Below are 56744 nucleotides of genomic sequence, written 5' to 3'. Positions count from 1 at the left end.
TGTGGTGATCATCAGAAACTTCGGCTTGAGTACCGAAAGTTTCCTATGAAAAGCCCGCAGCACAGCGCCACCCTTGGCCGGCTCAACGCCAGGCGGCCCGGCACCTTCACGGCAACGACTTCACTGCAACGACGGAGAGAACATGCGGACGTACAAAGTGGCCATCGTGGGCACCGGCGGGATCGCCGCGGTCCACGCGGACAACCTGGCGCGGACGGGCGGGCGCGCCGAGCTCGTGGCCGCCTGCGACGTGGACCAGGACCGGCTGGATGCCTTTGCGGGGAAGCACGGCATTCCCGGCACGTACCTCACGCTGGCCGAACTGCTGGCGGGGGCCCAGCCGGACATCGTGCACCTCTGCACCCCGCCCATGCTGCACATCGATCAAGCCATCGAATGCCTCGAGGCCGGGGTGCACGTACTCTCGGAGAAGCCCCCGGCGCTGAGCCTGGCGGACTTCGACCGGCTGGAGAAAGCCCAAGCCAAAGGCGGCGCCCAGTTCTCCTGCGTGTTCCAGCACCGGTTCGGGGATGCTGCCGCCGCCGCCCGGGAGTTGATCGGCGGCGCCGGATTCGGCCGCCCGCTGGTGGCCCGCTGCGATACCCTCTGGTACCGGCCGGACAGCTACTGGGACCTGCCCTGGCGCGGCACGTGGAACGCTGAGGGCGGCGGCCCCACCATGGGCCACGGCATCCACCAATTCGATCTTCTCCTCCACCTGCTGGGCCCATGGGAGGAGGTCACCGCGGTTGCAGGCCGGCAGGCACGTGCCACGTCCACCGAAGACCTGTCCGCCGCACTGGTCCGGTTCCGCAACGGTGCCGTGGCCACCATCGTCAACTCACTGCTCTCGCCCCGGGAGACCTCGGACATCCGGATTGACTGCGAGTTCGCCACCGTGGAACTGAGCCATCTTTACGGTTACGCCACGGACAACTGGAGTGTCACCGGCGCGCCAGGCCACGAAGACCAGGTCCGCGCCGAGTGGAACAGCCGGCCGCTGGAACGGGGCAGCGGACACTCCGCCCAGTTCCTGGCCATGTACCACGCGCTCGACGACGGACTTCCGCTGCCGGCCGGGGCGGACTCCGCCCGGCAAACACTTGAGCTCGCTGCCGCGATCTACGCCTCCGCGTTTACCGGCAGGGCCGTGCGTCGCGGCGAGATCGTCCCGGGCCATCCCTTCTACGGCGGGATGGACGGGGACGGGCTGGGCACTGCCGCGCTGGATGCCACAGCCCTCAACGAAACAGCCTTCGACTCCGCCCGCGCCTGACACCCCAAACCTCCCAAGGAGCCTCCCGCCATGCCCACCACCACACCTTCAGCCGTCCAGACTGCCCGGCTGGATGTCACCGACGACGGCGCAGCCCTCACCTTCACCGCCGACGGCAAACCCATCGCCACCTACACCTACCGGCCCACGGACCGCCAATACGAGAGTCCCCGCCCGTTCTTCCATCCGCTCACCACCTTGGGCGGAGACGAAGTCACCATCTCCCGGCCCTGGGACCATGTCTGGCACAAGGGACTTTCGTGGGCGCTGCCGAACGTAGGCAAACACAACTTCTGGGGCGGCGCCACCTACACGCGCGCCACCGAGTACGCCAACCTGGACAACAACGGCGCCATGACCCATACCTCCTTCACCGGGATCGAGCACTCCGGCGCAGGGATCACGGCGTCGGAATCCCTCACCTGGACATCGCAGGACGGTCAGCCGGTCATTGCGGAGGACCGCCGGTTCAACATCCAGCTGCTGGCGGACAGCGGTGCTGGCGGAGAATCCGGGGGTGCCTACGCCATCCTCTTCGAAACCACCATGCGCAACATCCCCGGTGATGAGATCCGGATCGGCAGTCCCACCACGGAAGGCCGCCACAACGCAGGCTACGGCGGCCTCTTCTGGCGCGGCCCACGGTCCTTCACCGGCGGGGAGTTCCGCAACCCGGACGGTACGGGCACCGACGAATTCATGGGCACCCGCTCGCCGTGGATCGCCTTCACCGGCAAGCACGATGTCAGCTGCCGGTCCTCCACCATCGCCTTCGTGGAAGACGGTTCGAACCCGGGTGCGCCCAACCGGTGGTTCGCACGGTCGTCCATGTTCGCCTGCCTGGGGTCGGCGCCCTTTTTCAGCGAGGAGGTCCCGCTGCGGGAAGGGGAACCGCTGACGTACCGCTACGCAGTGGTAATCGCCGATGGCGACGTGGACCAGGTCCGTGCCGCGGCGCTGGCGGCGGCCGCGCAAGCTGCCCTTGGCACGTGGGCCTGAGTATGGGCTCAACGTTCCCCGGCGCCACCGGACTGTCCGAGATCAGCATTTATGACTGGCCCGGGGCGGACGGCGCCGCAGGCGGGTCACCCCACGTGCACACTGCTTCCACCGAGGCATACGTGGTCTTGGCGGGAACCGGCCGGCTGGAGACCCTTGATTCACGGGGGTTCACCTCGACTCCGTTGGTTCCAGGGGTGGTTCTATGGTTCACCCCCGGCACCGTCCACCGGGCCATCAATGATTCGGGAGACCTGAAAATCCTGGTGGTCATGCAAAACGCTGGGTTACCCGAGCACGGGGACGCCGTGATGACCTTCCCGCCGGAGCACCTCACCGACCCGGCCACGTACCGCCGCGCCGCTGCCCTGGAGCACACGGATGCCGATTCCGGACTGGACGCCGCGGAGGAAGCCGCGCGCCGTCGTCGTGATTTGGCGCTGGAAGGCTACCTGGCGCTGAAAGACGCCGTCCTCCGCTCCGGACCGGCGGCGTTGGCAGGATTCCACGCCGCGGCGGCCCGGCTGGCGTCTGCCAAAGCCGAAACCTGGGCCGGGCTTCTGGCAGCGGGGGCGGCCCGGCAGGCGGAGGTCACCCGGCAGCAACTGGTTTCTCTGGACACGGCAGAAAGTATCTATCTGGGGAGAGCGCGAACTACGATGGGAAAACGGGAAAACCGCAGGATTTACGGCATGTGTGGCCGGATTCAGGGGTGGGAACTTTCCGATAACTAGACCGGGCTCGTGACCCGGGTGAAAGGTGGTTTCCGTGGTGAGCAAACAGGACACCGGGCGCGCGACGATCAGCGAGATTGCCCGCGAGGCAGGCGTATCCGTTCCCACCGTGTCCAAGGTGCTGAACGGGCACGCCCACGTGGCCGCGGAGACCCGGGCACGGGTGGAGGAAATCATCGCCCGGCGCGATTATGCGCGCCGCCCGGCCAAGCGCCGGCAGAAAGCCGGCCTGGTGGACCTGGTGTTCCCCGGGCTGGGCTCGGAATGGGCCCTGGAGATCATCGAGGGCGTGGAGCGGGTGGCGCAGGACGCCGGATACGGAACCGTGGTCAGCAGCCTGAGCCTGGACGGGTCCCGGATCCGGCCCTGGCTGGCAAACCTCGCGGAACGGAAATCGGACGGCCTGCTGATGGCTGTGTACCAGCTGGACGCCAAGCAGATCCAGCGGGTGAAATCGCTGGGGATCCCGGTGGTGCTGATCGACCCCGTGGGCCAGCCCGGACCGGACCTGATGACGGTTGGCGCCGCCAACTGGGAGGGCGGCTACTCGGCTACGGAGCACCTGCTCAAGCTGGGGCACAAGCGGATCGCCATGATTGGCGGACGTGAAGACCTGCAATGCAGCAGTGCCCGCGAGGACGGCTACATTTCCGCGCTGCGCCGGGCGGGTATCGGGCTGGACCCGGCCCTGATGGTGCCCGGCGACTTCTCGATCGAGGCAGGGGAGGCCGCCACCCGCAAGCTGCTGGAACTGCCGGACAGGCCGACGGCGATCTTCACCGGAAACGACGACCAGGCACTGGGTGCCTACCGGGCGGCGCGCTCTGCCGGGCTGCGCATCCCGGAGGACCTGTCCATCATCGGATTCGACGACATCCCGGCCGCCGAATGGGTTGAGCCGGGACTCACCACCATCCGGCAGCCCGTGGTGCAGATGGCGGGAGACCGCCATGCGCGCCCTGCTCCGGCACCTTGACGGCGACGAGGAACTGCCGCAGCGGATCGAGCTGGGCACCGAGCTGGTGGTCCGGGGGTCCACGGCGTCCCCGGCAAAACACTGATCCGGCCCGGCCCTGATTAGGCTGGAGCAATGGATTATGTTCTTCGCCGGGCCACCCCGGAGGATGCCGAAGCCATCGTGTTGATGCATACGGCTGCGCATGAGGAAAGCTACGGACACCTGCTCTCGCCCGGCTTTTTCGCCGAACGTCGACGGTCCATTCCGGAACGCGTGGCCCGGCGCCGCCCATACCTTGACGTGCCGCACCCCCGGATCTTCGCCGAGGATGCCAACGGTGAGGTTGTGGGCCTCGCCGACGCCGGCCCGCCGCGCCACGAGGACAGCCCGTTTCCGCTGGAGCTGTACTCGATCTTCGTTCTTGCCCGGGCACAGGGGAGTGGGCTGGGGAAGGCGCTGCTTGAGGCCGCCCTCGGCGATTCGCCCGCGTACTTGTGGGTTCTGGAGGAGAACGTGAAGGCGCAGGCGTTCTACCGGCGCCAAGGTTTCACGTTCGACGGCGGTCGCGGGAACCTTCCGCCGGAGTGGGAAAGCGTGCCGGAACTGCGTATGGTCCGGGACCGGCTCCGGAGCTAGCCGGCTTTGTGGGCGTCGCGGACTGCCGGCGGGGTTTGTCCCTGCATGACCCAGCGGTTGCCGTCGGGGTCGCTGAAGTAAGCGAACAGGACGCCACCCAGATCCTGGATTTCGCTGATCTCCGCGCCGCGGCCGACCAGTTCTTCCCTTACGGCCGGGAGGTCCGGAACCACCAGCTGCAGCCCTTCCAGGCTGCCCGGTACCATGGCGGTCATTCCGGTTCCGATGACCACCGAGGCGGCAGAACCCGGCGGAGTCAGCTGGACAACGCGCATGCCGGGAATGTGCTCCACGTCGTGGTCCAGCACAAAGCCCAGTTGTTCTGTGTAAAACGCTTTTGATTTCTCGACGTCGGAAACCGGGACCTGGACAACCTCGAGGCGCATTTGCATGCGGGCAACTCTACCTTTGCCCGTGCCAACGTGGAACGGCTGTCCGGCGCCGCATCCAGGGCATTTTGTATCCGAATTATTACGCCCAAAAAGGCCCATTCCTCAAGGTCCCATCAAGACTGGCTGAATGTTGGCCGAGGATTCCCGGAGCCGGCATATCCCCGCGTGAGTGGCCCGTAGGCTCAGCGGCATCGAGTGTTGCAGGGCTTAGCAGAAGGCCCGGCAATTATAGGAGTGCCGAATTATTCGGCCTCCTCATCCTTGGGGAAAAATGTCCGACTACCAGACCCTTTTTGGGGTTGCTCCTTCCGCGCCGTCGCCGAAGCCGCCGCGGAAACCACGCGCTTCGACGTTTGTCATCGGAGCTATTACCGCCATTTTCATGCTTTTGGGCGCACTCAGCGGAGGCATAGGAGGCGCCCTGATCTTCCTGGGAATCTCCGCTGCGCTGACGGGTCTTTACGTGCTGCTCACCGGGCGCCGCTCCTGGGCCTGGCTGCCGGCGAAACGCAAGGCCGGCGCCGTCGCGATCGCCGTGTCCTTCGCCCTCCTCATTGGTGGTGCCGTCGCGCTGCCCCGCGTGGCAAGTGCGGACCTTGAAGCCGCCTCCGCGGATAGCGCGGCCAAGGCGGGGTCCGCAACAGCCAGCCCCCTTGCACCACCCGTGGCGGCGCCGTCGTCCACTCCCACTCCTTCGCCCACGGCGGAGGAAACCGGAGAGCCGCTGGATCCGGAGACCACGAATGTTGTGGCGGCGGGCGTCACCGTGGCAGCGCCCAACCCGCAGCCCGCCTACGCCACCAAGGCGATCGACCTGCTGGCAACGCTTCCCATCAAGGGCCGGGCGCCGAAGACGGGGTATGACCGGGCGCAATTCGGGCAGGCGTGGGCGGATGTGGACAGGAACGGTTGCGATACCCGCAATGACATCCTCAAGCGGGACCTCACCGGCATCACGTACACGAACAGCGTGCCCTGCAAGGTGCAGTCCGGCACCCTCGCCGATCCATACACTGGCACAACCATCAGTTTCCTGCGCGGTTCCGCGACGAGCATTGCCGTGCAGATCGACCACGTGGTGGCGCTGAGTGACGCCTGGCAGAAAGGCGCCCAGCAGTTGACCGCGGAGCAGCGGACGGCGTTTGCGAATGATCCGCTGAACCTGCAGGCCACCGACGGGCCCACCAACCAGCAAAAGGGCGACGGCGACGCTGCCACCTGGCTGCCGCCCAACAAGGGTTTCCGGTGCGAGTACGTTGCCCGCCAAATTTCCGTGAAGGCCACATACGGGTTGTGGGTGACCCAGGCCGAACACGACGCGATGGCTCGGATCCTGGGCGACTGTTCCGGTCAGCTGGCGCCGACCAACCAGCAAGCGCCGGCGCCCGTTGCGGCTGAGCCGGCACCTGCTGTTGTCGCGCCTGCTCCTGTTCCCGCTCCTGTGGCTCCCGTCCCGGCACCGGCTGCCGTCGTCCCCGCACCCGCTCCTGTGGCCCCTGCTCCCGCGCCAGCGCCTGCCGCTGTGTACTACGCCAACTGCACTGCGGCGAGGGCCGCTGGAGCGGCGCCGATCTACGCGGGCCAGGCCGGATACCGGCCGGCGCTGGACCGCGACTCCGACGGCATCGCCTGCGAGTAGGCGCTCTTGCCCGGGATTCTCCGGGCCCTCTTCCCACCATCACCATCACACGCATTCCTAGGGGGAATCATGAAAGAAAACATCAGGCCTGCCACCGGCAGGTTGAAGAAGACGCTGGCTCTGGCTGTGCTGACCGGGCTTATGTTGACAGGTTGCGGCGGCAAGCAGGCGGCGGTGGAGCCGGCCTCTGCCGCCTCCGCGACTGCCACCACTGAAGTGTCCGTCACCGTTCCCGGAGTTGTAGGCCAGACCCTGGACAAGGCGACAGATCAGCTGGAAAAGCTGGGCTTCAAGGTTGATGCGAAAGACACCATCGACGGCAAGGCCATCGGCGCGACGAAGAACTGGCAGGTGCTGACCCAGGACCCTTCCAACGGCACCCAAGTAGCAAAAGGCTCCACGGTGCACCTCGGGGTGAAGTCCCTGGAAAAAATCGCCGCTGAGAAGGCCGCTGCCGAGAAGGCGGCAGCTGACAAGGCAGCAGCCGACACTGCCGCAGCCACGAAGGCCGCTGCCGACAAGGTCGCGGCGGACAAGGCGGCGGCTGATCAAGCTGCTGCTGCTAAAGCGGCAGCAGACCAAGCTGCCGCAGCCGCGGCTCAGAAGGCAGCCCAGGCTCCGGCACCTGCTCCTGCGGCCGTTCCTGCTGCGCCGGCGCCGGCGGCGTACTACGCCAACTGCAGTGCCGCGAAGGCGGCCGGTGCCGCCCCGCTGTACAGGGGTCAGCCGGGTTACAGTTCGGCTCTGGACCGCGACGGCGACGGAGTTGCCTGCGAGCGTTAGAACCGCGACCTGGACGCCGTCCAAGCGACGGCGTCCAGGTCGCAGGACTGGGCACCAACTTCCGCCCTGGATTACGACTCGTGCGCTGCCTTGGCGGCGGGCTGGCGCCGGGAGACGAGCACCGGGCCCTTGGCATGGTGGAGGACGGCATGCGCCGTGGAACCGATGCTTCCCTTGACCAGTCCGTGGCCTTTGGTTCCGACGACGGTAAGGCGCGCCCCTTGGGCAGCGTGCAGGATTGCGCGGGGCACTGAGGTGTCGGTCAGGAACTGCTTTTCGACCGTTAGTCCGGGGGCCAGCTCCCGCGCCTTGGCGACAGCCGAATCCAGCAATGCCTCAGCTGCGGCACCTGGATCCACCGGGTCCCGGACCAGCCGGTAGCCGGCCGGAACTGTCCGGACGTGGATGATGACGAGCCGGGCTCCCGCCGCGGCAGCCGCGGTGCACGCATCCTCAAGTGCCGCCGTCGCCCCTGGGTCATGAACGGCGACCATCACGGGGCCGTCCGGGTCTCCGCCGGGTTTGATCACGGCCACGGGGCACGATGCTGTGGCTGCCATCTCCAAGCTCACTGAGCCGACGAGGAGGCCCATGAATCCTCCGAGTCCGCGGCTTCCCAGGACCAGCATTTCCTGGCCGGCCGAGATCCTGGGCAGATGGACCCTTGGGCTCCCGTTCAGCAGGCTGGTCAGGACTTTCACATCGGGGGCGGCCTGGTTCGCATGCTCAACGCCCTCTTGCAGCGTATTTTCCGCCGCGTGCTGAAGCCCGCTGTCCGCGATGCCGGGGACCGGACCGAGGTTCTTCGTCAGCAGCGGCCACAGCGTGCAATGCACCAGATGCAACGGAACCTTGCGCTGGGCCGCTTCCTTTGCAGCCCATCGGACCGCCCGTGCAGCTGGTTCTGAACCGTCATAGCCCACCACAATGGCTTTGGATTCCACAATGCCCCGATTCTCCGGTGCTGGCCGCCACGTCGTCGTGGAAGGCCCGGCTTGATTGTCTTATGCCGAGCCTAGGACAGGCCAGGCATGCGGATAAGGCCAATGTTCCCAACAACGCGCCTACTCGAGGACCCGTCGGCGGCACAGCCACGGCCGAACACGGCTTGGGCGTGCTTTCGCTGCCAGCCGCCGCCGGCCATGCCGTAGAATTGATGCATCAAGGGGAGTACTCCCGTCTGTGATTGGCCCGTCAATACGGATGCAACGAAGCATCCCGGGCCATCGGCTCCGGATCAGTCCGGGCGGAGGAGACCTTGGCGTATTCATCAACGCCAACCCCTTGGAGTACCCCAATGCAGGTAACACCACTGATCTGGATCATCACCCTTGCTGTGACAGTCCTTTTCTTCGTTTACGAGTTTTTCGCGCACGTGCGCAAGCCCCACGAGCCTTCCATCGGTGAATCGGCGCGCTGGTCGGCTTTCTACATTGGGCTGGCCCTGGCGTTCGGAGTTGGCATCGGCCTGGTGTCCGGCTGGACCTACGGCGGGGAGTACTTCGCGGGCTACCTCACCGAGAAGGCCCTCTCGATCGACAACCTGTTCGTGTTCCTCATTGTGATGAGCGGATTCGCTGTCCCGAAGAAGTACCAGCAGAAGGTGCTGATGATCGGCATCGTCATTGCGCTGATCCTCCGCGGCGGCTTCATCGCCATTGGGGCCGGCCTGATCGAGAACTTCTCCTGGATCTTCTACATCTTCGGCGCGCTGCTGCTCTTCCTGGCCTACAAGCAGGCGTTCGGCAGCCACGATTCCAACCCTGCAGACGGCAAGTTCATGCAGTTGGTGCGCCGCGCCCTGCCCGTCACTGACGAATACCACGGCGATAAGCTCACCGTGAAGAAGGGCGCAACGCGCTTCTTCACCCCCATGATGCTGACCATCATCGCCATTGGTTTCGTGGACCTGGTCTTTGCCGTTGACTCCATCCCGGCCATCTACGGGCTCACTGACGAGGCCTACATCGTTTTCACCGCCAACGCCTTCGCCCTTATGGGCCTGCGCCAGCTCTTCTTCCTGATCGGCGGACTGCTGGAACGCCTTGTCTACCTTGCCCACGGCCTGGCCGTCATCCTCGCCTTCATCGGCGTGAAGCTCGTCTTCCACGCATTGCACGTGAACGAGCTGTCCTTCATCAACGCCGGTCAGCCGCTGTTGTGGGTACCTGAGATCCCCATCTGGTTCTCGCTGCTGTTCATCGGCGCCGCCATTGCTGTAGCCACCGTGGCCAGCCTCATGAAGACACGTGGCGACAACGGGGGGAGCGGCCGTCACACCGCGGAGGGGGTTCTGGTGGCTGCGGTGTCTGCGGATGACCCGGAAGCTGATGAGCAGCCGGATGAGGACATGAGTCCTGCGGCCGGAGCCCCGAAGTAAACAGCTGTGACTCACTGCATAAAACGCAGTTCCGGCCGCCAGGGCCGTCCAAGGAGTGCCGGTGGCCCCAGAATCCTTGCAGTTACTGGGATTCTGGGGCCACCGACCATTGCGAAGGGCGGATTTGCGGCGGGGTTGGTGGGCGTGTATTGTTTTCTGAGTCGCCGCCGCTGATGCGGAAAGATAGCGGCCAAACCCCTTCTGAATGGCCTGAAAATGGTGCGGTATGTTGCGCGCCGTGTTGGGTGGGGGTCCTGTTTGTGGAGTTGCGGGTTCGCGGTAACGCGGGTTTGCAAAGCTTCATGGGTTCGGGTAAGTTTGGAAAGTTGCTCCGGAGCGATCTGCGGCCCTTGGTGGGTTGTGGTGGTGCTGGGTGTGTCTGTTGTTTGAGAACTCAATAGTGTGCCAAGTTTGTTGATACCAATTGTTTTATTGATTGGTTGTTTTGGCTGTGTCGCCACCCCGTGGTGGCATGGTTTTTACAGCTGGTTTCAAATTTTGTGCAGTCGTGGTTGCCGTTATTTCCGGTGGTCGTGGTTGTGTCTGTTTTACTTCAACGGAGAGTTTGATCCTGGCTCAGGATGAACGCTGGCGGCGTGCTTAACACATGCAAGTCGAACGATGAAGGGAGCTTGCTCCTGGATTAGTGGCGAACGGGTGAGTAACACGTGAGTAACCTGCCCTTGACTCTGGGATAAGCCTGGGAAACTGGGTCTAATACCGGATATGACCTTCCATCGCATGGTGGTTGGTGGAAAGCTTTTGTGGTTTTGGATGGACTCGCGGCCTATCAGCTTGTTGGTGGGGTAATGGCCTACCAAGGCGACGACGGGTAGCCGGCCTGAGAGGGTGACCGGCCACACTGGGACTGAGACACGGCCCAGACTCCTACGGGAGGCAGCAGTGGGGAATATTGCACAATGGGCGCAAGCCTGATGCAGCGACGCCGCGTGAGGGATGACGGCCTTCGGGTTGTAAACCTCTTTCAGTAGGGAAGAAGCGAAAGTGACGGTACCTGCAGAAGAAGCGCCGGCTAACTACGTGCCAGCAGCCGCGGTAATACGTAGGGCGCAAGCGTTATCCGGAATTATTGGGCGTAAAGAGCTCGTAGGCGGTTTGTCGCGTCTGCCGTGAAAGTCCGGGGCTCAACTCCGGATCTGCGGTGGGTACGGGCAGACTAGAGTGATGTAGGGGAGACTGGAATTCCTGGTGTAGCGGTGAAATGCGCAGATATCAGGAGGAACACCGATGGCGAAGGCAGGTCTCTGGGCATTAACTGACGCTGAGGAGCGAAAGCATGGGGAGCGAACAGGATTAGATACCCTGGTAGTCCATGCCGTAAACGTTGGGCACTAGGTGTGGGGGACATTCCACGTTTTCCGCGCCGTAGCTAACGCATTAAGTGCCCCGCCTGGGGAGTACGGCCGCAAGGCTAAAACTCAAAGGAATTGACGGGGGCCCGCACAAGCGGCGGAGCATGCGGATTAATTCGATGCAACGCGAAGAACCTTACCAAGGCTTGACATGGACCGGACCGCCGCAGAAATGTGGTTTCCCCTTTGGGGCTGGTTTACAGGTGGTGCATGGTTGTCGTCAGCTCGTGTCGTGAGATGTTGGGTTAAGTCCCGCAACGAGCGCAACCCTCGTTCTATGTTGCCAGCACGTGATGGTGGGGACTCATAGGAGACTGCCGGGGTCAACTCGGAGGAAGGTGGGGACGACGTCAAATCATCATGCCCCTTATGTCTTGGGCTTCACGCATGCTACAATGGCCGGTACAAAGGGTTGCGATACTGTGAGGTGGAGCTAATCCCAAAAAGCCGGTCTCAGTTCGGATTGGGGTCTGCAACTCGACCCCATGAAGTCGGAGTCGCTAGTAATCGCAGATCAGCAACGCTGCGGTGAATACGTTCCCGGGCCTTGTACACACCGCCCGTCAAGTCACGAAAGTTGGTAACACCCGAAGCCGGTGGCCTAACCCCTTGTGGGAGGGAGCTGTCGAAGGTGGGACTGGCGATTGGGACTAAGTCGTAACAAGGTAGCCGTACCGGAAGGTGCGGCTGGATCACCTCCTTTCTAAGGAGCACCTACAATGTTCTGCTGCTGACGCATGTTGGTGGTGGGGGTTGTCAGGAGTAAAGGCCCGTTTCACGGACGAGTGTTTCGTGGCGGGTGCTCAAGGGTGGAATATCAATAAATAGCGGCCGTGGTGTTTTCTTCTTCTCTAGTACGAGCCAGTGATGGTTCTGGAACGGTGGGTGGGGGATGGCGCGGTTTAGTGTTTGGCACACTGTTGGGTCCTGAGGCAACAGGACTATTGGCGGCCTCCTTTGGTGGGGGTTGTTGGTGGGACTTTGTTTCTGGTTTCCTGGCTGCACCGATCACGCATGTTTGTGTGTGGGGTGTGTGGTTTGGGGTTGTTGTTTGAGAACTACATAGTGGACGCGAGCATCTTGTATAAGAAGCAATTTCCAAGAATATGAACCTGGATCTGGCCGCATCTTTGGGTGTGGACGGTTTTCATGGTTCTCTCGAGAAATTTTTTTTGATCTTTGTGGTCAAGTTTTTAAGAGCACACGGTGGATGCCTTGGCATTAGGAGCCGAAGAAGGACGTAGGAATCTGCGATAAGCCTGGGGGAGTCGATAACCGGACTGTGATCCCAGGGTGTCCGAATGGGGAAACCCCGCCAAGCGCGCGAGTGACTTGGTGACCCGTACCTGAACACATAGGGTGCGTGGGGGGAACGCGGGGAAGTGAAACATCTCAGTACCCGCAGGAAGAGAAAACAATAGTGATTCCGTTAGTAGTGGCGAGCGAACGCGGATCAGGCTAAACCGTTCCATGTGTGATAGCCGGCGGGCGTTGCATGGTCGGGGTTGTGGGACTTTCCATACCAGTTCTGCCGGGCTGGTGGGGTGTGATGTGCGCGCATAGGTGAACGGTTTTGAAAGGCCGGCCAGAGAGGGTGTTAGTCCCGTAACCGTAATGTGTTTGTGCCGCCTGTGAGAGTATCCCAAGTAGTACGGGGCCCGAGAAATCCCGTGCGAATCTGTCAGGACCACCTGATAAGCCTAAATACTCCCTAATGACCGATAGCGGACCAGTACCGTGAGGGAAAGGTGAAAAGTACCCCGGGAGGGGAGTGAAACAGTACCTGAAACCGTGTGCTTACAATCCGTCGGAGCCAGTCTGATTCTGGTGACGGCGTGCCTTTTGAAGAATGAGCCTGCGAGTTAGTGTTACGTCGCGAGGTTAACCCGTGTGGGGCAGCCGTAGCGAAAGCGAGTCTGAATAGGGCGTTGCAGTGGCGTGATCTAGACCCGAAGCGAAGTGATCTACCCATGGCCAGGTTGAAGCGACGGTAAGACGTCGTGGAGGACCGAACCCACTTCAGTTGAAAATGGAGGGGATGAGCTGTGGGTAGGGGTGAAAGGCCAATCAAACTTCGTGATAGCTGGTTCTCCCCGAAATGCATTTAGGTGCAGCGTTGCGTGTTTCTTGCTGGAGGTAGAGCTACTGGATGGCTAATGGGCCCTACAAGGTTACTGACGTCAGCCAAACTCCGAATGCCGGTAAGTGAGAGCGCAGCAGTGAGACTGTGGGGGATAAGCTTCATAGTCGAGAGGGAAACAGCCCAGACCACCAACTAAGGCCCCTAAGCGTGTGCTAAGTGGGAAAGGATGTGGAGTTGCGAAGACAACCAGGAGGTTGGCTTAGAAGCAGCCACCCTTAAAAGAGTGCGTAATAGCTCACTGGTCAAGTGATTCCGCGCCGACAATGTAGCGGGGCTCAAGTACACCGCCGAAGTTGTGGCATTCAGACATGTACTAAGCCTTCGTGGTTCAGGTGTTTGGATGGGTAGGGGAGCGTCGTGTGGGCGGTGAAGTCGCGGTGTAAACCAGTGGTGGAGCCTACACGAGTGAGAATGCAGGCATGAGTAGCGAAAGACGGGTGAGAAACCCGTCCGCCGAATGATCAAGGGTTCCAGGGTCAAGCTAATCTGCCCTGGGTAAGTCGGGACCTAAGGCGAGGCCGACAGGCGTAGTCGATGGACAACGGGTTGATATTCCCGTACCGGCGAAAAACCGTCCATGTTGAACAGGGGATACTAACCGCCCGAGACCTGCCTGACACCCCTTGTGGGTGGAGGGTTTTGGTGGAGCGCGGGACCTGATCCTGGGAGGCAAGCGTATTAACAGGTGTGACGCAGGAAGGTAGCCGAGCCGGGCGATGGTTGTCCCGGTCTAAGGATGTAGGGCGAGTGGTAGGCAAATCCGCCACTCATGGTGCCTGAGATCTGATGGGACCCCCGTTTGGGGGGATTTGGTGATCCTATGCTGCCGAGAAAAGCATCGACGCGAGGTTTTAGCCGCCCGTACCCCAAACCGACACAGGTGATCAGGTAGAGAATACTAAGGCGATCGAGAGAATTATGGTTAAGGAACTCGGCAAAATGCCCCCGTAACTTCGGGAGAAGGGGGGCCCCAACCTTGAACGGTACTAGCGACCGGGAGGGGATCGGGGCCGCAGAGACCAGGGGGAAGCGACTGTTTACTAAAAACACAGGTCCGTGCGAAGTCGCAAGACGATGTATACGGACTGACTCCTGCCCGGTGCTGGAAGGTTAAGAGGACCGGTTAGCCGTAAGGCGAAGCTGAGAATTTAAGCCCCAGTAAACGGCGGTGGTAACTATAACCATCCTAAGGTAGCGAAATTCCTTGTCGGGTAAGTTCCGACCTGCACGAATGGAGTAACGACTTCCCCGCTGTCTCAACCATAAACTCGGCGAAATTGCAGTACGAGTAAAGATGCTCGTTACGCGCAGCAGGACGGAAAGACCCCGAGACCTTTACTATAGTTTGGTATTGGTGTTCGGAGTGGCTTGTGTAGGATAGGTGGGAGACGTTGAAGCCCGGACGCCAGTTCGGGTGGAGTCATCGTTGAAATACCACTCTGGTCACTTTGGACATCTAACTTCGGCCCGTAATCCGGGTCAGGGACAGTGCCTGATGGGTAGTTTAACTGGGGCGGTTGCCTCCTAAAAAGTAACGGAGGCGCCCAAAGGTTCCCTCAGCCTGGTTGGCAATCAGGTGTCGAGTGTAAGTGCACAAGGGAGCTTGACTGTGAGAGAGACATCTCGAGCAGGGACGAAAGTCGGGACTAGTGATCCGGCGGTACATTGTGGAATGGCCGTCGCTCAACGGATAAAAGGTACCTCGGGGATAACAGGCTGATCTTGCCCAAGAGTCCATATCGACGGCATGGTTTGGCACCTCGATGTCGGCTCGTCGCATCCTGGGGCTGGAGTAGGTCCCAAGGGTTGGGCTGTTCGCCCATTAAAGCGGTACGCGAGCTGGGTTTAGAACGTCGTGAGACAGTTCGGTCCCTATCCGCTGCGCGCGCAGGAAATTTGAGAAGGGCTGTCCTTAGTACGAGAGGACCGGGACGGACGAACCTCTGGTGTGTCAGTTGTACTGCCAAGTGCACCGCTGATTAGCTACGTTCGGATGGGATAACCGCTGAAAGCATCTAAGCGGGAAGCTCGCTTCGAGATGAGATTTCCATACACCCTCGGGTGTGAGAGGCCCCCAGCCAGACCACTGGGTTGATAGGCCGGATGTGGAAGCGAGGACTAACGACTCGTGAAGCTGACCGGTACTAATAGGCCAACAACTTACACCACACAGATACATACAACATCTGCTTGCGTCCACTATGTGGTTCCCAACCAACAACCCCCACCCGGGGTTTCATGGTCCAGGAACCAAACACAACCGAATAAACACAACACCACAATGTTGTAACCACAGTTTTCCCACACCACCCCAGGGGTTGGTGACGGGTACAAGGGTTACGGCGGTCATAGCGTGGGGGAAACGCCCGGTCCCATTCCGAACCCGGAAGCTAAGACCCACAGCGCCGATGGTACTGCACCCGGGAGGGTGTGGGAGAGTAGGACACCGCCGGACAATCATTGGTCGAGGCCCCAACCACACGGTTGGGGCCTCCCACATTTAAAACACCACCAACGCAGACTGGGAAACGGCCCGCTCGAAATCCCGGGATTCCAGAGCCCTGCTAATTTAGGTCAGCGCCTGCTGCTCCACCCGTCTGGCGGCGACAGTGACCGAGTGGGACAATGTGGTCATCCGTCGAATAGGGGGGGCCATCATGGCCGGCCTTGGTGTTCTTCGACTTGGTCGCTACTCCTGGGCATCCATACCCCGGCTCTTGGCGGTTCTAGTCGTACTCGCAATTGGTGTGCTGTTCGCTCCACCCGCCCTAGCAGTCGACTACGGATATGACGTTTCGTGGCCGCAGTGTCCGGGCGGTCTTCCGTTGCCGCCGGAAGATACAGGGTTCGTGGTTGTGGGGTTGACGCACGGACTCGCCTTCACCGAGAACCCCTGCCTAAGTGGGCAGTTCCAGTGGGTGCTCGACCATGGTGTCCGGGCTCAGGCCTACACCATGGCTACGTTCCCTACCGCTGCGCAATACGACACCTATGGCGACGACGGACCCTATTCAACAACCACCAGGCCAGACCGTCTGCGCAACGTCGGATACGCCGAGGGCCGCGCGGCTCTCGCCTCTCTCAACACGGTGGGATGGCGGCCGGAGAGAATCTGGGTGGACGTCGAGCCCCGCCCGCAACAGCCCTGGCCCAGCTCGACAGCAGCCGACCGGCAGGAGAACCAGTACGTCATCTCCGGACTCCTGGCTGCACTGACCAACGCCGGGTTCCCGCACGGCATCTACTCGTATTCAAGCGCTTGGGAAGCCATCACCGGATCGTGGCAGCTTCCCGAGGAACCAGTCTGGTCACCCGCAGGGCGCCTCGACTTCGCCAGTGAAGCATCCGACCTCTGCGTGAACCGCAGCTTCTCCGGCGGCACCGTCCACATCGCCCAATGGACCGACGGCACCTACGACCACGACATGACGTGCATCGGGGTGTACCAGGCCCACGTCGCGACGATCGGCTGGCAGTCGAGCGTCTCTGATGGCGCCACCGCGGGTACGACCGGCAGGTCACTGCCGTTGGAGGCGTTGCGCCTGTCCGTGGCAGGAGACCGCCTGTCGGGCGACATTCTGTGGAGGGGGCAGGTGCAAGACATTGGCTGGCAGCCATGGACGACGTCGGCGTCCCCGATTGGGACGACCGGCCTCGGTCTGCGATTGGAGGCGTTCGAGCTGCGGTTGACGGGGGATCTGGCCTCGCATTACAGCATCAGGTATCGCGCCCACGTGCAGAACGTCGGCTGGCAGCCGTACGTGCTTGACGGAGCCACTGCCGGCACCGTCGGGCAAGCTCTCCGGATGGAGGCAGTTACGATCGAGTTGGTTCCGAAGGTTGCGCCGGCATTCACCGCTGTGTACGCCGCCCACGTTCAGAACCTCGGCTGGATGGCCAACGTTTCGGACGGGACCGTCGCCGGGACCACAGGTCTGGCCCTTCGGATGGAGGCGTTGCGCCTCAATGTGTCCAGCACGGTCTATAGCGGCGACATCCAGTGGCGCGGGCATGTGCAAAACATTGGCTGGCAGCCGTGGACAACGTCGGCCAATCCCATCGGTACGGTCGGGCAGGGGCTGCGTTTGGAGGCGTTTGAAATCAGGCTGACCGGTGAGATGGCCAACCATTACAGCATCTACTACCGGGCTCACGTGCAAGATTTCGGCTGGCAATCGTGGGTCGCTGACGGAGGAACGGCAGGTACGGTGGGTATGGGCAAACGGATCGAGGCCGTGCAGATTCTCCTTGCGCCAAGGGCCGGCGGCTAGTCCAGCGGCGATGACGATGCAGGATTGTTGAACAATCTGAGTTTTTAGGGCATTCTTGGAGTACCACCAATCCGAGACGGAGATCACATGCCCAGCATCGACCTGAACAGCGACGTCGGCGAATCGTTTGGAAACTGGTCCTTCGGCGATGACGCCGCCATTTTCGAGAGTGTTTCCAGCGCCAACGTAGCCTGCGGCTTCCACGCGGGCGACCCCGTGGGCATCATGGCCACCTGCCTGGCTGCCGCGAAGGCCGGCGTCACCGTCGGCGCGCACCCCGGCTACCGGGACCTGGCCGGATTCGGCCGCCGGTTCGTGGACATGACCCCGGCGGAACTGACCGCTGACGTGGTCTACCAGATCGGCGCCGTCCAGGCCGTGGCCCTCGCGGCCGGCACCGCGGTCCGCTACGTCAAACCCCACGGCGCGCTCTACAACACCATCGTCAACCATCCCCGGCAGGCCGGCGCCGTGGTGGCCGCCATCCTCGCCGTGGACCCCACCCTTCCCCTCATGGTCCTGCCGAATTCGGAGATCCAGCGCCAGGCCGACGCCGCGGGACTGCGCACGGTCCCGGAGGCTTTTGCCGACCGCGCCTACAACCCTGACGGCACCCTCGTCTCCCGGCGCGAACCCGGCGCCGTGCTGCACGAGGTGAAGGACGTCGTCGAGCACGTCCTGCGCCTGGCCAACGACGGCGTGGTCCGCGCTGTGGACGGATCGCTGGTCCCGGTCAAAGCAGAAAGCATTTGCCTGCACGGCGACACAGCCGGCGCCGTGGCGATGGCCGCTGCCGTCCGCGCCGCCTTGGCGGATGCCGGAATTACCATCCAAAGCTTCGCCTAGCCATGGCCGCCACACAACAGCCGCCGGCCACGGCGGCATCGGCTGCGGTGCTGACCGGAATCAGGGCCGCCGGCGACCGGGCAATCCTGGTTGAACTCTCCTCCCTGGACGCGGTGCTCAGCCTCCAGTCTCAGCTCACCGCACATCCGCAGCCGGGCCAGGTGGACGTCATCGCCGCCGCAGGAACCATCCTTGTTACCGCCGATTCGCCCCACGCCCTGCAGGATTTGGCGGCGCATGTCCGCAGCCTTGACCTTGAAGCGCCCGCGGAGACTGAGAGCACCTTGGTCACCATCGAGGCGGTGTATGACGGCGACGACCTCGACGAGGCCGCGGCGCTCACCGGCCTTGGCCGCGAAGGGGTGGTGGCAGCCCACACGGGCCAGCTGTGGACCGCTGCCTTCGCTGGATTCGCCCCGGGCTTCGCCTACCTCACCGGCGAGAACTCCACCCTGGACGTCCCGCGCCGGCGTTCCCCGCGAACTGCCGTGCCCGCCGGGGCAGTGGCCCTGGGTGGACCCTACTCGGCAATCTATCCGCGGCAATCGCCGGGCGGCTGGCAACTGATCGGCCGGACCGAGGCCGCACTGTGGGACCTGGGCCGGGAGAGCCCGGCCCTCATCCGCCCCGGCGACACCGTCCGCTTCGCCGCCGTCCGGGCCCAGGCCACGGTGACCCGGCTGCAGGAGGCGAGCGGAACCACCGCCGGCCAGGCGCCGGTGGAGGAACATGCCGCTGCGGGCTTGGCAGTCCGCAAGCCAGGCCTGCAGGCCACCATCCAGGATCTGGGTCGGCCAGGCTACGCTTCCTTGGGCGTGAGCAGCTCCGGGGCCATGGACCGCGGTGCCCTGCGCCGTGCCAACCGCCTGGTGGGCAACCCTGAAGGGGATGCGGGAATCGAAATCCTCTTCGGCGGCCTGGAACTCGAGGCCCTCACCGACCAGGTCGTGGCCCTCACGGGCGCCAGAGTGCCGCTGGAGGTCACGCCATCAGAGGACACGAAACAGCGGACGACGGCGGTCCGGCGCCCGGTGTGCGACGCCCCCTTCGCGCTGCTGGCAGGAGAGCGGCTCACCGTGGGAACTCCTACCGCAGGGCTTCGCGCCTACCTGGGTGTCCGCGGCGGCATCGCCGGCCCGGCCGCACTGGGCAGCCGCTCCACCGACACCATGTCCGGACTGGGCCCTGAACCACTTCAGGCAGGGACCATACTCTCCGTGGGAACCCCCAACGCGGGCAGCGTCGTGGGCAACCCCGAAATTTCACCCCTCCCGGACAAGAACCAGGCCACAGAGCTCCGGGTGGTTCCCGGCCCGCGGCAGGACTGGTTCAACGGCGAAACGCTGCACAACTTCCTGTCCCAGGAGTGGACTGTCAGTCCCAAGTCCAACCGGATCGGCCTGCGCCTGGACGGCCAGGCACTCAGCCGCGGCAGGGAGGGCGAACTGGCCAGCGAAGGCACTGTCCGCGGCGCCGTGCAGGTCCCCCCTGAAGGCAAGCCGGTCCTCTTCCTGTCCGATCATCCGGTGACGGGCGGGTACCCGGTGATCGCCGTCGTCGTCCACGCTGACCTGGACAAAGCCGCCCAACTTCCCCCGGGGGCATCGGTGCGGTTCACCGCAGCTTCCCCGGCAGAACAGCCCGAAACACCTAAGGAAACCTTCCATGCGTAAAGTCCTCATTGCCAACCGCGGCGAAATCGCCGTCCGGATCGCCAGGGCCTGCGACGATGCAGGGCTGGAAAGCGTGGCAGTCTACGCCGATCCGGATGCCGATGCGCTGCACGTCTCGGCCGCCACCGAGGCCTACTCGCTGGCTGGCTCCAGGCCGCAGGAAACCTACCTGGATATGGGGAAGATCCTGGCGATCGCGGCCAAAAGCGGTGCCGACGCCGTCCACCCCGGATACGGCTTCCTGTCCGAGAATGCCGGGTTCGCCCAGGCCGTGATCGACGCGGGGCTGACCTGGATCGGGCCCTCGCCTGACACCATCCGGCTGCTGGGCGACAAGGTCAGCGCCCGCGAAGTGGCTGTCCGCGCCGGCGCCCCGCTGGCACCCGGCAGCGACGGCCCGGTGGCCAGCGCCGCCGAAGTCCGCGCCTTCGCTGAACAAGTGGGCCTTCCGGTGGCCATCAAAGCTGCCTTCGGTGGTGGCGGACGCGGACTGAAAGTGGTCAGGAACCTGGCCGACATTGAGGAAAGCTTCGACTCCGCCGTGCGCGAATCGCAGGCAGCCTTCGGCCGCAGCGAGTGCTACGTGGAGAAGTTCCTGGACCGCCCCCGCCACGTGGAGGCCCAGGTCATCGCTGACACGCATGGCAATGTGGTGGTGGTTGGCACCCGGGACTGCTCACTGCAGCGGCGCCACCAGAAACTCGTTGAGGAAGCGCCCGCACCCTTCCTCACCCCTGAGCAGCGGGCTGCGATCCACGCTTCGGCCAAGGCCATTTGCCGGGAGGCCGGATACGTGGGTGCCGGCACGGTGGAATACCTGCTGGACGGCTCCGGTTTCCTGAGCTTCCTGGAGGTCAACACCCGGCTCCAGGTGGAGCACCCCATCACGGAGGAAACCTCCGGCGTGGACCTGGTGGCCGCCCAACTGTCCATCGCGGCGGGGGAGAGGCTCCCCATCCTTGAAGACCCCGAGCCCCGCGGCCACGCGTTCGAATTCCGGATCAACGCCGAGGACCCGGGCCGCGGCTTCCTGCCATCGCCGGGCACTGTCGACTCGTTCGACGTGCCCACCGGGCCGGGGATCCGGCTGGACACCGGCGTTCGTGCCGGGTCCACGGTGCCGGGTCAGTTCGATTCGCTGCTCGCCAAGCTGGTGGTGACCGGCGCGGACCGTCAGCAGGCCCTCCGGCGCGCCCGCCGCGCCCTGCGCGATTTCCGCATCGGCGGGCTGGCAACCGTCCTGCCGTTCCACCGCGCCGTTGTGGAGGCCCCCGACTTCACCGGCACCGATTCCCTGGACGTTTACACCACGTGGATCGAGAGCGGATTCGCCGCCGAACTGGAGGCGGACCCCGCGTTCAGTCCCGCCGCGCCCGAGGAACCGCGCCGGACCATCGGCATCGAGGTGGACGGCAAGCGGATGGAGCTGGGACTTCCCAAGGCGCTGCTGGATTCGCTGCTCGACGGCGGTGGCCGGCGCGGTGCCGGCGCTCCGGACCGTGACGCGGAACCCCAAGCGGAGAAGAACGACGGCGACCTGCTGGCCACGATGGCCGGCACCGTGGTCAAGTGGCTGGCTGAGCCCGGGGCCAGCGTCGCGGAAGGGGAAACGGTGCTGGTGCTCGAAGCAATGAAGATGGAAACGGCCGTCGCCGCCCACCGTGCCGGCACCCTGGGGGAGCAGTTCGCGGCGGCGGGGGACCCCGTCGCGCCCGGCCAGGTGCTCGCCACCATTTCCTGAGCGCACCTCACGAGGGCATGCGCGCGAACACGCGGCACACTGCCAGGCTGAACCAGAGCTGGAGGTCGTGGAACCTGTCCCGGAGCAGGTGGCCGGTGAAGAGCCCGGATGGTTCCTGGTGTGCGGCCAGCCACTCGCGCGCCCGGTCGGTTTTTTCCGATCGAAGGCCTGGACGGATGATGCTGATGGCGTCGAGGGCGGAAACCAGGTCCGTCATCCAGAAGGGAAAGCTGAATTCGGTCCAGTCGGAGACACGGCCCTTATCCGGATAGGCGTCCGGCTCGAAGAAGCGGCCCGCCAGCAATTCCGCAGCCTTCTGTGCGGGGGCGCCTGCGCGGTGCCTGGGATGGGCCGCATACGCCCTGAGCACCACCCCGGTGATCAGATGTGAGAACGGCTGCGCCGGATCGCCGGTGATGGTCTGCGGCTCCTCGAGCGCGTCGAGATTCCTCCCCCGGGTGCGGAGCGGAAGGGCCCAGCCACCGTCGTCCTGCCGCGACGCGTCAAGCCAGCTGAACGCGCGTTCCACGCGGGGGTCGTCGCCGTACCCCGCTTTGACCAGCAGCCCGATGAGGGCCGCCGTGTAGTTGGGAGACACCTGGTTGCCGTAAATCCCTCGAAGATCACCTTGGGCCGACTGTTGTGAGAGCACATAGGCGGCGGCCGCGGCGAGAGCCGGGTGCCGGTTCGTCAGCCCGAACATCTCCACGAGGAACCCGAGTTGCCGGTAGGTCTCCAGCAGGTCGTAGTCCATGATGGCCCGGGGGCGTCTTCCCGGATACGCCCACGACCCGTCGGCCGCCTGGCGCCGCAGGATCCGGCGCGGGATCGGAAGGTCCCAGAGGGCCTCATCGGGTGCCCCCGCCGGGGCGGGTGGCAGCCCTGCCGGGCCGGGGAGGAGGTCCCTGACTGCCCAGGAGTGCACGGCAGGGTGCCCGCTGGACAGCAGCGGGGCGATCGGGTCGAACCGGAGGCCGTCCAGCCACGTCATGGTCACCATGATGGCGGAATTCGTCCGGTGCGGACAGGGCGCCGGTGTCAGGGCCGATATCGTGGTGGCATGACGTTTGACGAGGTACTGGCCGATCTCCAAGCCCAGGCCAGGACCACAAAGCACGCCGAAACGGGCCTCTGGGTGGCCGCCCAGCTCCGCAGCCGCATCGCCGCCGGCCAGCTCAAGCCCGGTTCCAAGCTCGCCGAGGAAGCCCTCCGCGAAGCCCTCGGCGTGTCCCGGAATACCCTGCGGGAGGCATTCGCGGCCCTGCATTCGGAACATATCGTCACCCGCATTCCCAACCGCGGCGTGTTCGTCGCGCACCCCACGGCGGACGACATCCGCGAAATCTACCGTGTGCGCCGCTTTCTTGAGCCCTCGGCGGTGCTGTGGTCCGGCACGGTCTCCACGGAACCCCTGGCGGCGATCGTCAAGGCGGCCAGGGCCGCCGCTGCTGACGGCGACATTCCGGGCATGGCAGGCGCCAACCAGGACTTCCACCGCGCCATCGTGGACCGCGCCGGCAGCGAACGCCTGAACAACCTCATGGACCAGGTGCTGGCCGAAATGCGGCTGGTGTTCCACTCCATGGCCGCCAATCCCGCCTTCCACGAACCCTACGTGGAGGACAACGCGAAGATCGTGGAGCTCCTGGAGGCCGGGGAACTTGCCGCGGCAGCGGATTTCCTGGCCGACTACCTGGAGCGCGCCGAAACGCAGCTGCTGGCCGCCGTCGGCCGCTGAACCAAAGCCCCCTCGAAGAAGGGGGTTGCGGGATTGTTGAACAAAAAGCTATGCTTTAGATCACACCGTTGTTCTGCAGCTCACTTAACCCTGCAGCGCCAACGTGACAGGGGCTCCCGCCCCTCGGCGCCGTCACCCCCAATTGACCAACCCATGGACGCGCCGGCCCCCACTTTCGCAGACCCGTCACGGGTCCCCTGGGAAGGGATAATCATGCTTGTACTCATCGGGGTGCTGCTGGTGATCGTTGGCTTCGCCATCCGGCTGAACCCCCTGATCGTCGTCACCGTCGCCGGCATCGTCACCGCACTGCTGGGCGGGATGAACCCCGCGCAGATCCTTGACTCGTTTGGCACCGGCTTCGCCAGCAGCCGCTCGGTCACCATCTTCGTGGCGGTGCTGCCGGTTGTGGGCATCATCGAGTTCTTCGGGCTGCAGGAGCAAGCCAAGGTGCTCATCGGCAGGCTGGCCAAGCTGACGGCGGGGCGCGTCCTGATCGGCTACCTGGCCGTCCGCCAGATCACCGCCGCCGTGGGCCTGAACAGCATCGGCGGCCATGCCCAGACCGTCCGTCCGCTGGTATTCCCCATGGCTGAGGGTGCAGCGCTGCGCCGCTACGGGCACGTGCCGGAAAAGATCAGCGAGAAGATCAAGGGCCACTCCGCCGCTGCGGACAACGTGGGCGTGTTCTTCGGCGAAGACGTGTTCGTGGCCGTCGGCTCCATCCTGCTGATCACCACGTTCGTGGACACCACCTACCATCTGCACCTTGAACCGCTCCAGTTGGCCCTGTGGGCCATCCCCACCGCCATCGCGGCCTTCCTCATCCACGGCTTCCGGCTGCTGCGCCTGGATAAGCAGCTGGACAAGGAATACCGCGAGTTCGAGCTCACCGCCGAGAAGGAATCCGCAGGAGAAGCCAAATGATCAACGTTGAAGCCGTCTACTGGCTGATCGGCATTCTGTTCGTCGCCTGGGCATCGTTAATTGCCGCCGACACCAACCACCCCCGCCGTTGGGGCAGCTCCGCCTTCTGGGGCCTGCTGGGCCTGTGCTTCTTCTACAGCACCTGGGTCCAGGCCGGCACTGCACCCGGCTGGATCCTGGGCATCGCCGTCCTGGTCCTGGTGGTGCTGGCCTCCACCGGACTTCTGGGCCACGGCAAGCACCGCACCTCCACGGGCCCGGAGCGGGAGGCCTACGCCAAGCGCTTCGGCAACAAGCTCTTCATCCCGGCCCTGACGCTGCCCCTGGTCACCGTGATCCTGGTGCTCGCAGCGCCCGTGCTGGTGATCGGCGGCGCCCCGCTGCTGGATCCGAAGAACACCACGCTGGTAGCCCTGGCCATCGGAGCCGTGGCCGCCGTCGTCGTCGCCCTGGTGATCCTCAAGCCGAAGAACCCGGCCACGCCCATCTTCGAAAGCCGCCGGATCCTCGAATCCATCGGCTGGGCGGCGCTGCTGCCGCAGATGCTCACCACGCTGGGCATCCTCTTCACCAAGGCCGGCGTCGGCACCGCGGTGGGCACCCTGGCGTCCGGGCTGCTTCCGAAGGGCTCACTGATCGCCGGTGTGCTGGTGTACTGCATCGGCATGTTCCTCTTCACCGTGCTGATGGGCAACGGCTTCGCGGCTTTCCCCATCATGACGGCCGCGATCGGCTGGCCCGTGTTGGTGCAGGGATTCCACGGCGACCCTGCCATCATCTTCGCGATCGGCATGCTGGCCGGGTTCTGCGGCACGCTCTGCACACCCATGGCCGCCAACTTCAACCTGGTGCCCTCCGCGCTGCTGGAAATGAAGAACAAGTACGGCGTGATCACGGCGCAGGTGGGCACAGCCATCCCGTTGCTGGCGGTCAACATTGTGCTGATGTACTTCCTGGCCTTCCACTAACCCCTTCCTTTCCGTGATTTTGGCTTTCAAAGGAGCATGATGGACAACGATCTCCGCGCTCAGGCGGCACCGGACTACGCTGCGGTGGTGCTTGGCAACCTGCACGAGCCCTTCCCGCATTCGGCGCACCACACCCAGGTCTCCGCCGACGACCGCCCCACCCCGGAACAGATCCACCCCGCGTTCTACACGTCCTTTGACTGGCACTCCTGCGTGCACATGCACTGGCTGGGGGCCAGTTTGCTGGGGGCTGCCGCCGGGTCACCTTCTGCCGGGGTTGCTCCGGAGGGGGCGTCCGACGGCGGGACGGCGGCTTGGGTGGACAGCTCCACCGCCGCGTCGCTGCGGGAAGCGCTGGGCGCCAACCTGACTCCGGCCAAGCTGGCGGTGGAACGGGACTACCTGCTGGCCAACCCGTCCTGGGAACGTCCGTATGGCTGGGCGTGGCTGATGCGGCTTGCCGCCACATGTTCCGCGTCCTCCGATGCGGAGATTCGTGAATGGGGCGCCGCCTTGGATCCACTGGTGGATGCGGTGGCGCAGCTCAGCGAGGCATGGATGGCCAAGGCCCAGTACCCCGTCCGGCACGGGCTGCACACCAACGCGGCCTTCGGCGTGGGCTACATGCTCGACGCTTTCCGGTCCTTGGGCCGCGATGACGCTGCGAAGGCATGCGAGGAGGCGGCCCGCACCTGGTTCGGGAATGACCGCGGCTGGCCGGGCGACTGGGAGCTCAGCGGCCAGGACTTCCTCTCCGCCGGCCTCAGCGAGGCGGACTTGATGCGCCGTGTCCTGACCGCCGACGAGTTCGCAGACTGGTTCGGAGCGTTCCTGCCGGGCCTTTCCACGGAGTCGCGGATCCTGCAGCCGGTGAGCGTGACGGATGAGACCGACGGCTACCTGGTGCACCTGCACGGGCTGAACCTGACCCGCGCCGGCCAGGTGGCACGGATCATCGCCGCGCTTCGTGGCTCCGCCGCTCCGGAGGCTTCCGCAGCTTCCGCTGTGTTGGGCGCGGCATTGGATCCGCTCCTGAAGGCCGGGCTGTCCGGGCTGGAAAGCGGGGACTTTATGTCCACGCACTGGCTGGCCAGTTTCGCCTGGGACGCGCTGGGGTCGGTCGCTGCGCTGGACTGACGGTTCACGGGGACGCTGGATCAGTCACACTCCGTCCGCAGCCTCCGGGCTGTGCATCCGGGCGTTACGCCGCGCTAATCTTGCTGCACCACGTGCCGAGCGCGTGACCTGGGAGCAGCGGGCAGGGTTGTAATGAGCTGACCGTCCGCCCGAGCCCGGAGGAAACCGATGCGCCAGCACGTCAGCACCTGCCTGTCAGACCCCGCAGTGGCAGGGGAAACCGCCATAATCAGTCCTAGGAGGAAACGGACCAGGCACCCCCGGCTTGCGGTGGGGGACCGGGTCAGTTTCGCCGAGGGAACCCTTGCCGGCACGGGAGTCGTGGACGCCGTGACGTCCGATTATTCGATCATCTGGGTGTGGACGGATGAAGGCCAGGGCCGCCGGATGTTCCTGCAGGGCTACGGAAGTATCGTCTCGGCGACTTAGGTTCGACGGCGGACATCGGGCCGCCGGGGACGGCCGGCCACGAGCCACGCGACTCCTCCTGCCACGCTTCCGAAGACGAGGAGCAGCAGCCAGGTGTCCCTGCTGAAGGTTCGTATGTCCCGTTCATCTGTCTGGCTGAAGTCGACCAGGCTGTAGCCCCAGATGGCCACGCAGGGGATGAGGACCAGCCAGGGTAACCACCAGGCGGCGCCTGTCGTATTCATACTTCAGTATGCTCCGGATTTGCCGGCCCAGCGGCGGCCGCGGACGTTTACCCGGGGGCGTAACCGCAGCCGGGGCTCCCTCCCGCCTTTAGTGGGACAATGAAGGCAAGGACACCTGTCACGGCGCCGGCCTGGCGACGGCACGTCCCGCCATTTATAGGAGGGGATCCTGATGGACCCCACCACCGTCATTGTTATCGTCCTCGTCATCCTGCTGCTCATCGTCGCGAAGATGTCCATCCGGATCGTGCGCCAATACGAGAAGGGCGTGCTGTTCCGGCTTGGCAGGGTCATCGGTGTCAGGGACCCTGGCCTGCGGCTGATCATCCCGGTCATCGACCGGCTGCCTCTGGTCAGCCTCCGGATCGTGACCATGCCCATCCAGTCCCAAGGCATCATTACGCAGGACAACGTGAGCGTCGATGTCTCTGCGGTGGCCTACTATCGCGTGGTGGACGCCGTAAAGTCCGTCATCGCGATCGAGAACGTGGCCGCGGCCATCGACCAGATCGCCCAGACCACGTTGCGGAAAGTCGTTGGCCGCCACACCTTGGACCAGACCCTGTCCGAGACCGAGCGGATCAACGTGGATATCCGCGAAATCCTCGACGTACTCACCGTCGAGTGGGGTGTGGAAGTCACCTTGGTGGAGCTGAAGGACATCCAACTGCCTGAAAGCATGAAGCGTGCCATGGCCCGCCAGGCTGAAGCCGAACGTGAAAAGAGGGCGAAGATCATCGCCGCAGAAGGCGAGGCCATCGCAGCAACAGCCCTGGGCGACGCCTCCGACACCATGATGGCGCACCCGCTGGCGTTGCAGCTCCGCAACCTGCAGTCCCTGGTGGAAATCGGCGTCGACAAGAACACCACGGTGGTCTTCCCCGCCCCGCTCATGAGCACCATCGGTGAACTCTCCGCCTTCCTGGCCCGCGAGAACCAGGCAGCATCCACCGGGGGCAAGTCGCCCATCAAAGCGGCGTGACCGGGGCCGGGACCCACAGCCGGCAAAGGGCATCGCCCGTCCAGTCCTGGCCGGGCGATAAGGTCATAGGCATGACCACTGCTGCTCAACGCCCTGTCTATTTCCTGTCGGACAGTACGGGCATCACCGCGGAAACTCTGGGCAACACGTTGCTGACCCAGTTCCCGGTGGCCGACTTTGACCGCGTCACCATCCCCTTCATCACCACAGCCGAGCAGGCCCGCGCCGTGGTGCGCACCATCGACGGCCTTGCCGCAACCGGCCCCCGGCCCCTGGTCTTCTCCACTGCGGTGAGCAGCGAAATCCGGCAGATCCTGGCCGGCTGCAAGGGCGTCATCGTGGACCTGATCGGCACGCACGTGGGCGTGCTGGAACAGGCACTTGGCGCGGCGGCCAGCGGCGAGCCCGGCAGGGCGCACGGCCTGGGGAACGCTGCGCGGTACCAGTCCCGGATGGCTGCCGTGGAGTATGCGATGGAGCACGACGACGGCCAGAGCCTGCGTGCCCTGGAAAAGGCGCAGGTGATCCTGGTGGCGCCGTCCCGGTGCGGCAAGACCCCCACCACCATGTACCTGGCCCTCCAGCACGGGATCTTCGCTGCCAACTTTCCGCTGGTGGACGAGGACTTCCAGCGGGACGGGCTGCCCAAGCCGCTGCAGCCCTTCGTGTCCAAGTGTTTCGGCCTGTCCTCCAACCCGCTGCGCCTGAGCCAGATCCGGACAGAGCGGCGGCCCAGCTCGCCCTACGCGTCCTTGCGGCAGTGCGGCTTTGAGCTGCGCAGCGCGGAACAACTGTACGTATCCCACCGGATCCCTTACCTGAACTCGGCCACCGTGTCCGTGGAGGAAATGGCGGCCACCATCCTGCAGCGGATGAACCTCAAGCACTAGCAACAATTCACAAACGTGGCGTGGCGCACATCATGTGGAAAGTGCGCGGCAGACCTGCCACTGTTGACAAGGTTTTTCTTCCGGCCGGCACTACCGTGGGCGGCCAGCAACGCCTAAGCCACCCTCTGCAAAGGAGCAGCAATCATGACCACAGACGTTCTTTGGTTCTCTGAACTTGGACTTAAGGACCTGGACAAGGTGGGCGGCAAGAACGCCTCCCTGGGCGAGATGGTGCAGAACCTGACGTCCGCCGGCGTCCAGGTTCCGGATGGTTTCGCCACCACAGCGGACGCGTACCGCCGGTTCCTGTCCGATTCCGGCCTGGACCAGAAGATCGCCGACCGGCTCGTCGGCTTGGACACGGATGACGTGACGGCGCTGGCGGCTGCCGGCCAGGAGATCCGGTCCCTGGTCCGCGAAACGCCGTTCCTGGCGGATTTCGAGGCGCAGGTCCGCGAGGCGTACCAGCAACTCGTGGACAAGCACGCCGGCTCCCAGGACCTTTCCTGGGCGGTGCGTTCCAGCGCCACGGCGGAAGACCTTCCCGATGCCTCCTTCGCCGGGCAGCAGGAGACCTTCCTGAACGTTCGCGGCATCGAGAACATCCTGCAGGCCATCAAGGATGTCTTCGCCTCGCTCTACAACGACCGCGCCATCGCCTACCGTGTGCACCACAAGTTCGAGCACGCCGAGGTGGCACTTTCCGCGGGCATCCAGCGCATGGTGCGTTCCGACGTCGGCGCTTCCGGCGTCATGTTCACCATGGACACCGAGTCCGGCTTCCAGGACGCCGTGTTCGTCACCTCCTCCTACGGGCTGGGTGAAGCGGTGGTGCAGGGGGCCGTGAACCCTGACGAGTTCTACGTCTACAAGCCCGCCTTGGAAGCAGGCCGCCCCGCGATCCTGAAGCGGGGCCTGGGCGAGAAGGCCCTCCAGATGACCTACACCAACAACAGCGAGATCGGCCGCACCATTGATTTCGTGCCGGTGGAGGCTTCGCAGCGCGCGCGGTTCAGCCTCACGGACGACGACGTCGAGCAGCTGGCGCGCCACGCCGTCGCCATTGAGAAGCATTACGGCCGTCCGATGGACATTGAGTGGGGCAAGGACGGCATTGACGGCGGCCTGTACATCCTGCAGGCCCGCCCCGAAACCGTGCAGTCCCGCCGCGCCCCCGGCAGCCAGAGCCGCTTCCGCCTGAACGCCACCGGCCCGGTGCTGGTGGAAGGCCGCGCCATCGGCCAGCGGATCGGCGCCGGGAAGGTCCGGATCCTCACCGCGATCGACCAGATGGCCTCGTTCCAGAGCGGCGACGTGCTGGTGGCGGACATGACCGACCCCGACTGGGAACCGATCATGAAGCGTGCCTCCGCCATCGTCACCAACCGCGGCGGACGCACCTGCCACGCGGCCATCATCGCCCGCGAATTGGGGATTCCCGCCGTCGTCGGTACCGGCAACGCCACTGACTCGCTGGCCGACGGCCAGGAGGTCACCGTGTCCTGCGCCGACGGCGAGACCGGCACCATCTACCAGGGCCTGCTGGACTTCAGCGTCGAGGAAACCGGGGTCACCCAGCTGCCCGAGGCGCCGGTGAAGGTCATGATGAACGTGGGCACCCCGGAGCAGGCGTTCACTTTCGCGCAGCTGCCCAACCACGGCGTGGGCCTGGCCCGGCTGGAGTTCATCATCAACCGGCAGATCGGCATCCACCCCAAGGCGCTGCTGAACCTGGACAGCCAGCCGGAGGATGTGGCCGCCGAAATCCGCGGGCGAATCGCCGCCTACAGCGGCCCCCGGGACTACTACATCAAGCGCCTGGCCGAGGGCGTGGCCACCATCGCCGCGGCGTTTGCGCCGGAACCGGTGATCGTCCGGATGTCCGACTTCAAGTCCAACGAGTACGCCAACCTGATCGGCGGCCCGGCGTACGAGCCGCACGAGGAGAACCCGATGATCGGGTTCCGCGGCGCGTCCCGCTACCTGGAGCCGTCCTTCCGGGACTGCTTCGACCTTGAATGTGAGGCCCTGTCCTTCGTCCGCAACGAGATGGGCCTGACCAACGTCAAGCTCATGATCCCGTTCGTGCGGACCCTGGACGAGGCACGGGGCGTAATCGACCTGCTCGCTGAGAACGGCCTGCGCCGCGGCGAAAACGGGCTTGAAGTGATCATGATGTGCGAACTGCCCTCCAACGCGTTGCTCGCCGACGAGTTCCTGGAGTACTTCGACGGCTTCTCCATCGGCTCGAACGACATGACCCAGCTGACCCTGGGCCTGGACCGTGACTCGGCGATCGTGGCCAACAGCTTCGATGAGCGGGACGCGGCCGTGAAGAAGCTGCTCAGCATGGCCATCAAAGCCTGCCGGGCCCATGGCAAGTACGTGGGCATCTGCGGCCAGGGCCCCAGCGACCACCCGGACTTCGCTGAATGGCTGGTGAAGGAAGGCGTCAATTCCGTCTCCCTGAACCCGGACACCGTGGTGGACACCTGGCTGCGGCTCGCAGGGGCAGCCGGCGACTCGTCCGCGGACGCAGTGGCTGCCGCCGTCGGCGCCTGACCAGACCGCCGAAAGGTCCAAGGGCGGTTCCGTCACGGTGTTAAAGCCGTGACGGAACCGCCAGGACCTGCTCGCGCAGGATGTCCGCGTGGCCGCAGTGCTGGGCCAGTTCACGCAGCATGTGCAGGTAGACCCAACGCAGTGGAAGCGGGCCGCGCCGGTTGCCGGTGACCACATCGTCCAGGCCCAGCCGGGCTGCGGCGGCCCGGGAGGCGGCGCACGCCTCGCGGTGGGCTGACCGGACGGAGGCGACCGTGTCGGCATCGTCAAGGATGAACGATTCGTCCGGGGTGGCCGGAATGCCGATCTCACTGCGCGGGCGGCCCGTGACGGCTTCGTCGAACCAGACCTTCTCCACGAAGGTGGCGTGCTTCACCAGCCCCAGCAGCGTGGTGCGGGAAGGCACCAGCCGGCGTCTGGCCTGCTCTTCGGTCAGGCTTTCAAGGCAGTCGTTGAGGGCTGCCCGGTGTTCGTCCAGGAAGAACTCGAACTGGGCACGCAGCGGCTCGGAAATCACGTCGTCCATGGAACGGGGGAGGATGGCCATACGCCGACCCTAGCAAGCCGGCACGGGACGCAGCGGCTACAACGCCCGGGCCAGCGAACGCCCCACAGTCCTGCCGGTGAAAATGCAGCCGCCCAGGAAAGTGCCCTCAAGGGCGTTGTAACCGTGGGCGCCGCCACCGCCGAACCCGGCGGCCTCCCCGGCGGCGTAGAGGCCGGGAACGGGGCGGCCGTCCTGACCGAGTGCCTGTCCGGACAAATTGGTCTGGATGCCGCCAAGAGTCTTTCGGGTGACAACATACAGCCGCACGGCTATCAACGGACCGGCCTTCGTGTCCAGGATCCGGTGCGGCTTCACCGTCCGGAAGATCCTGTCACCCAGGTAGCGGCGGCTGTTGCGGATGCCCGCCACCTGGATGTCCTTGGAGTAGGGGTTCCTGATCTCGGCGTCGCGCTCCTCGATCTGCCGCCGCAGCAGCCCAAACTCCAGCAGTGGCTCGGACGTGAGCCCGTTCATTCCGCGCACCAAGTCCGGGAGGTTGTCCGCCACCACAAAGTCCGGGCCGTGCTCCTTGAACGCCTCGATGGGGCCGGAGGCGCCGCGGCCCAGCCGGGTCTTCAGCAGCAGCTTAAGGTCCCGGTTGGTGATATCAGGGTTCTGTTCGGAGCCGGAAAGGGCAAACTCCTTTTCGATGATCCGCTGGTTGAGGATGAACCAGGAATGGTCGTACTGCTGAATGTCCGGGGTGGTCCGCAACAGGCGGAGGGTGCCCAGCGTGTCGTAGCCGGGCAGGCCGGGGGAGGGGAGCCGCCGGCCCAGCGCATCAAACCACAGCGAGGACGGGCCCGGCAGGATCCGGATGGCGTGGTCCGGCCAGATGGGGTTCCAGTTCTGGATTCCCTCGGTGTAGTGCCACATCCGGTCCCGGTTCACCAGCCGGACCCCGGACCCGTCGGCAATGTCCAGCATCCGCCCGTCCACGTGCTGCGGCACCCCGGTGACCATCTTCCGCGGCGGCGTTCCCAGCCGGTGCGGCCACCAGCGCCGCACCTGCTCATGGTTGCCGCCGATCCCGCCGGAGGCGATCACCACGGCCTGCGCCCGCAGCTCAAACTCCCCAACAACGTCCCGGTTGGAGGACACTCCACGCGGCGACGCATCAGGTGCCAGCACCGCGCCCCGCACCCCGGTGACCGCACCGTCGTCGTACGTTAAACCGTCCACCCGGTGCCGGAAGAAGAACTTGACGCTGCCCGTCGCAGCTGCCTCCCGCGCCTTGTCCGCGAACGGTTCGGAGACCCCGGTGCCGGTGCCCCACGGGACGTGGAAGCGGGGGACCGAGTTGCCGTGGCCGCCCGCCCTCCCGTCGCCGCGCTCGGCCCAACCCACCAGGGGCGTGAACCGGATTCCCTGTTCCTGCAACCAGGCGCGCTTGTCGCCGGCAGCGAACTCAACGTAGGCGCGGCCCCATTGCCGGGCCCACTCGTCCTCAGGGTGCGGTCCGGAAAACCGGTCCCACTGCGCCGAACCCTGCCAGTCCTGCCACGCCAGCTCGACGGAATCCTTCACGCCCAGCCGACGCTGCATAGGAGTGTCCACCAGGAAAAGCCCGCCCAGCGACCAGAACGCCTGGCCGCCCAGGTTGGCCTGGTTCTCCTGGTCCACGATGGCTACGCGCTTGCCGACCCGGACCAGCTCGTTGCCGGCCACCAGCCCGGCCAGCCCTCCGCCGATGATGATGACGTCCGCGTCCATGCGTCCCTGCCCAGGTTCGAAAGCTGCTGTGATTACTGGCCAAGCTATCGCACGTTGTGGCCCATGCTCCGGTTTCCGTGCCCGGCGCGCAGCTGCCGCTTGCCGCCTGCGTGTCACACTGGCCCGGTTTTCAGGGGGAAACGGCCGCGGGAGCGCGGATTCTTGGCGTTTCGCTGCGAAAACTGGGCCAGTCTGTGCGCCTGACGTCACGCGGGACAGGCTTTCACGGCAACAGACGACGGCGAGCCCCGTGTTTCCGGGGTTTGGTCCCCGCGGGTGGGTTCAAAGTCTGCTCTGCGTGACGCGGGTGCGTCCGGAAGCAGACGTCCGCGTCAGGCTGGAAGGGGAGGTGGCAGGGGGCCCAGCTCCACCGTTCGAGGCGGGTTGGCGCCGGCGCGGGAGCAGGTGATGGCCGCCGCCCGGTTCGCATAGCCGGCCAGGACGTGCAGCTCGGTGGCCGTGAGGGCCGCCAGCCGGGGGCGGGCGCCGGCTCCCAGGAGGTTCAGCTGCGCGAGACCCGAGATGAGGGCGGCCATGAAGGAGTCGCCCGCCCCCACGGTATCGGCCACGTCGATGCTTTCCCCCGGCAGGTCCACGCGGCCCTGCCTGTTCAGGAGCACTGGTCCCTCAGCACCGCGGGTGAGGGCCACCAGCGCCGGGCCGAGCTCCAGCCAGGCAGCCAGCGACTCGTCGGGAGTGCGGTCCGGATAGAGCCAGCGCAGGTCCTCGTCGCTTGCCTTGACGAGGTCGCTCGCGGCGGCGAACTCCTCAGCCTGTTTGCAGGCCGCGGCAACGTCGGGACTGATGCCGGGCCTGCAATTGGGGTCGTAACTGACGGTGGCACTGTCCCGGGCCGCCTCCACCAGGGCAAAGGTGGCGTGGTTGCCCGGGGAAAGCGAGGTGGCAATGGAACCGGTGTGGATGTGCGCGGAGGCTTCCACGGCGGCCAGGGCGGGAAGCGACGCGCCGTTGATGTCCCACGTGATGTCGAAGGCGTAGGTTGCTGCGCCGTCCGGGCCCAGCGCCGCCGTTGCCGTGGACGTGGGTGCGGCGCCGCCCAGCACCGGCCTGACGCCGTTGGCCTGCAGGTGCTGATCGATGATCCGCCCGCACGCGTCGTCGTCGTAATGCGTCACCAGGCTTGTGGAAAGGCCCAGCCGGGCAGTTCCCACTGCCACGTTCAGCGGGCTGCCGCCGGGGTGGGCCTTCCGGCCGGCGGTTCCCCGGCGCGGGTCATCGATGATGTCCACGAGGGACTCGCCGATCACGGTGACCAGGGGACCGCCGTCCGCGACGTCCCTGGTGGTGGAGGGTGTTGGCATGGCTGCTTCCTTGCAGTGTGTCTTGGTGGGGTTATGGTGCTGTGGTCAGCGGCCCGGGTAGACCACGGCCTTGAGCTGGCCGGGCTGCTTTCCCGCCTTGAGCGCCTCTTCGGATTCGGCCAACCCGAACTTCCCGGTGACCAGGACGTCCAGGTCCACCTTGCCGTCGGCGAGGAGCTGGATGGCCAGCGGCCAGGTGTTCGTGTAGCGGAAAACCCCGGAGAGCCAGATTTCCCGGTTCTGGATGTATGAGACGGGAAGCTCGACGTCGTCGGCCCCCAGCCCCACCAGGATCACCCTGCCAGCCGGTGCCACGGCCTTGACCCCGGAACGGACCGCCAGCGGTGCGCCGGACGCATCAATGAAAGCGTCGACGTCGAGCCCCTCCACGCTGTCCGTCCTGGCGTTCAGCGCGTGGGTGGCCCCGTGTTCCAGGGCAAAAGCCAGCCGGTCCTCGGCGATGTCACTGATGTAGATCTCCGTGGCGCCAAACGCCCGGGCGGCCTGGGCGGCGATGATCCCGATGGGGCCCGCGCCGGCGATCAACACCCGGCTGCCGGGCCGGATTTCCGCGCGCTCGCAAGCCCACAGGCCCACGGAAAGCGGTTCAATCAGGGCGGCCGCCTCATCGCTGACGCTGTCCGGAATGTCGTAGGCAAAGTCGGACTGGATAGTGACGTACTCGGCGAACGCGCCGTCCACGGGTGGGGTGGCGTAGAACTCGATGTCCGGGCACAGGTTGTACCGGCCGGCCTTGCACTGCTTGCAGGTGCGGCAGGGCCGCTGCGGTTCCACGGCGACGCGGCTGCCGATGCGGGCCGGGCCAACGGAGCTTCCGACGGCGGCGATCCGGCCGGAGAGCTCGTGGCCCAGGATCAGCGGGTGGTCCACCACGTACGGGCCGATCCGGCCGTGCTCATAGTAGTGGACGTCGCTGCCGCAGACACCGACGGCGGCGACCTGCACCAGGACCTGGTCCGCGTCCAGCTGCGGGAGGGGGAGGGATTCCATGGTCATGTCGCCCTGGCTCTTCAGGACGGCGGCGCGCATGGTGGCCGGCAGGTCGGCGGTGGGGGCGGGAGACTGGGCGGTGGTGGTCATAGCAGGATCCTTTGCTGAGTGCGAGGGGTGTTTGGCTGGTGGGCCGGCTTTTTCGCTGCGCCGGCTACTTCACTGCGCCCAGGGAGAGGCCCTGGACGAGTTTGTCCTGCGCGGCGAAGCCGGCGAACAGCACCGGCAGGGAAATGACGACGGCGGCCGCGCAGACTTTGGCGAGGAAGAGGCCTTGGCCCGAGACGAAGCCTGTGAGGAAGACGGGCGCCGTGCCTGCCACCACCCCGGTGAGGACGCGGGCCAGGAGCAGTTCGTTCCAGCTGAAGATGAAGCAGATCAGTGCGGTGGCGGCGATCCCGGGCATGGCCACCGGGGCGATGACCTTGCGGAGGATGAGCAGGAGGTTGGCGCCGTCGATCTGGGCCGCCTCCAGCATTTCCTCCGGGACCTCGGCGAGGAAGGACCGCATCATCCAGACCGCAATGGGCAGGTTCATCGACGTGTACATCAGGATCAGGAACCAGATGTTGTCCAGGGCACCGACGGTGCGGGCGAACAGGTAGAGCGGCAGGATCGCCGCCACCACGGGCATCATCTTGGTGGACAGGAAGAAGAACATCACGTCCGTCCACTTCTTCACGGGCCGGATGGAGAGTGCATACGCCGCCGGGATGGCCAGGACCAGCACCAGCGCCGTGGACAGGATGGAAGCGGTGGCGGAGTTGATCAGGGACGGCCAGGGGCTGACGCCGGAGGTTTCGCCGAAGAATTCCCGGTACGCGTCCAGGGTCAGGTTCGCGGCCACCGACGGCGGGTTGGTGGCTGCGTCAGTCTCCGAGTGGAAGGAGGTCAGGATCATCCACACGACCGGGGACGCGAACAGCAGTGCCAGGAGCCAGGCCGCAAGCCCGGCAGCGGTGTTGTTGCGGGTGGGGTCCATCCGGGACTTGCCGCGGCGGGCATTGGGGGCGGTAGCGGGAACAGCCGTGGCTGTTGCGTTGCCCCGGGGCGCGGCGGGAGTGAGGGTGCTCATCGTGCTGCCTCCTTCTTGAAGAGCGAAAAGACGGTGCGGAGTGCGAACGTGGCCACGATGATGGTGCCGATGACCACCACCACACCGGCCGCGGAGGCCAGGCCGTATTCGTTCGCGTAGTAGAAGGTCTGGTAAATGGCGTAGGGCAGGTTGGCGGTGCCCAGGCCGCCGGCGGTGAGGGTGAAGACGGAGTCGAAGTTCTGCACGATGTAGATGGCACCCAGCAGGCCGCCGAGTTCCAGGTACTGGCGCAGGTGCGGCAGGGTCAGGTGCCGGAAGATCGCCCAGGGGGTGGCCCCGTCCATCTGGGCAGCTTCCACGGTGTCCATGGGCCGGGACTGCAGGCCGGCGAGCAGGATGAGCATCATGAACGGCGTCCACTGCCACACCAGGGAGACGACGACGGCGGCCAAGGGTGCCTGGGACAGCAGGTCCAGTTGCGGTGCGGGGCTGCTGCCGAAGAGGGACCAGACCCAGGTGAGGATCCCGTTGACCAGCCCGTAGGCGGGGTTCAGGAGGGCATGCTTCCAGATCAGGGCGGCGGCAACGGGGACCACCAGGAAAGGCGCGATCAGCAGGGTGCGTGCCAGTCCGCGGCCAATGAACTTCTTGTCCAGCAGCAGCGCAAGGCCCAGCCCGATGAGCAGGCTGGCCAGGACCACGGAGACGGTGAGGAGGATGGTGGTGAAGATGGCCTGGCGCAGGTCGGGGTCGGTAAGGACCGTGACGTAGTTTTCCAGGCCGGCGAAGGCGGTCTTGCCGGGGCTCAGGCTGTTCCAGCTCAGGAACGAGATGAACAGGGTCACCACGAACGGGAGCTGGGTGACGACGATAAGGAAGACGAGGGCGGGGAGCAGCGGTGCGCGGCGTGCCCAGGCCAGGGCACGTTCACGCGACCTGGCGCTGCGTGCGGGTTTGGCTGCGGTGTGTCCCGGCCGGGAGATACGCGCCGTTGCGGTAGTCATGGGATTCTCCTGCGGTTCGGTTAGGGCTGCTTGTACTTGTTGCCGATTTTCCGGGCGGCTTCCTGGCCCTTCGCCAGGGCGTCGGCCACGGTGCCTTGGCCGGCGATGGCCGAGCTGACGCCTTGCGAGACGTTGGTGCCCAGCGCCGCGAACTCGGGGATGCCGACGAACTGGATGCCGACGGCGGGACGCGGCTGGGTGCCCGGGTTCTTGGGGTCGGCGTTCTCGATGGCGAATCGTTCCGCGGTGAAGAACGGGGCAGCCTTCTGGAACTCGGCATTCTCGTATGTGGAGATGCGTTTGCCGGAGGGGACCTTGGCCCAGCCGAGCTTGGACGCCACCAGCTGCTCGTAGTCCTTGGAGCTGGCCCAGGCGATGAACTTCCCGGCCGCATCCTGCTTCTTGGATGCCGCCTGCATGGCCCAGGACCACGTCCAGAGCCAGCCGGAGGACTTGGTCTCCTTTACCGGGGCCTGGGCGTAGCCGATCTTGCCCTTGACGGGAGAAGCGTCGGCTTCGAGGGCGCCGGCGGCGGAGGTTGCGTCGTACCACATGGCAACCTTGCTTTGGCTCATGTTGTTCAGGCACTCGGTGAAGCCGGCCTGCGCAGCACCTGCTTCACCGTGCTGGCGGACAAGGTTGGTGTAGAACTCGGTGGCGGCCGCAAATTCGGGGCTGTTGACCTGGGCGTTCCAGTCCTTGTCGAACCAGGTCCCGCCGAACGTGTTCACCACGGTGGTCAAAGGGGCGAAGACCTGGCCCCAGCCGGGCTGGCCGCGCAGGCAGATGCCCTTCATGCCGGGGCTGGCGCCGTCCACCTTCGCCGCGATGTCCGCCACCTGGTCCCACGTGGGTTTGTCCGGCATGGTAAGGCCCTGGGTCGCCAGGATGTCCTTGCGGTACATCAGGAAGGACGATTCGCCGTAGAAGGGCTCGCCGTACAGCTTGCCGTCGGTACCGGTCAGGGATGCCGTGTACGCGGGGAGGATGTCCGCCTGGTCAAACCCGGGGTCCTTGGCCACGCTGTCCAGCGGGGCCAGCCAGCCATTGGCGGAATAGAACGGGATCTCGTAGTTGGACAGCGAGGCGACGTCGTACTGGCCGGCCTGGCTGGAGAACTCCTGGCTGATCTTGGCCCGGACATCGTTCTCCGGCAGGATCGTGAAGTTTACGTTGATGCCGGTTTCCTTGGTGAAGTTGTCTGCGGTGAGCTTCTGCAGGTCCTCCATCTGGGGGTTGTTCACCATCAGTACGTTGATGCTGTTCGGGTTGCCGGCGGAATTGCCTCCGCCGGCACCCGCGCATGCCGTGGCGCTCAGTGCGATGCAGAGTGCCCCGGCGGAGAGGACTGCAGCGCGCGTTTTCGGGCGCATTAAAGACTCCTTTGTTCTTCAGGAAGATGCAGGACCGGTGCCGCCGACTGCTGCGTCGGGGTGCCCGGCTAAAGCGCGGCCAGCCACCGGAATCCCGGTGCGCCGTGCTGGTGTTCCTCAAGGTTAGGGGTGCGGCGCAGCTCACAACTAGCGCCCTGGTTGCCCATTTCTGATACTTATTTTCCGCACCGCCACAGCGCGTCACCCGCTACTCTGTGACAAGGCGGCCCGAGTGCTGTCCAGAATTCATAACCACAGGATGCACGGAGACCACCATGGCCACAGCGGACAGTGTGGAGGAAGCCACCGCCCGGCTGGCAGAGCGGCTGCTGGGCATGCGGGCCAACCGGGAGGTGATCCCGCCGGATCCCAACCACTCGGTACGCTGGCACCAGCACAGCTACCCCAGCCCCGTGGCACGGTGGAACTACCATCCGGAGTACGAGATCCACCTCATCCGGAAAGGCACCGGAAAGTTCATCGTCGGGGACCACATCGGCACCTTCGAGGCCGGCCATGTGTCGATCGTGGGGTCGGGCCTGCCGCACGACTGGGTCAGCGACCTGGAACCGGGCGAGGTACTGGAGAACCGGGACGCCGTCATCCAGTTCGACGGAAAATGGGTGGAGCAGGCGTCCGCCCTGGTCCCCGAACTCGCGGAGGTCCGCCCGCTCCTGGAACAGTCGGCGCGGGGCATCGAATTCCTGGGCCACACCGCCGTGGCGGCAGCAGCGGCCATCGAAAACATGGGCCAAACCACCGGCCTGGAGCGGCTGCGGCACCTCTTTGAATTGTTCGCGCTCCTTGCCGGGGCGCCGGAAGGCGACCGCCGCTACCTGGCCGAAGCATGGTTCAGGCCGCAGCTGGACGGCCAGGCTGCCGCCGTCGTCGACCTTGTCCTGGAGTACGTGTTCAGCAACCACGCCGGCAGCGTGCGGATGTCCGAGGCTGCCGCGCTGGTGGGCATGCCGGAGCCCACCTTTTCGAAGTATTTCAAGCGGGCCACGGGGCAGAACTTCAGCGACCTGGTCCGCAAGCTGCGCCTGGCCCACGCCCGGCGCCTGCTGGAGCGCAGCAACAAGCCCGTGTCCGAAATCTGCTATGAGGTGGGCTTCTCCAACCTGTCCAACTTCAACCGGCACTTCCTCAACGACGCCGGCGAGACGCCCCGGAATTACCGGCAGCGGCTGAAGGGGTGATGGGGCGGCGGTCGTCGGGGGTTAGGCTGGAGCCACCCGCACCAGAACCTGGAGAACACGTACGCCAATGGCCGATGACGGAGCACCTGCCGCCTCTTTTGACCGTGCCGTCCTGATCTTCAATCCGGGCCGGCCCGGGATGGGCCAGCGGATCAAGGCATTGCAGCGGGACCTGGCCACCGCCCTGCCGGGCCTGCCCGTCGACCTGTTGCCCACGGCCTTTGCGGGGCACGCCCGCGGGCTTGCCCGGACCGAGGCAGGGAGGGGCGCGCCCCTCATCGTGTCCGTCAGCGGCGACGGCGGGTACAACGAGGTGGTCAACGGCGTGATGGACGTTCCCGGCAGCAACGCCGTTTGCGCCGTCGTACCCGCAGGTAATGCCAACGACCACTACCGGAGCCTGCCGGTGCGAACCTTCGGAGATGCTGTGTCGGCCGGCGGGGTCCGGCGCATCGACCTGTTGCGGATCACGTTCAGCACCGGAACGGAGGAGCGGGTCTTATACGCGCACTCCTACGTGGGGTTCGGGCTGACCCCGTTGATGGCCATCGGCATCGAACAGGGCGGCAAAGGGAAAATCCTGGAGCTCATCTCCGTTGCCCGCACACTCTCGGGGTTGAGGCCCTTTGAGCTTGTCCGGGACGACGGGGCAACCGCACAGTTCGACAGCCTGATCCTGGCCAACATCTCGCGGATGGCAAAGTACGGGACCGTCAGCGAGTCGCACTACCCCGACGACGGCCGGTTCGAGGTGGTGACGCTGCCCCACGCCGGGCTGATGAAGATGGCACTGATGACGCTCCGTGCCGTCACCCTGGGGCTGGGGCATCAACCGAGCGTCAGCAGCTATGCCTTCTCAACCCGGGAGGCCGTTCCCTGCCAGATCGACGGTGAGGTGGTGTACGTCGAGGCAGGAACCCATGTCCTGGTGGAAAGCGCTACCGGCGCCCTTGCCACCCTCTGAAGTGTTGGGCCGCCCGGACGCTGCCCCTCTGACGCTGCGGCCCGGACGCGCTCATCCTGATCCGCTTAAGGCTGCACGGAGTCGAAGAATTTGTGATCCGGGTCCGCCAAGCCCGCCTCGGCCTCATGTGACTTCATTTGGATGAAGTCCACGTCCTCCTGGGACAGGGCGGTCTCGCCGTGGGGATCGCCGTTGGTGCCTTGGTCGGTGGCTGCGCTGATTTCCGCGGAGATTGTCCGTGGAAGGATCATGCAGCCGGGGTTTGCCAGCAACCATTGCGTGACCGGGGCGGGAAGCCGGTCCCACTGGTCTCGAATACTGATATCAGTCATGGGGTGTGCCTTTCGTGGAAGATGCGGGGGCGCCGACCCGCCCGGGTTGCGCCGGTGCCGGCCGCGGTCCACACAGTCGGCACATGAGGAGGCAAGGCTTAATCGAAGTGGATGTCGGCAGCAGCCTTGCGAAGGGACTCGACGCGCTCTTCCTCCACCTGGCCCAACGCTTCCAGTTCGTCGGTACGGTCGGTGCGTTCCTGGGCCGCCTGGGCCGAGATGTCGCGGAGGATCATGCCCACGAGATGGGCCAGGCCCGCCTTGAGGTCCACCAGGTTGGTGTTGGTGATCAGGAGGCGGCGGTCGGAGACGTGGAGCTCCACATCGCTGTACCCGGCATCGGCCAAGCGCTGCCTGGTACCGGCTCCGTGCAGCAAATCGACCTCGCGGGGCTGGGGCCGCCGCGAAAAGACGGCCGGCACGGTGTACCGTGTGGGGCCCTGGGCTGTGCCCAGGTCATGCGGCAACGCGGATGCGAGGACTCCGCTGAGCGATAGCGCCGAGTCGGCGCGTACGGCAAAGTCTTGGATGGTGGTCATGGTGTCTACCAGCGTTCTGAAGGGTGCACTGCCGGAGCCCGGGACGCGGGGCGGAGTGACTGGGGCAGGGGATCCGGGTCCGGATCGGCTGCTGTGGAGGTGAACAGAGAAATCCCGTTCCGGCCTGTGTTGCGATCTGGCCCCTCGTTGTACCGATTCCCTGCTGCGCCGGCGTCGAGATAACGCGGTACCGCGTACGCCGGCCGCCGCGGAAGGCAACCGGGAATCGGGCTCATTTCCGGGGCAGGCGATGTCCTGTCACGATGTCCCGAGATACTTTGAGTCTACGCCCATTAGCGCGTCCTCAGGGTGCGGATGGGGAACCGGATCACCGAAGGACGGACGCCGGCCGGACCGGTAGGCGGAATCGATGACGGATTCGAGTTCGTCGAGCACCGTATGGTTTCCGGGGAGGACCACATGGGCCAGGAATTCTGATTCAAGGGTGGCGATCCCCGCGGCCGCCGCTCCGAGCTTGGCATCGATGGCCAGGGCCAGGGCGTGCCAGGACTTGCGGTTGGCGCGTTCGAGGATTTTCGCGTTCGCTTCGTGCACCCGGCTGTCCGCGATATCCCCGCGAATGGCCAGGGCACCATCGGACTGCAGCAGCGGCATGACAATCCGGAATTGCCGCCCGGCACCCCTGAACGCCACGGCGCTTCGGTCCCCCCGCTGCGAAAACAGGATGTCCGTTGCCCCGTAGTCCGTGAGCGCCTGCCTGATGTGCTTCCGGGAAGCCTCGCTGCTGAAGGAGTCGCCTCGGGTGTAAGGGCTTGTCATCTCCTAACTATGCGCCCCGCGGCCACTCTTTCCTAACGTTGCCATATCGCATCGGCGGCAGAACGGCAATGGACGCGGCAAACGGGGCGCTGCACTCCGTTTGCCGGGGTGCATTCAAGGGCCGGCCGTGCGCCCCATGCCGCCACTCGCCGTAAATTCACTACCGGTCGGCGCGCCAACAGTACGTTTGCTGATGATCTGCACGATGATTGCCGAAGGCAACGGGCCGGCCCCTTCGCCTTAGGACACCGTCGTCTTCCACCGAGCAAGGGAATCATCATGGGCTTCCTGGACCGTGACCGAACCATCGCCCCGCCGGGCTTCAACCGCTGGCTTGTTCCGCCGGCCGCGCTCGCCGTCCACCTCTGTATCGGCCAGGCGTATGCCACCAGCGTGTACAAGACCGCACTCGTCAAGCATTTCGGTGCCAGCCTGACCGAGATCGGGGTGATCTTCTCCATCGCCATCGTGATGCTGGGCCTTTCCGCCGCGGTCATGGGCACCTGGGTTGACCGGAACGGTCCGAGGAAGGCGATGTTCACCTCGGCCATGTTCTGGGCAGGCGGCTTCCTGATCGGCTCACTGGGCATCTTCACGCACCAGCTCTGGCTCGTCTACCTGGGGTACGGCGTGGTGGGCGGCATCGGCCTGGGCATCGGCTACATCTCGCCGGTGTCCACGCTGATCAAGTGGTTCCCGGACCGTCCCGGCCTGGCCACCGGCATGGCGATCATGGGTTTCGGCGGCGGTGCGTTGATCGCCAGCCCGGTGTCCCAGGCCCTGCTCAAGGCGTACGATCCCAACTCCGGCGCGCAGGGCTGGGTGGCCAGCGGCGATGCCGTGGGGAAGCTCTTCCTGACGCTCGCCGTCGTCTATCTCGCGTACATGCTGTTCGGCGCGTTCACCATCAAAGTCCCGGCTGACGGCTGGCGGCCGGCCGGGTTCGACCCCGCCAAGGTCAAAGCCGCCAAGCTGGTCACTACGGAGAACGTCTCCGCGAAAAACGCCATCAAGACCCGGCAGTTCTGGCTGGTGTGGGTGGCGCTGTTCTGCAACGTCACCGCCGGCATCGGCATCCTGGAACAGGCCGCGCCCATGATCCAGGACTTCTTCCGGCAGTCGGACGGGAAATCCCTGGTGAGCGCCGGCGTGGCCGCGGGTTTCGTTGGTCTGCTGTCCATCGGCAACATGTCGGGCCGGTTCGCCTGGTCCGCCACCTCCGACGTCACGGGCCGCAAGCGGATCTACATGGTGTACCTGGGCGTGGGGGCTGTGCTGTACACGGTTCTGGCCCTTGCCGGTTCCAGCGCCACAGCCCTGTATGTGGTGCTCGCCTTCGTCATCATCTCGTTCTACGGTGGCGGATTTGCTACCGTCCCGGCCTACCTGCGTGACCTGTTCGGGACCTTCCAGGTGGGCGCCATCCACGGCCGGTTGCTGACTGCCTGGTCAGCGGCCGGGGTGGCCGGCCCGCTGATCGTCAACGGCATCCTGGACGCGCAGGGCAAACCCGGCCAGCTGAATGCCGTGTCCTACCAGCCCGCGCTGCTCACCATGGTGGGACTGCTGGTGATCGGCTTTGTCGCCAACCTGCTGGTCAAACCCGTCGACGCACGGTTTCACGAACCCCGCCCCGAGCGGCACGAATCTTCCCAGGGAGGCCTGAAATGAGCAGCACTGCACATACCCACGGCGGGCAGGCACCGGTACAACGGTCCACGGGCAGGCTGGTCCTGGGCTGGGTCCTGGTGGGGATCCCGCTGGCGTTCGGGGTCTTCCAGACGCTGACCCAGGTGGCCGCGCTTTTCGGCTGACTTCTGCGGCCGGCGGCTCATACTGGCCCGGTTTTTGGGAGGTAACCCCGGCGGCTCCGCCCATTTTTCGGGGTTGCGCTGCGAAAACTGGGCCAGTCCGTGCGCGGGACGTCACGCGGAGCACGCTTTGGCGGGAACAGACGACGGCGGCCCCCGGTTTGCCGGGGTTCGGTCGCCGGGCGTGGGCCCAAAGCGTGCCCTGCGTGACGCGGGTGCGGGACGGTCAGGCGGGGTTGGGCCGTGCGAGCCGGCGCCGCAGCAGGGTGGCGGTAGCCCAGGTGACGATGCTGCAGGCCGCGGCGCCCCAGAGGATGTCCGTCAGGGCCACCACGGCAGGGAAATCCTTCAGCACGGCCAGCCCGGTCAGCGCCCAGGTGGCGTAGGTGAAGAACCCGAACAGGGCTGCTCCCGTGACGCGCTTACGTACCGTGGCATCGGGGGTGTTGGGTCGGACGCCGTAGTGCACCATCCCGGCCACGAAGATGACATAGAACAGGACGGCTCCGGCCAGGTTGGCCTTGGGTGCCAGCAGGTGGCCGATCTGGCTTTGGTACTGCGGGTTGGCCACCAGCAGGATCCACACCACGTCCAGGACGGCGAAAATCACGGCACTGACAACGTAGGCGGTCAGCCAGTTCTTGGTGCGGGGGCTCATGCTGGACTCCTGGGATCGGGGACGGCTGCACCAGCGGTTCGTTCCTGGGAGAGTGCACGGACGGGCCCAACCGTCGAATTTCAGACCGGGGCCCATACAACGTGGTTCCCGCTCCGAAGACTAAGTGGACGGCGCTACCGCGTTGTTGAATGTAGGTGTGCCCGAAAGTGCCCATTGGGATCCTGCCGCTGGGTTGGGCGGCCCGTGAAAGGACCGGAACGCATGAAGGACCAGAGCCGCAAGGCGCTTATCAGTACCGTCATCGCCGTGGTGGTGGCGGTGCTTATTGCCCTCGCCGGCAGCCAGGGCGGTTCCCGGATTGGGGGCTTCCCGGTGTTTGCGCTGGGGGTTGCCGCGGCGTTCGTGATCCAGTGGCTGGTGTTCATTCCCAGCTTCAAGGCGCAGACCGAGAAGTTCTATGACCTCACCGGAGCCCTGACCTACATCTTCATTACCGTGTTCCTGGTGCTGGCCTCCCCGGGCGTGGATGCGCGCGGCATGCTGCTGGCGGCCATGGTGGTGCTGTGGGCTGCCAGACTTGGCAGTTTCCTGTTCCTGCGGATCAGCAAGCACGGCAAGGACGACCGGTTCGACGAGCTCAAGCCGGACTTCTTCCGTTTCCTGAACACCTGGACCATCCAGGGCTTGTGGGTGGTCCTCACCGCGGCGCTGGCGTGGGTGGCCATCACCTCGGACAAGAAGGTGGGCCTGGACGGGTTCTTCTGGGTGGGCCTGCTGGTCTGGGCCGCGGGCATCACCGTGGAGACCATGGCGGATATCGAGAAGAACCGCTTCAAGGCAGATCCCGCCAACAAGGGCCGCTTCATCAACACCGGCTTGTGGTCCAAGTCCCGCCACCCGAACTACTTCGGCGAAATCAGCCTGTGGGTGGGCGTGGCCATCATCGCGCTGCCCGTGCTGCAGGGCTGGCAGTGGGCCGCGCTGATTTCCCCGGTGTTCGTGGCACTGCTGCTCACCAAGGGCAGCGGCGTCCCGCCCTTGGAGAAGAAGGCGGACAAGAAGTGGGGCGGCCAGCCGGACTACGAGGAGTACAAGAAGAACACGCCTGTGCTGCTGCCAAAGCTTAAGTAGCGTTCAGGGAGGAACTTACGACGACGGCACCCGGCCCGGGTGCCGACCCGCAGGGGCCGGACGGGCCGGGCCAGGGGAGATGTGCCCATGCCGCCCGCGGGCGGGCGGTGAGGCACGCCGCCTAAGCTGTGGCCATGGAGATAACACCCGCAGGTTCCGCGACCCCGATGAAGTCCCTGCTCTACTGGCGCAAGAGCATGATTAACGGAGCCAAGACAGTACCTGTCATCGTGGCCATGGACGGCGCCGGCATGTTCAGCATGCATGACGCTGCCGGGGTGAAGGTATTCTCCCTGCCGGCACCACAGGCCGCGGTCCGGTTCACGAGCATGGGGGCGATGGTGGTCACGACGGCGAACGGCCGGAAGTACGACATCCTGGGCGTCGGCGCGTCCCTGTCGCCCAGCCCGTCACCCTGGCTGATGGCGGAAATGGCTGCCGACCCGGGCGGCCGCACGGACCCTACCGGCCTGAGCCGCGTCGGTTCGGCCGGAGCTGCCATGAGCGGCGCAGGAGGGCTGGGCGCGGTGGCGGGCGCTGCCGGCGGTGCCGCAATGATGTTCGCTTACTACCAGGGACTGGACGCCATCAAGGCGTGGCAGGAAGCGCTGCCCGGGGCCGGCGCTGCGGTGCAGAAGAGTTCGATGAAGGCGGGTCTCTACATCTCGCTGGGGGTCGTGGCCGCCGTCGTCATCGGCCTCGTGGTGGCGCTGAGCCTCCGGTAGCCGCCTACCCGAAAACCCCTTCAGATTGGGTATCCCGGCATATTGACTGCCCCAACGGGCAGGAATACCGTCTGCCTTGACGGGGCCTTCGGCGTCCGGTGGCTTTCCAGCGGCAACGGACGCGGGTCCCATCAACATCCAGGTCTCCCATGGACTTCGTCCTGCATCGGATACGCCCCGGGCATTGGCTCCCGCAGCGACCAACAGGACGGGATATAGGGAAGGGAAAGACCATGCCGAAGTATCTGTTCGAAGCGACGTATGTGGGCCAGGGCATCAAGGGGCTCATGCAAGAGGGCGGCACCAAGCGGCGGGACGCCCTCGCCGACGCCCTGAAATCCGTCGGCGGAACGCTGGAGAGCTTCTACTACGCCTTTGGCTACTACGACGTCCTTGGTGTTTTTGACGCGCCGGACGACGCCAGTGCCGCAGCATTGTCGCTGCTGATCAACTCCACCGGGAACGTCAACGTCCGCCTCAAGCCGCTCCTCAGCGTGGAGGACCTGGACGAAGCGGCCAAGAAGACACCGTCCTACCGCGCCCCGGGGCAGTAGCCGGCCGGCCTGTCGGCAGCCCGGAAGGCCCGCCGTCGGCAGTGGTCGTCTCCGGGAGCCGGGGGTCCAGGAGTCCCGCCACCCGGTAAGTCAGGCCGGGTTGGTCGGGTCAGGGGCTTGCGACGGCGGCATCCGCGGTGGGTGCCGTCGTCGCCGCATCAGGCCCGTGCCTGTGGGTGGTGGTCCGGCCGAACAGTGCGACGCCGAGGGCTTGGCCGGATTGGCGGGGGAGGTGCGGGCGGGCATGCGGGTGCCTTTCGTGGTCCGGGCACGGGGAAGGGAACTGCCGCCGGCAACGGCGCCATTCCGGTATGCGCCGGACCTCTGCCGGCCGCGGAGCCGGTGCCGCCGTCCGGTGCTCGGCGTTGGAGAGGAGTGGCAGACTTGAGTCTGCTCCCACGAACGAAAGCAGCTTCCCTTGATTACTCTCCACCAGGACGCCGACGGCTTCATCCGGATGAACCGGCACTACCCGGCCAGCGTCCGCATCCGGATCGCTTTCACCGATGGCAGCACCGGTGAGTTCTCCGGCCGGACCCTCAACAACGCCTACGATGCTGCGCTCGCGGAATTCCGGGCGAAGAACGGTCTCGATGCACGGGGATTCAACCGTGCCCCGGCCGGCCGGAGCAACTCCGGCAACACCGTGGACTACGTCCCCGTGCACCCGGGCATGGGGGAGTAGCTCAGACCAACTGCAGCCCGTCCGCCACCACCGTGCCGCGGTGGATCACCGTGCGGCCGGGGAGCTTGTCCATCACAGCAGCCGTCACGGTGTCACCCTCCAAGAGCACCAGTTCCGCGGGATCGCCCACTGCGAGCCCGGGCCGGTCCGCGACGGAGGTGAGCCGCTGCGCAGCGGGGTCGATGACGCTGGCCCCGCCGATGGTGGCCACGGCCGCGCAGTGCTCGATCAGCTCATCCGCCCGGAACTTGTTGGTGAACGCCAGCTGCCAGGTCCGGTCCAGCATGTCCGCATTGCCGTACGGGGACCAGTAGTCGCGCTGGCCGTCCTCGCCCAGGCCCACCCGGATGCCGGCGGCGGTGAGCCGTTGCAGTGGCAGCGGGGAAGCGGGCGCAACCGTTGCCACGGAGACGTCCAGTTCGCCCATGTCCGCCAGGAGTTCGTCGAGTTGGGCGTCGGGCAGTTCCCCGAGGCAGAAGGCGTGCGAGATGGTCACCAGCCCCTGCATGCCCAGCGCCTTGGTGCGTTCCAGGATCAGCTGGGTGCTGAACAGGCCCAGCTGGCCCGGCTCGTGCAGGTGGATGTCCACGGGCAGGCCGTACTTTTCGGCCAGCCCGAAGACGATGTCCAGGTGCCGGACGGGGTCGCGGTCCAGGGCGCAGGGATCGATCCCGCCCACCACATCGGCGCCGAGCTTCAGCGCCTCCTCGAGCACTTCGGCGCTGCCCGTCTCCCGGAGCAGCCCGGCCTGGGGAAACGCTATGACGGCGACGTCCGCCCTGTCCTGGTGTGTTTCCCGGGCGGCGAGGACGGCCTCAAAACGTTCCAGCCCGGCGTCGGCGTCCACCTGGGCGTAGCTGCGCACCCGCGTGGTGCCGCGCTCGATCATCGAGCCCAGGGTGTGCGTGGCGCGCTCGGTGATGGACGCTTCGGCGTTGCGCCAGTTGTTCCGGTCGTTGAGCATCATGTTCCACACCCCGGGGGTTCCGGTGTGAGGCCGGAACGGCAGCCCCAACCGGGTGGAATCGAGGTGGACGTGGACGTCGGAAAAGGACGGCAGCAGGATCCGGCCGCGCCCGTCCACCGCGGCGGCAGCCGGCACAGTGCCCGCGTCCGCAGGAGCAGTCCCATGCACGGCAACGGGCCCGACGGCGGTGATCACCGCGCCGTCGAGCGTCACGTCGACGGGGTCCCCGCCCCAGGGGCGGACGTTGCGGAGAACCAGGGTCATGGGTGCGGTCCTGTCGTGCAGCAGCGGTAGGCGCCGCCACGCCGGGTCCCATCCAGTGTGCCGGCGGCAGGGTTGGCTTCCAGTCTATGGCGGTCGAGGATCCGGCGCCCGGCCTACCCCGGCTGGGTGCAACTGCGGGATAGGTCGAAGGTCTCTGCCGCACGCCGGAATTGTGCGTTGTAATCAGAGTGGAGCAGCTGCCGGAGTCCCGCGTTGGGGGTGAGGTATGCAGCTGGAAGGACCCCTTTGAAAGTCAGCGAAGCCAGGCAACTCATACAGGTCAAGGCACCTGTATTCTCCAGGCAGCGCCGGGTGCTGGCCAACGCATTCAGTGTGGAGGAGTACCGCAAGGCGGCCCGGCGGGTCCTGCCCGGCGGGATCTTCGACTATCTCGACGGCGGCTCCGAGGACGAGGTGACCCTTCGCCGCAACCGTGCCGTCTTCGACTCGTGGGCGCTCATGCCCAGCTGGGGACCGGTATCCGGGCCGGATACCAGCACCACCCTGCTCGGGAAGGCCAGTGCGCTGCCCCTGACGCTGACCCCTACTGGTGCAACCCGCCTGTTCCACCCGGAGGGAGAGTCGGCCGTCGCAGCTGCGGCGGACCGTGCGGGCATTCCCTATGGACTTGCCGGGCTCAGCACCGTGCCCATGGAGACCATCGCGGCGGACAGCCCCGGGCTGGACCGCTGGTTCAACATTGGGCTGACCCGGGACGCCCAGGCGTTGAAGGACAAACTCTCCCGCTGCGATGCCGCCGGATTCACTACGTTGATTGTCGGCGTCGACACCCGTGCGCTCGGTGCCCGGGAACGGGACCTGCAAAACGGCTTCACCGCCCCTCCGGCGCTCACGCTTTCAACCATCGCGGATATCGCGCGCCGGCCGGCTTGGTGGATCAGCTTCCTGAGGGCGGACGGCATCAGCTTCCCCAACCTGGATTCCCGCCGTGCCGCCGCCCCCTCCGTGGTCACTCCCGCCATGTGGCAACAGCTCCTGGGCCATTCGGATGCCACCAGCGGGTGGAAGGAACTGGAAGCGCTCCGCCAGGCCTGGCACGGCAAAATCGTGCTCAAAGGGTGTGTCAATCCCGGCGACGTTGCAAAGGCAGCCAGGATCGGCCTGGATGCCGTCCAGTTGAGCAACCACGGCGGCCGCCAGCTCGACCACATGCTCAGTCCCATGGATGTGTTGCAGGAATCGCGTCAAAAGGTGGGTGATTCCCTGGAGATCTACGTGGACTCGGGAATCCGGCGCGGCAGTGACATCTTGAAGGCGCTGGCGCTGGGAGCCGACGCCTGTTCGATTGGCAGGGCTTATCTGTATGGGTTGGCGGCTGCCGGATCGCCTGGAGTGGACCGCATCATCCAGATAATGGCGGATGAGCTCAGGCGTACGATGACGTTGGTGGGCGTTTCCAGCATTCCTGAGCTGCAGGCTCGGGGCGGCGAGATACTCCGTGACATTCGCCGTTCCAGCGAAATCCTTGCAGCAACAGCATCAGGCACGAATCTCGAAGATCAGTGAACAGCTAAGGAAACCCATGCGCACCCGATATATTCTCCCCGTCCTTACCATCGGTACGGCGCTCGCGCTCTCCGGATGCGTTGACAACAGCCAGCCGGCCGCCACCGGCTCGGCAGCGGCCAGCGCTTCCGCCGCCGCCGTCGATGTCAAGAAGGATGATGCCATTGCCGCGGCCGTGCCCTCGAAGATCAAGAATGCCGGGGTGCTCAACGTCGGCATGGCCAACAACTACCCGCCCAACGAGTTCAAGGACGACAACGGGGCGCCCGCAGGCTGGTCCGTGGACCTCACCAACGCGCTGGGCAAGGTGATGGGCCTCAAGGTCAACTTCGATATCGGCACGTTCGACAACATCCTGCCGGCCGTGCGCGGCGGCAAGGATGACATGGGAATGTCCTCCTTCAGCGACACCATTGAACGCGAGAAGCAGGTGGACTTCGTCAATTACTACTCAGCCGGTATCCAGTGGGCGGCGCCTAAAGGCAAGACCGTGGACCCCAACAACGCCTGCGGCCTCAAGGTGGCCGTCCAGGCAACCACCTACGAGGACACCGATGAAGTGCCTAAGAAGTCGAAGACCTGCACCGACGCCGGCAAGCCGGCCATCCAGATCTTCAAGTTTGATGCCCAGGACCAGGCCACCAACGCCCTGGTGGTGGGGCAGGTGGATGCCATGAGCGCCGACTCGCCAGTGACCCTGTACGCGATTTCCAAGACCAAGGACAAGCTGCAGACCGCCGGCGACGCATTCGAGGTGGCCCCGTACGGGATCCCCGTGGCCAAGGGCAGCGACTTCACTCCCGTCCTGCAGAAAGCGCTCCAGTCACTGATTGACGACGGCAGCTACACCAAAATCCTGTCCAAGTGGGGAGTGGAAGCCGGCGGAATCAAGAAGGCGGATCTCAACGTGGCAGCCAAGGGGTAACAGGACATGAGCAGGCCGGAAACCGACGGAATGACCGCGGCTGACCCCGGCAGAGGTTCCAGGGCCGTAAGTGCCTCCACGGCTGATGATTCGACGGCGGAGGCCATCGTCGCCATTCCGCTGCGCCACCCCTGGCGGATCCTGATCGCCGTGCTCCTGGTGCTCGGTCTGGCGGTGTTTCTGCTGGACGCAGCCCAGCGCCCGGACTACGGCTGGGCGGACGTGGGCAAATACATCTTCGACCGGCGGATCAGCCAGGCAGCGTGGGTGACGTTGTCGCTGACCGTCTACGCGATGATTGGCGCCATCGTGATCGGGCTGCTGCTGGCCATCATGCGCCTTTCGCCCAACCCGGTACTGAAGAACATTGCGTGGCTGTACATCTGGATTTTCCGAGGCACCCCGGTATATGTGCAGTTGGTCTTCTGGGGCCTGGTGTCCCTGATCTATCCGGTGTTCACGGTGGGTATCCCGTTCATGGATCCGTGGGTCACCATCCCCAACGCGATCTTCACCAACCTCTACATCACCGCCGTGATCGGGCTGGGCCTGAACGAGGCCGCCTACATGTCCGAGATCGTGCGCGCGGGGCTGCTGTCCGTGGACCGGGGCCAGGAGGAAGCGGCCACGGCGCTGGCCCTGTCCTGGGGACAAACGATGCGGTTCGTGGTGGTGCCGCAGGCCATGAAGATCATCATTCCGCCAACCGGCAACGAGGTGATCTCGATGCTGAAGACCACGTCGCTGGTGGCCGCCATCCCCTTGAGCATTGACCTGTACGGCGTATCCCGTGGTATTTCTGCGGTGACCTTCACCCCCGTTCCGCTGCTGATCGTCGCGTCCCTGTGGTACCTGCTCTTCACGTCGGTCCTGATGGTGGGCCAGCACTTCATTGAAAAGCGGTTCTCCCGCGGCACCGGGCGGGCGGATACTGGCAGGCAGTCGCCGACGTCGGGAACGGCCCAGGCGGGCACGGCACCCGCGGCGATTCCCGGGACCCCGCTTCCGGGGGCGCCCGGCGCCCCGCTTGGCAATGACTTTGGAGGCAAAGGATGACGGGCGTGCCGATGGTACTTGCCGAGAAGGTATCCAAGAACTTCGGCGCGAACAAGGTCCTGCGTGGGATCAGCCTGGAGGTGGGGCGCGGCCAGGTGCTGTGCATTGTGGGGCCGAGCGGCTCGGGCAAGTCGACGTTCCTGCGCTGCATCAATCACCTGGAACGGGTGGACGGCGGCCGCCTGTCGATCGATGGTGAGTTGGTGGGGTACCGGCAAAAGGGGGGAAAGCTGTATGAACTGAAGCTCTCCGAAGCGGCCTTCCAGCGCAGGGAGATCGGGATGGTGTTCCAGCGGTTCAATCTTTTCCCCCACTTGACGGCCCTGGAGAACATCACGCTGGCCCCTATCCGCGTCAAGGGCCTCTCCAAGGCCAAAGCCATTGCCCGGGCGAATGAGTTGCTGGAGCGTGTGGGGCTGGAGGACAAGGGCGGCGCCTACCCCGCGCACCTGTCCGGCGGCCAGCAGCAGCGGGTGGCCATCGCCCGTGCCCTGGCCATGGACCCCAAACTGATGCTCTTTGACGAGCCCACCAGCGCCTTGGACCCGGAGTTGGTGGGGGAGGTGCTGGAAGTCATGAAGGAACTGGCCGGGAGCGGCATGACCATGCTGGTGGTGACCCACGAGATGGGTTTTGCCCGCGAGGTGGCGGACACCCTCGTCTTCATGGACGAGGGCGTGGTGGTGGAGGCCGGGCCGCCACGGCAAGTCCTGACGAACCCGCAGCACCAGAGGACCAAGGAGTTCCTCTCCAAAGTCCTCTGACGGCTGACGGTAGGATCGGAGAACTGCCGCGGGGGTCGGCAGGATTTTTGGGGGAACACCGTGATTCATCAGCAGCTTCGCCGTGCCGCAGGCGCGGTCTCTTCTGCCGGGATGGCGCTGCTCGCCGCCGCGCTCGTCTTGGCCTCAGCCGTCGTCGCCGCTCCTGCGTCCGCCGCCGATTCCAAGGCGCTTGACGCCGTCGGCCAGCCGTTGGGCATTACCACCGGGCCGGACGGCACCCTGTATGTCAGCGACGACGCCTATGCCGGGGCCGTCAACGCCTACGCGCCGGGGGAGACCACGCCGTCCCGCACCATCAAGACCGGGCGCGGTCCTACCTCGCTGGCGGTGACCCCGGACGGGACGCTGTACGTGGCGCAGAGCGAGGGCGCGCAGTCCCAGATCGGCGTCGTGGCCACGGGCGCGGGCGAGGTGTCCCTGGTGATGAAGGTGACTTACGGCACGCACTGGCTGGCCGTGGGGCCGGAAGGATCCCTGTACGTGGTGAACCCGGACCAGGATTCGGTGTCCGTGGTGAAGGCGGGCGATGCTTGGGTCCAGCGGACCATCCAGGCCGGCCCGGATCCGGTGAGGCTGGCGGTGGCCAAGGACGGGACGGCCTATGCCGCCAACGAACTCGCGGGCACGGTGACCGTGATTCCGGCCGGTGCGCCGTGGCCGTCGCGCACCATTGACGTGGGTGCCAAGGCCCACCCGCATGGGATTGCCGCCGCGCCGGACGGGACCGTCTACGTGGCCAACATCATGACCAACGATGTGGCGGTGATCGAGCCGGGCGGAACCACGGTGGCGCGGCGGATTCCCGTGGGTCAGGCGCCCCAGGAGGTGCTGGCCGCTGCGGACGGGACGGTGTACGTGACCAACAGCCTGGACGATACTGTGTCGGTCATCCCGGCCGGGGCGGCGGCCGCCACGCGCACGGTTGCCGCGGGCGATGATCCCGGCCGCATGGCCCAGCGGGGTGACGGTTCCGTGGTGGTGGTCAACAGGCACAGCAGGTCCCTGACAGTGCTCGACGGCGGACCGGCCGGAGCCGTTGTGGCGCCCGCCACGGGTGGGGAAGAGCCCGCGGCAGCGGCCGACGGCGGCGCGTCAGATGGTGCCTCCGTTGCCCAAGCGTCGTTCGACGTGCCGGTTGCGGCGGTCGCCGCGGGAGCGGGTCTTGGGCTCCTCGCCAGCGCCGCGTTCCTTGTGGTGGTGCTGCGGCGGCGCAGGAAGACCAGCGGCGCGGACGGCGCCGAGGTGTGGGCGCTGGACTAAGCCAGGCTCTCCGGCCGGGATGCCGGGCTGGCAGTGTCCAGCTTCTGATTGCTCTCCGCGTAGTACGAACGCAAGCCATGCTTCACGCCCAGCCGGATGATCCAATACAAAACAGCCGCAACAAGTGCCGCAGGCACCAGCAAAACAGCGGCATTAACAAGCATCCAAGCAACATCCACAGTGTCCCCCAAAGTGAGTTTCCTCCAAGCCTCTCACGAAGCCGGGGGACTGCTTCCCTTGTGCAGTTGGATGAGGGGATGCGGATCTACTGCTGACACTGCCTTTCGGCGAGGACGGCGAGGTCCTGGATGAGCCGCCGGACTTCGTGCTCGCGGTTCCTGGTCTTGGACGGCCGGACGTCGATGGCCGTGAGTCGTGTGCGGGGTGGTGCGGGAACGGGGCGCCGGTGCGTTGCCGGAGCCGCGGGTAGCTGTTCTTGGGACGCAGGCGGATTGCCTGTGCCTGCGTGCTCTGCTGCGCCGGCCGCGTTGCAGCTGGTGCCTGAAGATTCATCCGTGAATTTCAAGAGGGACCCCCTTGGGCGAGCTTGTCTGAACACCATAGGGACCAGCCATTCCGCTGTGAAGAGCGTTAATCCAGAGATGGGATAAATTGCGGGAATCTTGAGAGTCACGGACAGCCTCAGGGATGGCGGTTCCTTTCCGGCCGGCGCACAATACGGCCCATCCGTAGCGGGGTGATCCGACAGTTGGCTGGTTTGGGACCGCTGGCGCTGGCATCCGCTGAGGGTCCTCACCCACAATATCCGAAATATCGTGGTGAAACCGGTGTCAATGGACATTGTTCTCACGCTTGGGAAATTCTGGGGTAAATTTCTTGAATGGAATCCCGACGGTACGGCAGCGCCACCTTGCTGGATGTGGCGCGCTTGGCTGGTGTCTCCCGTTCGACGG

Annotated in this window: 50 protein-coding genes, 3 rRNA genes and 1 pseudogene (1 of these 54 cut by a window edge); 37 read left to right on the top strand and 17 right to left on the bottom strand. The window is 65.4% G+C overall.

The window, feature by feature from the left end; genetic code table 11:
• Positions 1-142: 142 nt before the first annotated feature.
• The 5 genes and pseudogenes from QF050_RS19330 to QF050_RS19310 all read left to right on the top strand — a co-directional run bounded on the left by QF050_RS19330 (position 143) and on the right by QF050_RS19310 (position 4603).
• Complete coding sequence (locus QF050_RS19330) at positions 143-1276, top strand: Gfo/Idh/MocA family oxidoreductase (protein ID WP_308931883.1); 1134 nt, start codon at positions 143-145, stop codon at positions 1274-1276.
• Between the two features lie 30 nt (positions 1277-1306).
• Positions 1307-2275, top strand: a complete 969-nt coding sequence (locus tag QF050_RS19325) for a PmoA family protein (protein ID WP_308931882.1) — start codon at positions 1307-1309, stop codon at positions 2273-2275.
• A 2-nt stretch (positions 2276-2277) separates the two neighbouring features.
• Positions 2278-3009, top strand: a complete 732-nt coding sequence (locus QF050_RS19320; RefSeq protein WP_308932219.1) for a cupin domain-containing protein — start codon at positions 2278-2280, stop codon at positions 3007-3009.
• A 34-nt stretch (positions 3010-3043) separates the two neighbouring features.
• Positions 3044-4070 (top strand): annotated as a pseudogene (locus tag QF050_RS19315) (LacI family DNA-binding transcriptional regulator).
• A gap of 29 nt (positions 4071-4099) precedes the next feature.
• The gene (locus tag QF050_RS19310; RefSeq protein WP_308931881.1) at positions 4100-4603 is read left to right on the top strand and encodes a GNAT family N-acetyltransferase; all 504 of its coding nucleotides are present in this window, start codon (positions 4100-4102) and stop codon (positions 4601-4603) included.
• On the opposite strand, the gene QF050_RS19305 is transcribed toward QF050_RS19310, so the two are convergent.
• Positions 4600-4995 (bottom strand): VOC family protein, encoded by a 396-nt coding sequence (locus QF050_RS19305; RefSeq protein ID WP_308931880.1) that lies wholly within the window; start codon positions 4993-4995, stop codon positions 4600-4602. The genes QF050_RS19310 and QF050_RS19305 overlap by 4 nt on opposite strands.
• A 382-nt stretch (positions 4996-5377) precedes the next feature.
• Between QF050_RS19305 and QF050_RS19300 the strand changes: the two genes are divergently transcribed.
• Both QF050_RS19300 and QF050_RS19295 read left to right on the top strand, forming a co-directional pair.
• Positions 5378-6634 (top strand): DUF1524 domain-containing protein, encoded by a 1257-nt coding sequence (locus QF050_RS19300; RefSeq protein WP_308931879.1) that lies wholly within the window; start codon positions 5378-5380, stop codon positions 6632-6634.
• A gap of 69 nt (positions 6635-6703) precedes the next feature.
• On the top strand, positions 6704-7417 hold the full coding sequence (locus QF050_RS19295; protein ID WP_308931878.1) for an excalibur calcium-binding domain-containing protein: 714 nt from the start codon (positions 6704-6706) through the stop codon (positions 7415-7417).
• Between the two features lie 71 nt (positions 7418-7488).
• On the opposite strand, the gene QF050_RS19290 is transcribed toward QF050_RS19295, so the two are convergent.
• A complete protein-coding gene (locus tag QF050_RS19290; protein ID WP_374121583.1) occupies positions 7489-8364 on the bottom strand; it encodes a universal stress protein in 876 nt (291 codons plus the stop codon).
• A 350-nt stretch (positions 8365-8714) separates the two neighbouring features.
• Here QF050_RS19290 and QF050_RS19285 point away from each other — a divergent pair, with 350 nt between their 5' ends.
• From QF050_RS19285 to QF050_RS19250, 8 genes are all read left to right on the top strand, one after another.
• Entirely contained in the window at positions 8715-9797 is a 1083-nt protein-coding gene (locus tag QF050_RS19285) for a TerC family protein (protein WP_308931876.1), read from the top strand.
• Between the two features lie 553 nt (positions 9798-10350).
• A 16S ribosomal RNA gene (locus QF050_RS19280) occupies positions 10351-11873 on the top strand.
• Between the two features lie 480 nt (positions 11874-12353).
• Positions 12354-15482 (top strand): 23S ribosomal RNA (locus QF050_RS19275).
• 169 nt (positions 15483-15651) lie between these two features.
• Positions 15652-15768: ribosomal RNA gene (gene rrf / locus QF050_RS19270) — 5S ribosomal RNA — on the top strand.
• The 16S, 23S and 5S rRNA genes sit together here, the layout of an rRNA operon.
• A gap of 499 nt (positions 15769-16267) precedes the next feature.
• On the top strand, positions 16268-17584 hold the full coding sequence (locus QF050_RS19265) for a hypothetical protein (RefSeq protein WP_308931875.1): 1317 nt from the start codon (positions 16268-16270) through the stop codon (positions 17582-17584).
• 87 nt (positions 17585-17671) lie between these two features.
• The gene (locus tag QF050_RS19260) at positions 17672-18430 is read left to right on the top strand and encodes a 5-oxoprolinase subunit PxpA (protein WP_308931874.1); all 759 of its coding nucleotides are present in this window, start codon (positions 17672-17674) and stop codon (positions 18428-18430) included.
• Positions 18431-18432: 2 nt separating this feature from the next.
• On the top strand, positions 18433-20103 hold the full coding sequence (locus tag QF050_RS19255; RefSeq protein ID WP_308931873.1) for a 5-oxoprolinase/urea amidolyase family protein: 1671 nt from the start codon (positions 18433-18435) through the stop codon (positions 20101-20103).
• Positions 20096-21844 carry a biotin carboxylase N-terminal domain-containing protein gene (locus tag QF050_RS19250; protein WP_308931872.1) on the top strand — a complete coding sequence of 583 codons (1749 nt, stop codon included), beginning with the start codon at positions 20096-20098 and terminating at the stop codon, positions 21842-21844. Before QF050_RS19255 ends, QF050_RS19250 begins: the two co-directional genes overlap by 8 nt.
• A gap of 7 nt (positions 21845-21851) precedes the next feature.
• Here the strand turns inward: QF050_RS19250 and QF050_RS19245 are convergent, their stop codons facing one another.
• Positions 21852-22835 carry an adenosine deaminase gene (locus tag QF050_RS19245; RefSeq protein WP_308931871.1) on the bottom strand — a complete coding sequence of 328 codons (984 nt, stop codon included), beginning with the start codon at positions 22833-22835 and terminating at the stop codon, positions 21852-21854.
• A gap of 69 nt (positions 22836-22904) precedes the next feature.
• On the opposite strand from QF050_RS19245, the gene QF050_RS19240 reads away from it, so the two are divergent.
• From QF050_RS19240 to QF050_RS19220, 5 genes are all read left to right on the top strand, one after another.
• On the top strand, positions 22905-23582 hold the full coding sequence (locus QF050_RS19240; protein ID WP_308931870.1) for a GntR family transcriptional regulator: 678 nt from the start codon (positions 22905-22907) through the stop codon (positions 23580-23582).
• Positions 23583-23795: 213 nt separating this feature from the next.
• On the top strand, positions 23796-24509 hold the full coding sequence (locus QF050_RS19235) for a DUF969 domain-containing protein (protein ID WP_308931869.1): 714 nt from the start codon (positions 23796-23798) through the stop codon (positions 24507-24509).
• A complete protein-coding gene (locus QF050_RS19230; RefSeq protein WP_308931868.1) occupies positions 24506-25477 on the top strand; it encodes a DUF979 domain-containing protein in 972 nt (323 codons plus the stop codon). The genes QF050_RS19235 and QF050_RS19230 overlap by 4 nt, the downstream gene beginning before the upstream one ends.
• A gap of 39 nt (positions 25478-25516) precedes the next feature.
• Positions 25517-26614, top strand: a complete 1098-nt coding sequence (locus QF050_RS19225; RefSeq protein WP_308931867.1) for a DUF2891 family protein — start codon at positions 25517-25519, stop codon at positions 26612-26614.
• A 168-nt stretch (positions 26615-26782) separates the two neighbouring features.
• Entirely contained in the window at positions 26783-27043 is a 261-nt protein-coding gene (locus QF050_RS19220) for a hypothetical protein (RefSeq protein ID WP_308931866.1), read from the top strand.
• Here QF050_RS19220 and QF050_RS19215 read toward each other — a convergent pair.
• A complete protein-coding gene (locus tag QF050_RS19215) occupies positions 27040-27267 on the bottom strand; it encodes a PLDc N-terminal domain-containing protein (RefSeq protein WP_308931865.1) in 228 nt (75 codons plus the stop codon). The genes QF050_RS19220 and QF050_RS19215 overlap by 4 nt on opposite strands.
• 172 nt (positions 27268-27439) lie before the next feature.
• Between QF050_RS19215 and QF050_RS19210 the strand changes: the two genes are divergently transcribed.
• The 3 genes from QF050_RS19210 (at position 27440) to ppsA (ending at position 31701) form a co-directional block, all read left to right on the top strand.
• Positions 27440-28249, top strand: coding sequence for a slipin family protein (locus tag QF050_RS19210; RefSeq protein WP_308931864.1), 810 nt, complete (start codon positions 27440-27442; stop codon positions 28247-28249).
• A gap of 71 nt (positions 28250-28320) precedes the next feature.
• The gene (locus tag QF050_RS19205) at positions 28321-29139 is read left to right on the top strand and encodes a pyruvate, water dikinase regulatory protein (protein WP_308931863.1); all 819 of its coding nucleotides are present in this window, start codon (positions 28321-28323) and stop codon (positions 29137-29139) included.
• Between the two features lie 144 nt (positions 29140-29283).
• On the top strand, positions 29284-31701 hold the full coding sequence (gene ppsA / locus QF050_RS19200; RefSeq protein WP_308931862.1) for a phosphoenolpyruvate synthase: 2418 nt from the start codon (positions 29284-29286) through the stop codon (positions 31699-31701).
• 40 nt (positions 31702-31741) lie between these two features.
• Here ppsA and QF050_RS19195 read toward each other — a convergent pair whose 3' ends face one another.
• From QF050_RS19195 to QF050_RS19165, 7 genes are all read right to left on the bottom strand, one after another.
• On the bottom strand, positions 31742-32248 hold the full coding sequence (locus QF050_RS19195; protein WP_308931861.1) for a DinB family protein: 507 nt from the start codon (positions 32246-32248) through the stop codon (positions 31742-31744).
• Between the two features lie 36 nt (positions 32249-32284).
• Positions 32285-33961 (bottom strand): FAD-binding dehydrogenase, encoded by a 1677-nt coding sequence (locus tag QF050_RS19190; RefSeq protein ID WP_308931860.1) that lies wholly within the window; start codon positions 33959-33961, stop codon positions 32285-32287.
• A 332-nt stretch (positions 33962-34293) separates the two neighbouring features.
• The gene (locus QF050_RS19185) at positions 34294-35283 is read right to left on the bottom strand and encodes a carbohydrate kinase (RefSeq protein ID WP_308931859.1); all 990 of its coding nucleotides are present in this window, start codon (positions 35281-35283) and stop codon (positions 34294-34296) included.
• Between the two features lie 45 nt (positions 35284-35328).
• Entirely contained in the window at positions 35329-36384 is a 1056-nt protein-coding gene (locus QF050_RS19180; RefSeq protein WP_308931858.1) for an NAD(P)-dependent alcohol dehydrogenase, read from the bottom strand.
• Between the two features lie 64 nt (positions 36385-36448).
• Positions 36449-37369 (bottom strand): carbohydrate ABC transporter permease, encoded by a 921-nt coding sequence (locus QF050_RS19175; RefSeq protein WP_374121551.1) that lies wholly within the window; start codon positions 37367-37369, stop codon positions 36449-36451.
• Complete coding sequence (locus QF050_RS19170) at positions 37366-38334, bottom strand: sugar ABC transporter permease (RefSeq protein WP_308931857.1); 969 nt, start codon at positions 38332-38334, stop codon at positions 37366-37368. The genes QF050_RS19175 and QF050_RS19170 overlap by 4 nt, the downstream gene beginning before the upstream one ends.
• Before the next feature lie 20 nt (positions 38335-38354).
• On the bottom strand, positions 38355-39707 hold the full coding sequence (locus QF050_RS19165) for a sugar ABC transporter substrate-binding protein (protein WP_308931856.1): 1353 nt from the start codon (positions 39705-39707) through the stop codon (positions 38355-38357).
• A 275-nt stretch (positions 39708-39982) separates the two neighbouring features.
• Here QF050_RS19165 and QF050_RS19160 point away from each other — a divergent pair, with 275 nt between their 5' ends.
• Positions 39983-40906, top strand: coding sequence for an AraC family transcriptional regulator (locus QF050_RS19160; protein ID WP_308931855.1), 924 nt, complete (start codon positions 39983-39985; stop codon positions 40904-40906).
• 67 nt (positions 40907-40973) lie between these two features.
• Positions 40974-41870, top strand: a complete 897-nt coding sequence (locus QF050_RS19155) for a diacylglycerol kinase family protein (RefSeq protein ID WP_308931854.1) — start codon at positions 40974-40976, stop codon at positions 41868-41870.
• Between the two features lie 65 nt (positions 41871-41935).
• Here QF050_RS19155 and QF050_RS19150 read toward each other — a convergent pair whose 3' ends face one another.
• From QF050_RS19150 to QF050_RS19140, 3 genes are all read right to left on the bottom strand, one after another.
• Positions 41936-42202: a hypothetical protein gene (locus QF050_RS19150; RefSeq protein WP_308931853.1), complete on the bottom strand. Its 267-nt coding sequence runs from the start codon at positions 42200-42202 to the stop codon at positions 41936-41938.
• Between the two features lie 98 nt (positions 42203-42300).
• Complete coding sequence (locus QF050_RS19145) at positions 42301-42741, bottom strand: hypothetical protein (RefSeq protein WP_308931852.1); 441 nt, start codon at positions 42739-42741, stop codon at positions 42301-42303.
• Positions 42742-42999: 258 nt separating this feature from the next.
• Positions 43000-43521: a hypothetical protein gene (locus tag QF050_RS19140; protein WP_308931851.1), complete on the bottom strand. Its 522-nt coding sequence runs from the start codon at positions 43519-43521 to the stop codon at positions 43000-43002.
• Between the two features lie 279 nt (positions 43522-43800).
• Between QF050_RS19140 and QF050_RS19135 the strand changes: the two genes are divergently transcribed.
• Both QF050_RS19135 and QF050_RS19130 read left to right on the top strand, forming a co-directional pair.
• On the top strand, positions 43801-45192 hold the full coding sequence (locus QF050_RS19135) for an OFA family MFS transporter (protein WP_308931850.1): 1392 nt from the start codon (positions 43801-43803) through the stop codon (positions 45190-45192).
• Positions 45189-45335 (top strand): hypothetical protein, encoded by a 147-nt coding sequence (locus tag QF050_RS19130; protein ID WP_308931849.1) that lies wholly within the window; start codon positions 45189-45191, stop codon positions 45333-45335. The genes QF050_RS19135 and QF050_RS19130 overlap by 4 nt, the downstream gene beginning before the upstream one ends.
• 223 nt (positions 45336-45558) lie before the next feature.
• On the opposite strand, the gene QF050_RS19125 is transcribed toward QF050_RS19130, so the two are convergent.
• The gene (locus tag QF050_RS19125) at positions 45559-45990 is read right to left on the bottom strand and encodes a DUF2177 family protein (protein WP_308931848.1); all 432 of its coding nucleotides are present in this window, start codon (positions 45988-45990) and stop codon (positions 45559-45561) included.
• A gap of 222 nt (positions 45991-46212) precedes the next feature.
• Between QF050_RS19125 and QF050_RS19120 the strand changes: the two genes are divergently transcribed.
• From QF050_RS19120 to QF050_RS19105, 4 genes are all read left to right on the top strand, one after another.
• Entirely contained in the window at positions 46213-47082 is an 870-nt protein-coding gene (locus QF050_RS19120; RefSeq protein ID WP_308931847.1) for a DUF1295 domain-containing protein, read from the top strand.
• Between the two features lie 134 nt (positions 47083-47216).
• Positions 47217-47807: a hypothetical protein gene (locus QF050_RS19115; RefSeq protein ID WP_308931846.1), complete on the top strand. Its 591-nt coding sequence runs from the start codon at positions 47217-47219 to the stop codon at positions 47805-47807.
• A 233-nt stretch (positions 47808-48040) separates the two neighbouring features.
• Entirely contained in the window at positions 48041-48361 is a 321-nt protein-coding gene (locus QF050_RS19110; protein ID WP_308931845.1) for a GYD domain-containing protein, read from the top strand.
• A gap of 418 nt (positions 48362-48779) precedes the next feature.
• Entirely contained in the window at positions 48780-49046 is a 267-nt protein-coding gene (locus QF050_RS19105; RefSeq protein ID WP_308931844.1) for a hypothetical protein, read from the top strand.
• 1 nt (position 49047) lies between these two features.
• Here the strand turns inward: QF050_RS19105 and QF050_RS19100 are convergent, their stop codons facing one another.
• Positions 49048-50277, bottom strand: coding sequence for an amidohydrolase family protein (locus tag QF050_RS19100; protein WP_308931843.1), 1230 nt, complete (start codon positions 50275-50277; stop codon positions 49048-49050).
• 246 nt (positions 50278-50523) lie between these two features.
• Here QF050_RS19100 and QF050_RS19095 point away from each other — a divergent pair, with 246 nt between their 5' ends.
• Genes QF050_RS19095 through QF050_RS19075 form a run of 5 tightly spaced genes read left to right on the top strand, consistent with a single transcriptional unit; the run spans position 50524 to position 55830 of the window.
• On the top strand, positions 50524-51804 hold the full coding sequence (locus QF050_RS19095; protein ID WP_308931842.1) for an alpha-hydroxy acid oxidase: 1281 nt from the start codon (positions 50524-50526) through the stop codon (positions 51802-51804).
• Between the two features lie 16 nt (positions 51805-51820).
• Positions 51821-52729, top strand: coding sequence for an ABC transporter substrate-binding protein (locus QF050_RS19090; RefSeq protein WP_308931841.1), 909 nt, complete (start codon positions 51821-51823; stop codon positions 52727-52729).
• Positions 52730-52735: 6 nt separating this feature from the next.
• Positions 52736-53785 carry an amino acid ABC transporter permease gene (locus tag QF050_RS19085; protein WP_308931840.1) on the top strand — a complete coding sequence of 350 codons (1050 nt, stop codon included), beginning with the start codon at positions 52736-52738 and terminating at the stop codon, positions 53783-53785.
• 11 nt (positions 53786-53796) lie between these two features.
• A complete protein-coding gene (locus QF050_RS19080) occupies positions 53797-54549 on the top strand; it encodes an amino acid ABC transporter ATP-binding protein (protein ID WP_308932217.1) in 753 nt (250 codons plus the stop codon).
• Positions 54550-54609: 60 nt separating this feature from the next.
• A complete protein-coding gene (locus tag QF050_RS19075; RefSeq protein WP_308931839.1) occupies positions 54610-55830 on the top strand; it encodes a hypothetical protein in 1221 nt (406 codons plus the stop codon).
• Between the two features lie 265 nt (positions 55831-56095).
• On the opposite strand, the gene QF050_RS19070 is transcribed toward QF050_RS19075, so the two are convergent.
• Positions 56096-56356 (bottom strand): hypothetical protein, encoded by a 261-nt coding sequence (locus QF050_RS19070; protein WP_308931838.1) that lies wholly within the window; start codon positions 56354-56356, stop codon positions 56096-56098.
• Positions 56357-56671: 315 nt separating this feature from the next.
• Between QF050_RS19070 and QF050_RS19065 the strand changes: the two genes are divergently transcribed.
• A protein-coding gene (locus QF050_RS19065; protein ID WP_308931837.1) for a LacI family DNA-binding transcriptional regulator crosses the window boundary here: on the top strand, positions 56672-56744 show its start. It continues 989 nt past the right edge of the window; only the first 73 of its 1062 coding nucleotides appear in the window; its start codon is at positions 56672-56674; the stop codon falls past the right edge of the window.

The sequence above is a fragment of the Arthrobacter sp. SLBN-112 genome (assembly GCF_030944625.1).
Lineage (GTDB): Bacteria > Actinomycetota > Actinomycetes > Actinomycetales > Micrococcaceae > Arthrobacter.
Note: the sequence above shows the minus strand (reverse complement) of the source record. Positions and strands in the feature narration are given on the sequence as shown.

What these genes read in the sequence shown, in the direction of transcription:
- QF050_RS19330 (WP_308931883.1), top strand. Translation starts at nt 143, where the DNA reads ATGCGGACGTACAAAGTGGCCATCGTGGGCACCGGCGGGATCGCCGCG.
- QF050_RS19325 (WP_308931882.1), top strand. Translation starts at nt 1,307, where the DNA reads ATGCCCACCACCACACCTTCAGCCGTCCAGACTGCCCGGCTGGATGTC.
- QF050_RS19320 (WP_308932219.1), top strand. Translation starts at nt 2,278, where the DNA reads ATGGGCTCAACGTTCCCCGGCGCCACCGGACTGTCCGAGATCAGCATT.
- QF050_RS19310 (WP_308931881.1), top strand. Translation starts at nt 4,100, where the DNA reads ATGGATTATGTTCTTCGCCGGGCCACCCCGGAGGATGCCGAAGCCATC.
- QF050_RS19305 (WP_308931880.1), bottom strand. Translation starts at nt 4,995, where the DNA reads ATGCAAATGCGCCTCGAGGTTGTCCAGGTCCCGGTTTCCGACGTCGAG.
- QF050_RS19300 (WP_308931879.1), top strand. Translation starts at nt 5,378, where the DNA reads ATGCTTTTGGGCGCACTCAGCGGAGGCATAGGAGGCGCCCTGATCTTC.
- QF050_RS19295 (WP_308931878.1), top strand. Translation starts at nt 6,704, where the DNA reads ATGAAAGAAAACATCAGGCCTGCCACCGGCAGGTTGAAGAAGACGCTG.
- QF050_RS19285 (WP_308931876.1), top strand. Translation starts at nt 8,715, where the DNA reads ATGCAGGTAACACCACTGATCTGGATCATCACCCTTGCTGTGACAGTC.
- QF050_RS19265 (WP_308931875.1), top strand. Translation starts at nt 16,268, where the DNA reads ATGGCTACGTTCCCTACCGCTGCGCAATACGACACCTATGGCGACGAC.
- QF050_RS19260 (WP_308931874.1), top strand. Translation starts at nt 17,672, where the DNA reads ATGCCCAGCATCGACCTGAACAGCGACGTCGGCGAATCGTTTGGAAAC.
- QF050_RS19255 (WP_308931873.1), top strand. Translation starts at nt 18,433, where the DNA reads ATGGCCGCCACACAACAGCCGCCGGCCACGGCGGCATCGGCTGCGGTG.
- QF050_RS19250 (WP_308931872.1), top strand. Translation starts at nt 20,096, where the DNA reads ATGCGTAAAGTCCTCATTGCCAACCGCGGCGAAATCGCCGTCCGGATC.
- QF050_RS19245 (WP_308931871.1), bottom strand. Translation starts at nt 22,835, where the DNA reads ATGACGTGGCTGGACGGCCTCCGGTTCGACCCGATCGCCCCGCTGCTG.
- QF050_RS19240 (WP_308931870.1), top strand. Translation starts at nt 22,905, where the DNA reads ATGACGTTTGACGAGGTACTGGCCGATCTCCAAGCCCAGGCCAGGACC.
- QF050_RS19235 (WP_308931869.1), top strand. Translation starts at nt 23,796, where the DNA reads ATGCTTGTACTCATCGGGGTGCTGCTGGTGATCGTTGGCTTCGCCATC.
- QF050_RS19230 (WP_308931868.1), top strand. Translation starts at nt 24,506, where the DNA reads ATGATCAACGTTGAAGCCGTCTACTGGCTGATCGGCATTCTGTTCGTC.
- QF050_RS19225 (WP_308931867.1), top strand. Translation starts at nt 25,517, where the DNA reads ATGGACAACGATCTCCGCGCTCAGGCGGCACCGGACTACGCTGCGGTG.
- QF050_RS19220 (WP_308931866.1), top strand. Translation starts at nt 26,783, where the DNA reads ATGCGCCAGCACGTCAGCACCTGCCTGTCAGACCCCGCAGTGGCAGGG.
- QF050_RS19215 (WP_308931865.1), bottom strand. Translation starts at nt 27,267, where the DNA reads ATGAATACGACAGGCGCCGCCTGGTGGTTACCCTGGCTGGTCCTCATC.
- QF050_RS19210 (WP_308931864.1), top strand. Translation starts at nt 27,440, where the DNA reads ATGGACCCCACCACCGTCATTGTTATCGTCCTCGTCATCCTGCTGCTC.
- QF050_RS19205 (WP_308931863.1), top strand. Translation starts at nt 28,321, where the DNA reads ATGACCACTGCTGCTCAACGCCCTGTCTATTTCCTGTCGGACAGTACG.
- ppsA (WP_308931862.1), top strand. Translation starts at nt 29,284, where the DNA reads ATGACCACAGACGTTCTTTGGTTCTCTGAACTTGGACTTAAGGACCTG.
- QF050_RS19195 (WP_308931861.1), bottom strand. Translation starts at nt 32,248, where the DNA reads ATGGCCATCCTCCCCCGTTCCATGGACGACGTGATTTCCGAGCCGCTG.
- QF050_RS19190 (WP_308931860.1), bottom strand. Translation starts at nt 33,961, where the DNA reads ATGGACGCGGACGTCATCATCATCGGCGGAGGGCTGGCCGGGCTGGTG.
- QF050_RS19185 (WP_308931859.1), bottom strand. Translation starts at nt 35,283, where the DNA reads ATGCCAACACCCTCCACCACCAGGGACGTCGCGGACGGCGGTCCCCTG.
- QF050_RS19180 (WP_308931858.1), bottom strand. Translation starts at nt 36,384, where the DNA reads ATGACCACCACCGCCCAGTCTCCCGCCCCCACCGCCGACCTGCCGGCC.
- QF050_RS19175 (WP_374121551.1), bottom strand. Translation starts at nt 37,369, where the DNA reads ATGAGCACCCTCACTCCCGCCGCGCCCCGGGGCAACGCAACAGCCACG.
- QF050_RS19170 (WP_308931857.1), bottom strand. Translation starts at nt 38,334, where the DNA reads ATGACTACCGCAACGGCGCGTATCTCCCGGCCGGGACACACCGCAGCC.
- QF050_RS19165 (WP_308931856.1), bottom strand. Translation starts at nt 39,707, where the DNA reads ATGCGCCCGAAAACGCGCGCTGCAGTCCTCTCCGCCGGGGCACTCTGC.
- QF050_RS19160 (WP_308931855.1), top strand. Translation starts at nt 39,983, where the DNA reads ATGGCCACAGCGGACAGTGTGGAGGAAGCCACCGCCCGGCTGGCAGAG.
- QF050_RS19155 (WP_308931854.1), top strand. Translation starts at nt 40,974, where the DNA reads ATGGCCGATGACGGAGCACCTGCCGCCTCTTTTGACCGTGCCGTCCTG.
- QF050_RS19150 (WP_308931853.1), bottom strand. Translation starts at nt 42,202, where the DNA reads ATGACTGATATCAGTATTCGAGACCAGTGGGACCGGCTTCCCGCCCCG.
- QF050_RS19145 (WP_308931852.1), bottom strand. Translation starts at nt 42,741, where the DNA reads ATGACCACCATCCAAGACTTTGCCGTACGCGCCGACTCGGCGCTATCG.
- QF050_RS19140 (WP_308931851.1), bottom strand. Translation starts at nt 43,521, where the DNA reads ATGACAAGCCCTTACACCCGAGGCGACTCCTTCAGCAGCGAGGCTTCC.
- QF050_RS19135 (WP_308931850.1), top strand. Translation starts at nt 43,801, where the DNA reads ATGGGCTTCCTGGACCGTGACCGAACCATCGCCCCGCCGGGCTTCAAC.
- QF050_RS19130 (WP_308931849.1), top strand. Translation starts at nt 45,189, where the DNA reads ATGAGCAGCACTGCACATACCCACGGCGGGCAGGCACCGGTACAACGG.
- QF050_RS19125 (WP_308931848.1), bottom strand. Translation starts at nt 45,990, where the DNA reads ATGAGCCCCCGCACCAAGAACTGGCTGACCGCCTACGTTGTCAGTGCC.
- QF050_RS19120 (WP_308931847.1), top strand. Translation starts at nt 46,213, where the DNA reads ATGAAGGACCAGAGCCGCAAGGCGCTTATCAGTACCGTCATCGCCGTG.
- QF050_RS19115 (WP_308931846.1), top strand. Translation starts at nt 47,217, where the DNA reads ATGGAGATAACACCCGCAGGTTCCGCGACCCCGATGAAGTCCCTGCTC.
- QF050_RS19110 (WP_308931845.1), top strand. Translation starts at nt 48,041, where the DNA reads ATGCCGAAGTATCTGTTCGAAGCGACGTATGTGGGCCAGGGCATCAAG.
- QF050_RS19100 (WP_308931843.1), bottom strand. Translation starts at nt 50,277, where the DNA reads ATGACCCTGGTTCTCCGCAACGTCCGCCCCTGGGGCGGGGACCCCGTC.
- QF050_RS19090 (WP_308931841.1), top strand. Translation starts at nt 51,821, where the DNA reads ATGCGCACCCGATATATTCTCCCCGTCCTTACCATCGGTACGGCGCTC.
- QF050_RS19085 (WP_308931840.1), top strand. Translation starts at nt 52,736, where the DNA reads ATGAGCAGGCCGGAAACCGACGGAATGACCGCGGCTGACCCCGGCAGA.
- QF050_RS19080 (WP_308932217.1), top strand. Translation starts at nt 53,797, where the DNA reads ATGGTACTTGCCGAGAAGGTATCCAAGAACTTCGGCGCGAACAAGGTC.